This is a genomic window from Streptomyces malaysiensis subsp. samsunensis (genome assembly GCF_024519315.1).
Taxonomy (GTDB): domain Bacteria; phylum Actinomycetota; class Actinomycetes; order Streptomycetales; family Streptomycetaceae; genus Streptomyces; species Streptomyces malaysiensis.
In genome coordinates this window covers 1-56,318 of record NZ_JANIIC010000066.1, presented here as the reverse complement: position 1 = coordinate 56,318, position 56,318 = coordinate 1, and the positions used below count along the sequence as shown (strand labels likewise).

The following is a 56,318-nucleotide window of genomic DNA, read 5'->3' as shown; positions in this document are numbered from 1 at the left end:
AATGGGTACGCTGGTGGGCATGACGCCCCGCATCGACCCGCTGTCCCTCGAGGTCGTCGAGCTCATCGGCACCATCGTGGCCCGCTACCACGAGGAGTACGAGGAGGCGGCGGCCCAGCACTCCCTGACCGGGGCGCAGGCCCGGGTGCTGAGCCTGCTGGCCGGCGGGCCGACGCCGATGCGCCGGCTCGCACAGCAGCTGAAGTGCGAACCGTCGAACGTCACCGGGATCGTGGACCGCCTGGAGTCCCGCGGGCTGGCCGAGCGCCGCCTGGACCCGGCCGACCGCCGGGTCAAGCTGGCCGCGGCCACCGAGGCGGGCCGGGCCACCTCCGAACGGCTCCGGGGCTCGCTCGACTTCGCGCGCGAACCGCTGGCGGAGCTCTCGGACGAGGAGCGCACGATCCTGCGCGATCTGCTCAAACGGATGCTCGGCATCGCGCCGTAAGGGCACCGGACACCACCGGCCCGTGACGCTCCGGTGCGCCCGGCCGGGCGCACCGGAAGACACGGCTAGGTGCACCACCACAGGAAGCGGGTGCAGGTCTCCGAGGGCGTCGGGGTCGGCGTCGGCACGACGGTCGCCGGGGCGGTGGGCCTCGGATTCGACGGGGTGGGCCGATGGGTCGCACCGGGGCCGCCCGGGGCCGAGGAGGAGTCGTCGGACGGATCGGAGGACGAGCCCCCGTCCGGATCGGGCGAGGTGTCGCCGTCCCCGTCCTTGGACTTCCCGCCGTCCTTGCCGTTGTCCTTGTCCTTGCCCTTGGAGGACTCACCGTCCCCGCCGTCCCCCGCCGAGGGGACCGCGCTGGGGTCGTCCGGGTCCCGGGTGACCGGCTCGTCGGAATCCGTCACCCCGCCGCTGCGGTCGGCCACCGGCTCCTGCCGACTGGGCGCCGGGGAGGACTCCCGCCAGTGCCCCTCGGTGGCCAGCTCGGCCACGAACACCGCGGCCAGCACCGGGCCGAGCACCGCCGCCATGATCGCCACTCGGCGCCCCCGGCCCCGGCGGGCCCTACGGGCGCGGTGGCCGAAGATGCCACGGGACTTGGGCTTACGGCGCGAGGCACGGGTGCCACCGGAGCCGCCAGAGCCACCGGAATCGCCAGTGCCACCGGAACCACCGGCGGCATGGGACGCCTGCGCCGCACGCCGGTCGGCCCGCCCTTCGGCACGCGCACCCGCACGCCGGTCGGCCCGGCGCTCCGCACGTCGCTCCGCCCGCGGCGCGGGCACATCGCCCCCGCCGCCCACCTCCCCCGCGTCCGCCGCCGCGGAGGGCAGCCCGAGTTCCTCGGCGGGTCTTCCGCACCCAGGGCAGGAGACGGCTCCGTTGAGATGGCGGCGGCAGGGAGAGCAGTAATCCATTTCGCCGGGCAGGTTATGTGACCAGCAGGTAGGTCAGCAGGACGCGGGGTGAGGATCCTGTGCAAAGAATCGTACGAAAGCCCTTGTCAGGCCCGTGTCCCCGGGACAGCCGGGCTCCGTCCGGCCCCGCTCAGCCGGCGAAGGCGGGCTGTGCGAGACCCTGCCCGGCACCCTCGATGACCAGCAGCGACCCGGCTAGTGGCGGTGCGGAGGCGCCGAGCCCGACCCGTGCCGAGGTCAGATACAGATCGGTGAGGTCCGCACCGCCGAAGGCACACGCGGTCGGGCGCGGGAACGGAAGCTCCACCACCCGATCGAGTGTCCCGTCGGGGGCGTAGCGACGGATCGCGGCGCCGTCCCACAGGGCGACCCACACCGCGCCGTCGGCGTCCACACACAGCCCGTCCGGGAAGCCCGCGCCCTCTTCGACCTCGGCGAACGGCCTGCGGCCCGAAACCGCCGGGCCATCGGCACCGGCCGCCGCCCCCATATCGGGGTCCACATCGAAGACGTCGATACGGCGGGTGGGGGTGTCGATGTAGTACATGAGACGGCCGTCCGGGCTCCAGCCGATGCCGTTGCTGACCGTCACCTCCGGCAGGAACTCCGTAGGGGAGCCGTCGGAACCGACCCGGGAGAGCGTGCCGCCGCCGGCCGCCTCGTCGTAGCGCATGGTGCCCGCCCAGAGCGAGCCGTCGGGCGCCACCGCGGCGTCATTGCCACGGCGGCCGGGGACCGGCTCGCGCAGCAGCCAGTCGAAGCCGCCGTCGGCGCCGTAGACCCCGATGCCGTCGCGGAGGTTGACCACCAGCCCGCCGCCCGCGCGGGGCTTGGCCGCGCCGACGTGCTGCTCGGTGGCCAAGGTGGTGCGGCGGCCGGTGGCGGGGTCGTAGCCGTGGACGCGGGAGGAGAGGATGTCCACCCAGATCAGCCGCCCGGCGGCGGCGTCCCAGGTGGGTCCCTCACCGAGCGCGGCGCTCGCGCGCACCGCTATCTCGAGCGACGGCCGTGTGCTCATATGTCCCGCCTCCGATGTCCCAACCGCACCGACAGTTCTCCCGCGCCCTTGGCCGCGAGACCCTCCAACTCGGTCTGGCGCTCCTCGCTCCAGCGGATCGTCGGCACCGAGATCGACAGCGCCGCGACCACCCTTCCCGTGGAGTCCCGTACGGGGGCCGCCACGCAGTTCACATCCGGGTTGGACTCCCGCTGCTCGACCGCGACACCGCGCTCGCGCACGGCGTCGAGGTGGCGGCGCAGTTCACCGGCGGAGGTGATGCTGTTGTCCGTCATCGCGACCAGCGGCTGATCGCCGGACAGCCGCGCGTCCAGGGCGTCCTCCGGGAGGGAGGCGAGCAGCATCTTGCCGACCGAGGTGCAGTGGGCGGGCAGTCTGCGGCCCGCGGCGGAGACCATGCGGACGGCGTGGGTGGAGTCGACCTTGGCGATATAGATGACGTCCATGCCCTCGAGGATCGCGACATGCACGGTCTCGTCGCAGGTCTCCGCGACGCTCCGGGCCACCTGCTGGCCCTCGGCGGCCAGGTCGAGCTGCTCGGCGTAGCGGCTGCCCAGCTGGTACGGCCGCACCCCGAGCCGGTAGCGGCCGGGCTGGTCGGGCACCTGGACCAGATAGGAGCGGGCGGCCAGAGTGGTGACCAGCTCGTGGACCGTCGTACGGGGCAGTCCGAGTCGACGGGTGATCTCGGGTGCGGAGAGTGTGCCGTCTCCGTCCAGGAAGAGCTCGAGTATGTCCAGAGCCCGAGTCACCGCGGGCACCAGGCGTCCCATAGTGCTCGCCCTCCCCTTCTGGTTCAGATGGCAAGCGTTCGAGATTCCGGCTGATGGCCGGTATCGCGAACACAGATTATGCGGAGGGGACTTCCCCCGGCAATGGTCCGGCAAAGGCACGCTGTGCCGAGCACGCGCCGCCGGTACGTCATGGGACCCGGGACGGGGACGACGCGCCCGTGCGCCACGATAGGAGCCATGGATTCCGCGCCCGGTTCGTTCCCTCAGGCCGACTCGTTCCCCGCCCCCTTCCCCTTCGTCCTCGTGCTGCTGCGCCGGATGGCCGACCACCAGCCGGGGCTGGTCGAGGACGCACTGCGCGAGCTGGGCTTCGGACGTGCGGTGATGCGCGAGGCCAACCGCCGCTGGCAGGCCATGCAGCGCTCGCCCCGGCGGCGCTCGGCCCTCGCCCGCTACCGCGCCGTGCTGGGTCCGCCCGAGTCCACCGCCACCCGCCGGATCGGCGATCTGACCTGCGAGGCGCTGAGCTGGTCCGTACCGCTGTGGCCGGATCTGCGGTTCGAGGTGCTCACCGCGCCGAACGGGGCGGTGTGGAACGAGTGGCTGGTACGCGCTCCCGGCGCGCCCGGACCGCGGCTGCGCACGGCCGACGACCTCGTGCCCTGGTCCTGCACGGTGGACGAGGTGGCCCGCGCCTTCGCGCCTGCGCGACCCATGGAGGGCTCGGCGCCCACCCGCTGGCGGCTCGCCTTCGACGCACCGGAGGCGGAGAACGGTGAACTCCGCCACTATGTGGCGGAGTTCACCTGGGGACTGCTACAGCGCATGGAGAACGTCAGGCCAGCTTCGCCGACAGGGTGATCTCCGTACCGGCGAGCGCCTGGCTCACCGGGCAGTTCTTCTTGGCGTCCTCGGCCGCCGCGGCGAACGCGGCCTCGTCCAGACCCTCCACCGTGCCCTCGACGGTGAGGTGGATACCGGTGATCCCGGTGCCGGGCTGGAAGGTGACATCGGCCTGGGTGGTCAGCTGGGTCGGCGGGTTGCCCGCCTGGGTGAGGCCGTGCGAGAGCGCCATCGAGAAGCAGCTGGAGTGGGCCGCCGCGATCAGCTCCTCCGGGCTGGTCTTGCCGTTCGCCTGCTCGGCGCGGGACGGCCAGGAGACCGCCTGCTCACCGATGCCGGAGGAGTCGAAGGTGACGGTCCCCTTGCCCTCGGCCAGATTGCCCTGCCAGACGGTGTGCGCGGTACGCGTCGTAGCCATGCTCGCTGTTCCCTGCTTCCTGTCGGTGACGTCCGTCTGTCGGTGATGACACGCCGGACGTGAGATACGGGTCGGAGACGATCACCCGGCAGGGGTGCCACCGCCGTCGGTCGCCCCCTGCCCGGAGATCGATTCCGAGCCTACGTTCCAGGCGACCATGGCCGGGCGACCATGCTCAGTTCCGAGTCGGCTCACGGTCGCGGTGTCCAGCCGGAAGAGCGCCCCGGCGGACGGGGGCAGGCCCAGCCGCCGGGCGGTGAGCACCCGCAGTACATGGGCGTGCGCCACCAGCACCACATCGGCGCCGTCCGCCGCCGCCAGCTCGGGGGCGATCCGGGCGAGCACCCGGTCCACCCGGGCGCCGATCCCCTCGGGCGACTCCCCGGGGTGGTCGGGGCCGCCCGGCGGGACGCCGTCGGTCCACAGGTCCCAGTCGGGGCGGGTGCGGTGGACCTCGTCGGTGGTGATGCCCTCGTAGCCGCCGTAGTCCCATTCGCGCAGATCGGGCTCGACCGTGAAGTCCTCGAGCCCGGCGAGCCGTGCGGTCCGCACGGCTCGCTCCATGGGGCTGACCAGGATCAGCCCGATCTTCCGGACGGCGAGCCGCTGACGCAGGGAGCGCGCCTGCTCCTCACCGCGCGGCGTCAGGGGCACGTCGGTCCAGCTGGTGTGCTGGTGCGACCGGCTCCACTCGGTTTCGCCGTGCCGGACCAGCAGCAGGTCAGCCACGGTCGCCGGATGCCTTCTCCTCGCCCGCGACCGCCTGCTCCTTCTCCTCGTCGATGGCCCGCTTCTCGTTCGCCGCGGCGGCGACGGAGGCGCGCACCGCGTCCATGTCGAGGTCGCGGGCCTGGCCGATGACATCCTCCAGGGCCTGCTCGGGGAGGGCGCCGGGCTGGGCGAAGACCGCGATGTTGTCCCGCACGATCATCAGCGTGGGGATGGACTGGATGTCGAAGGCGGCGGCCAGTTCGGGCTGGGCCTCGGTGTCGACCTTGGCGAACAGCAGGTCCTGGTGGCGCTCGGCGGCCTTCTCATAGACGGGTGCGAACATCCGGCACGGCCCGCACCAGGAGGCCCAGAAGTCAATCAGTACGAATTCGCTCCCGGACACGATCTCGTCGAAGTTGTCCTTGGTGAGCTGAACGGTGCTAGTGCTCATGCCTGCGTTACCCGCTTCCCTACGTCGGCAGATGCCACATCGACGGTAACCCCGCCACCGTCCGCCGTTATTCCGGGCCGGTGACGGGGGCGCGGCCGCCGGGAGGGCTAAGCGCTTAGCTGGAAGTGCCCCGACCTGCCGTCGATCGTCTGCGGCGCCGTCGTGGCTGGTCGCGCAGTTCCCCGCGCCCCTTCGGGGCGCCACCGAACCGCAGCCGACTTCCGCCGATCCGCTTAGGCAGTGCGGAAGCGTATGCCCAGGTCGGCGGGGGTGAAGCGGTGCACGTCCGAGGTGGACAGGCCATGGTCGGTGCCCCGGAAGGCCCAGAAGCCGCCCGTCCTGCCCCGGCCGTAGCCGGGCGCGGCGGCGATCACGTCGTCGTGTCCGTCCCCGTCGACGTCGAGCAGCGGCGGCTGCGGGGCGAAGGCATCGGAGCCGTACGGAGTGTGCCGACCGGGCACACCCGGCGTGTCCAGGTCCAGCGCCTGCGCCCCGCCGTCCCCCTCGCGCGCGCCCGCGGCCGGGTCGTACTCGCCGCCGCGCCCGTGCCGTGAGCCGGGCAGCAGGGTGAGCCGCCCGTTGCCGTCGTTCTTCTCCGGGGTGGCCACCACCAGGTCGGGGCGGCCGTCGCCGGTGATGTCGCCGACGGACGGCGAGCCGCCGAAGCCGTCGCCGCGCCGCGCGTCGCCGGACAGGCCCGGACCGGACTGATCGATCGTGAGGTCCGAACGCCCCCGGCCCAGCCCGGACCTGGCGCCGTGGACGACAGTCAGCCGCCCGGAGCCGCGGTGCCGGCCGGGGCCGAGGGTCCCCTGGCCGGGCGCGAGCAGATCGTCGATCCCGTCGTGGTCGGCGTCACCGGCCGCGGGCTCGCGCGGACCGCCCTCCGTGCCGAGGGCGTGGGCCAGGCGCGCCTCGGGCCGCTGGTCCCGCACCAGGCCCTCGGGCCCGCCGCGGTAGTGGGCGACGGGGGTGTCGAGGGGGGCGGTGTCGTCGGGCTCCGGCTGGTCCGGGCGATCCGGCCGATCTGGCTGATCCGGCTGATCCAGTTGTCCGACGTCGTAGCGGTAGGTCAGCACCACATCGGTGCGGTGGTCGCCGTCGAAGTCCCCTGCGGTGGCGCTGGCGGGCGCGGTGCGGCGGGGCCGGTCGGTGGGGAGCGGGGCGGTACGGGCGGGGCGGGCCCCGGTGCCGAACGGCCCGTACAGCACCCGTACCGCGCCCCGGCCGTCGGCCGTCGAGGCCAGCAGGTCGGCCGCGCCGTCCCCGTCGAAGTCCCCGGCGGCCAGCGCCAGAAGTCCGGCGGTGCCACCCCCGAGCGGGCGCGGCGCGGCCAGCCCCCGGGGGCCGCCGCGCAGCACGACGGTCTGCCCCACCCGCTCGGCCCCCGGCGAACTCCCGTGCCGGAACCGCGCCACCACCAGATCGGCGAATCCGTCCCCGTCGAGGTCGGTCCGCAGCAGGGGTCCCACATAGTCGTCCTCGGCGCCGTCGACCACCAGGTGGTGGCGCGGGTCGAGGCCGTGGGCCGAGCCGTAGACCACCGCGAGGCGGGCGGGCAGCGGTCCCCGGGAGGCGCTGGTGGGGCGGATGGCGGTGGCGAAGTCGTCGTAGCCGTCGCCGTTGAAGTCCCCCAGCGGCGCACCGGCCGCTCCCTTCGTGGCCCCCTCCACGGGCCCCCGACCCCCGTGGCCGCCCTCACTGCACCCGGCGAGCAGCAGCACGGACACGGCCACGGCGGCGACGGGAACGGACGGACGCACGGCGGCACCTCGCGGGGCGGATCGAGCGGACACGGGCGACGGACACCGGTGACATGGATACGGGCAGGGACGCGGACGGGGATATGGGTACGGACGCGGACGAAGGCTTCACCGCTCAAGGACTCCAGGGAGCACTCCCGGGTTGCCTCGCGGGCGCCCCGCGGAATGCACGCGACACCGGGGCGCCAAAATTGCGATCATGTCGCGAAACCTCCCCTGAGGGAAGAAAGGGCGATACGCGATGCCGGCCATACCCGCCGATCCGACGGTGCTGCACCCGATGCCCGAGCAGCCGCGGGTGGTGCTGCTGAAGCCGCTGATCACCTCGCCGCTGATCGAGGTCGGGGAGTTCTCGTACTACGACGACCCGGATGACCCCACCGCCTTCGAGACCCGCAATGTGCTGTACCACTACGGGCCCGAGCGGCTGGTCATCGGGAAGTTCTGCGCGCTGGGCGAAGGGGTGCGGTTCATCATGAACGGCGCCAACCACCGCATGGACGGCCCCTCCACCTTCCCCTTCCCCATCATGGGCGGGTCATGGGCCGACCACTTCGACCTGATCACCGGTCTGCCGGGGCGGGGCGACACCGTGGTGGGCCACGATGTCTGGTTCGGCTACCGGGCGACGGTGATGCCCGGCGTCCGCATCGGCCATGGGGCGGTCATCGCCTCCGGTTCCGTGGTGGTGGACGACGTTCCCGACTACGGCATCGTCGGCGGCAACCCGGCCAGGCTCATCCGCCGCCGCTACGACGACGCGGACATCGCCCGGCTGCTGGCCCTGGCCTGGTGGGACTGGCCGATCGAGCACCTCACGGCCCATGTCCGCACGGTGATGTCCGCAAGCGTGGACGAGTTGGAGGCGGCGGCCCCCCGGTAAGCCCTGGCGCGGGGCCGAAGAGAGCCGAAAAGGGCCGGAAGAGGGGCATCCGTAGAACGACCCGCCCCTCCCCTCTCAGCTCTCCAGACTCATGTACAGGCGGGTGCCCCGGGGCTGGTAGCCGACGCGTTCGTAGACACGGCGGGAGCCCTCGCCCGAGTACTCCAGCCACACCGACCGGGCCCCTCGGGCGAACATCGTCTCCGTCAGCCCGGCGGTGACCGCGGCGGCGATGCCCCGGCCGCGGAAGGCGGGCCGGGTGCCCACGCCCGCCAGTTCCGCGGTGCCCACGGCGGGCGCCGAGCAGGTGGCCCCTCCGGCGCAGCCCCCGTCGGGTGCCCGGACGAACCGGACCGCGCCCCCGTGCTCCTGGACGCGGCGCAGCCGGGCCGCCCCCTCCGGGGAGGCGGCGAACTCGCCCGCGAACGCCTCGGACAGCGTGGCGTCGATCGCCAGGTAGTCCTCGTCCGTGGACGGAACCGCCACCGGAAGGGCAGCCGTGCCCTGGGGAATCGCGAGCCTTTCCGGGGTGCACACCAGATACGCGTGCACCGCCTCCACGGTGAACCCCGCCGCGCACAGCGCGGGCTCCACGGCGGGTGCGGCGTCCGGCGCGAACTCCAGCCGCGGCTTGAGATCGCGCACCCGGAACGCCTCGATCAGCTCGATGACGTCCCGGGCGGTGGGGCGGACGCCGGGGAGAGGGGTCGCGTAGTTGATGTACGGGCTGGTGGTGCCGGGGTCGAACCCCGCCACAAAGCCCCCGGTCTCGACGAGCACGGGGCGGCGGCGGAGGTTGGCGACGGCAAAGCTCTGGACGTCAGTGCCCATGGTGATATGAACCTCACGGGAAAACGCGGCGGAAGGCGCCGCGGGAAGCGGAAACGGTGCGCGAACGCGTGGGGCCGCCGTGAGGAGACGCGGTGTGGCACCGATCGCTCAGTGCCGACGGCGGCCGCTGGGGGACGCCGAGTCCATGGGCTTCAGTCCTTATGGCAGGTCGGAGGAGTCGCCGTGCGGAACATATCGCACGGCGTGGCCGAGTGACAGTTCGTTTTGGCGGAGTGCGCGGGAAGCCGACGCCGTCTCAGTTGCCGGTGTCCCAGTGACATGTCGTCGCCCCACTCGCAACCTCGGCCCCCGCCGCACGTCTGACGACATGAACGCCCTTCCATCCCAGCGAACGGAGCATCATGCGCATGACGCACCCCAGGACCGCCACCGCGCGCCTACGCACCCGCCGTACGGCGACCGCGCTGGCCGCCGCGGCCACGATCGCCGGAGTCCTCGCGCCCGCCGCCGGGGCCGTGTCCTCGCCCGACGCCGCACCGAAGGCCGGTTCCCCGGCCGAAGTGAAGGTGGCGGTCCACGCGATGGCGTCGACGGCCCAGGACGAGCGGCGCGTCCGCGCCCACTGGACCCCGGAGCGCATCGCGGCCCTGAACACCCCGCTCTCCGACAACCCGCCCCACGACGCGGCCGACGGAGCCCGGTGGAAGGGCGGCGGCGCCGTCACCACCACGGTGGGGCGGCTCTTCTTCACCGACCACGGCGAGGACGCGAGCTGCACGGCGACGCTCGTGAGGAGCGCGAACCACGGCACGGTCGCCACGGCCGCCCACTGCCTCAACAACACCGACCTGCTGGGCGAGAACAACCAGTGGCAGAGCAACGCCATGTTCGTCCCCGGCTACCGCGAAGGCGAGGCCCCCTTGGGCGCGTTCGTGGTCCGCTGGGGCGTCCTCAACTCCATCTGGCTGGAAAACAACCAGACCGACCCGGTCACCTACGACAGCCACGATCAGGCGTTCGCCGTACTCGGCCGGAACGAGCGCGGGCAGACCGCCGAGGAAGCCGCGGGCACGGCGCAGGACATCGCGTTCGATGTGCCCGGCGACCGTACGGCCTTCGAGTTCGGCTACCCCCGTGCCGCGTCGGACCCCGCCCGCGAGGGGCTGCCGGAGTACACCGGCAGGGCGATGGCGTACTGCCAGGGAACGCCCCGGGAGTACCCGGGCACCCCGGACTTCCCGGAGCCCGAAGGCATCTGGGGCGCGCCGTGCGTCATGGGCGGCGGCGCGAGCGGCGGCCCGCGCTTCAGCGGCTTCTCGGCCACCACGGGACACGGCGCCCTGGTCGGCGTCAACACGCAGTCCGGCCGTATGGACGCCACCGGCGCGGGCTGCGACGACGAGGGGGACCCGGCGTGCGTACGTCATCTGGTGGGACCGCGGTTCACCACCGCGCTCACCGAGCCGCTCCACGAGAAGGCACAGCGCTTGCGCTGAAGGGCGTATGAGGCGGCCCTGGGCGGCTTTCCTCCGCCCAGAGGATTGACGCGGACACACCACGACTCTACCGTCACGACAGGTCTCGTCGTTCATAACGAAACACACTCTTCACCTACATGAACGCCGAGGTCATCCCACCCCCCACGGGAAGGCACTCCCATGCGCATCCGAACGCTGCTCACCGCGCTGGCGACCGTGACCACCGTCATCGGTGGCCTGGCTCTCGCGGTCCCCGCCGGCGCCTCCCCCACGGCCACCTTCGCCGACCCGTCGAAGGCGCCGGGCGGCAACTTCGACCTGTCGGTGTGGCAGCTCCAGGAGCCGGTCGGCTCCCCCGGCAAGCCGACGACCATCCCCTCGTCCCGGCTCCAGGGGGCGAGCGGATTCCAGGACGACTACTTCTACACCGACAAGCGCGACGGGGCGATGACGTTCTGGGCGCCGGAGAAGGGCGTCACCACCCCGAACTCCAATTACGCCCGCTCCGAACTGCGCGAGATGAACCGCAACGGCAGCGCCGCTGACTGGTCGCTGAGCGGCTCGCACAAGTTGCAGGCGACGCTGCGTGTGGTGTCGGTGACGAAGAACGTCTGCGTCGGGCAGATCCACCTCGGCTCGGGCGGGTCCTCCACCAAGCCGCTGGTGGAGCTGTACTACCGCGCCAATGGCGACATCGTCCTCGGCACGGAGAACTCGCCCGACGGCGGTCAGACGCTGCACGACGTGGGCCATGTGTCGATCGGCAAGACGTGGAACTACACGATCGGCGTCTCCGGCGGGAACACCATCGACCTGACGGTCAACGGCAGCACGACGCACTACAACATCCCGTCGTCCTTCTTCCAGTACAAGCAGTACTTCAAGGCGGGCTCGTACAACCAGTCGTCCTCCGAGAGCACCACGAACGGAGCGCGGGTCGGCTTCTACGGGCTGACCGTCTCCCACGGCTGAGCGACCCCACGGACCGACAGCCGTAAAGGCCCGGCGCCCACGGCGCCGGGCCTTCGCGCCGTCAGCCTGCCGGGAACCGGGCCACCCAGCGCCGCTGCCAAGGGGTTTCGACGGCCCGGGGGTGATGGTGTGCACGCGTCCAGGCGACGGCGTCCGCGGGGGACACACCCGCGAGGACGGCCAGGCAGGCGATGACCGTTCCGGTGCGGCCGACACCGCCCCCACAGGCGACTTCGACGGACGTACCCGCCCGCGCCCGTTCATGCAGCGCGCGGATCCGCCGCACGGCCAGGTCGCGGTCGCGGGGCAGCAGGAAATCGGGCCACTCGATCCACGCGCGCTCCCACTCCAGCTCCCCGTCGTGCCGGTCGCGCAGCCGGGCGGACCCCAGATAGAGGCCGAAGCCGGGCAGGGGCCCGTCCGGTCGTGGGCGGCGCAGACCGCGGCCACGGACCCAGGAGCCGTCCGGAAGCCGGAGCGCGCCCGGCAGTGGTGCTTCGTCGCTCATCGACGGACTATACGTCGCACCACGGACGCTCGTCCGTCGAAGTTGACGTCGGCGCCGGGGAAAGCAACGTGCTAGCTAGGACGTGTGGCCGCCGAAGACCGCGGCCACTTCGGGGATGCGGTCGATGTAGCCTTCGAGCAGCTTGCGGCCGACCGTCACCGAGTCGACCAGGGGATGGAGGGAGAACGCCTTCGCGGCATCGGCGCGGGAACCGGTGGTGGCCGCGCCGATGGTGAGCGGGTGGACGCCATTGGCGTCCACGGTGACCGGCACCTGGCTGGAGATCGGCCTGTGCCTGGTGCTGTTCATCGCCGGCATCGGACAGATCCCGGCGGAGCTGTACGAGGCGGCGAAGCTGGACGGGGCGGGCGCGGTACGGGAGTTCTTCGCCGTCACCCTGCCCGGACTGCGCGGGCAGATCACCATCGCGCTCACCCTCACCGTGATCGCCGCCCTGCGCACCTTCGACCTGGTGTACGTCGCCACCCACGGCGGTCCGGGCAACGCCACCAGCCTGCCCGCCTACGAGGTCTACAACCGGGCCTTCGGCACCGGCCAGGTCGGCTCGGCCTGTGCCATCGCCGTCGTCCTGACCGCGGTGATCCTCCTTCTCACCTTCCTGATCACCAAGGTCCAGCCACGGGAGGACGAGAAGTGATCTCCAGCCGCGAACGCGTGCTCAACTACGCCATCCTCACGATCTTCGCCGCGCTGGCCCTGCTGCCGCTGATCGGCGTGGTGGCGTCCGCACTGACCCCCGCCGCGGAGTCCGGGCCCTCCTTCACCTGGCCTCGCCATCCGGACCTCGGCAACTTCGGCACCGCCTGGCGCCAGGGCCACTTCGCCACCTATCTGACCTCCAGCCTGCTGGTGGCGGTGTCGGTGGTGGTCCTGACGGCCGTCCTGGCGATCCTGGCGGGCTTCTCCTTCGCACACTTCGACTACCCCGGCCGATCACTCCTCTTCTACGTCACCCTCATCGGGCTCATGGTGCCGCCCGAAGCCTTCGTCATCCCGCTCTACTTCAATCTGCGCGACACCGGACTCACCGACTCCTACTGGTCGCTGATCCTCCCGCAGACCGCCCAGTCCCTCGCCTTCAGCGTCTTCTGGATGCGCAACTTCTTCCGCTCGGTGCCGGTGAGCGTCATCGAGGCGGCGCGTCTGGACGGGGCGTCCGACTGGCGGCTGCTGTGGCGGATCCTGGTGCCCACCAGCCGTCCCGCGCTGCTGACGATGGCGATGCTGGTGTTCATGTGGACCTGGAACGAGTTCCTGCTCCCGCTGGTCATGATCACCGACGAGAGCAAGCGCACCGCGCCGCTCGGCCTGGCCTTCTTCCAGAGCGAGCACACCACCCAGTACTCCGTGCTGGCTGCCGCGTCCATCATCGTCGCCCTGCCCGTCGTCGCCTCGTACGTCTTCCTGCAACGGCACTTCATCTCCGGCATGCTCTCCGGCGCGGTGAAGGGCTGAACGAGCGGGCCCCGACCGCCGGGTCGGCCGGCTACGACCGTGACGGCTTCCGGTCCGGATGCAGCTCGATGGTGAGCGCGGCGGCGATGAAGATGGAGGAGTAGGTGCCGACCGCCAGGCCGATGAGCAGGGCGAGGGCGAAGTCGGCGAGGGTGTCGTCGGCGATCACGGCGAGGGCGGTGAGGATGAGTGCCGCGCCCATACCGGTGTTGACGGTCCGTGGCAGGGTTTGCAGGATCGCCTTGTTCGTCAACCGGCCGAGCGGCGTTCCGCGGTCGCGGTCGAGCAGTTCGCGGACCCGGTCGAAGAGGACGACGGAGTCGTTGACCGAGTAGCCGATGACGGTCAGCAGGGCGGCCAGGAAGACCCCGTCGATGGGTTTGCCGAGCCAGGCGAAGACGCCGATGAGGATCACCACATCGTGGGCGAGCGCGGCGACGGCCGAGGTCCCGAAGATCCAGCGGAAGCGGACCGCGAGATACAGCAGTTGGGCGCCCAGGGCGAGGGAGAGGGCGATGAGGGCGTTGCGGCGCAGCTCATCGCCCATGCTGGGGCCGATCAGCTCATCGCGGACCTTCTTCGTCCCACCGCCGAGGCCGCTGATGGTCTCGGTGACGGTGGCCTCTTCGGTATTGGTCAGCTTCTCGGCGCGCACCGTGAGCCCGGTGTCGCCGGAGGACTGTACGACCGCGCGGGGGAACCCGGCGTCGGTGAGGGCGGTGCGGGCCCGGTCGGGGTCGACGGGGCTGCTGGTGGCGTACTCGATCAGTCGGCCGCCGGTGAACTCGATGCCGAAGTTCAGGCCGCGTACGACTATGCCCGACGCGGCCAGGACGAGGAGGGCGGCGGAGGCGGCCAGCCAGCGGCGCGGACGGCGCAGCGGGACCGGGTCGCGGCGCAGCAGCCGGTCGCGCACCCATCCGATGCTCGCGATCCCGGTCATACGAGGCCGGCGGAAGACCGCGGGGCGGCCGACCGCGAACTCGGCGAGCACCCGGCTGATCACCAGGGCGCTGATCATCGAGGCGAGGACGCCGATGCCCAGGGTGATGCCGAAGCCGCGTACCGGACCGGAGGCGAAGGCGAACAGCAGGCCCGCGGCGATCAGCGTCGTGATGTTGGAGTCGGCGATCGCGCTGAGGGCACCGCGGAACCCGGCCTTCAGTGCCGAGCGGGGGCTGGGGCGGCTGCGGGCCGCGTACTCCTCCCGGGCCCGTTCGAAGACCAGGACGTTGGCGTCCACGGCCATGCCGATCGACAGGACGAACCCGGCGAGGCCCGGCAGGGTCAACGTGGCGCCGAGCGCGGCCAGGGCGGCGTAGGAGATGAGGCCGTAGCAGGCCAGGGCCACGGTCGCGAGCAGGCCGAGGAACCGGTAGACGGCGATGATGAACAGCGCGGTCAGCGCGGTGCCGACCACGGCGGCCCAGGCCGCGGCCTCGATGGCCGCATCGCCGAGCGTGGCGCCGATGGTGCGCTGTTCGACGGTCTCGACCGGTACGGGCAGGGCGCCACCGGAGATCAGCAGAGCCAGTTCGCGGGCTTCGCTGTCGTCGAAGGAGCCGGTGATCTGGGTGGTACCGCCCGGGATACCGGCCCCGCACCCCACGGAGGGGTCGACCTGCGGCGCGGAGATGATCTTGTTGTCGAGGACGATGGCGACCCGGCGCTGTGGATCACCGGCCGGATGACAGGCGGCGTCCGCGGTGACCTTCCGCCATCGGTCATGGCCGGTCTTGGTGAAGTCGACGGTGACATGCCATCCGGCACCGCCCTGCTGGTCGAAGCCGGCGTCGGCGCCCTTGACGTGTTGTCCGGTCAGATCGGCGGCCCCCAGTCGCAGGGGCTGTCCGGACTCGTCCGACAGAACGCGCTCCTTGGCCGGATCGGCCGGCGGGGCGGCGGCGCGGTCGGACTTCCCGGCCGGGCCGAGGACCGGGTGGACGGTGAGCTGCGCGGTGCGGCCCAGCACATCGGCGGCCTTCTTCGGATCGTGCACGCCGGGCAGCTCGACCAGGATGCGGTGGTCGCCGGAGCGGACGATGGTCGGTTCGGCGACGCCGAGCGCGTCGATACGGCCGCGCAGCACCTCCACGGTGCGGTCGGTGGCCGCGCTGTCGGCCTTGGTGGTGGGGGTGGAGCGGGTCTCCAGCATGATCTGGGTGCCGCCGCGCAGATCGAGGCCGAGGCGGACCGGCGTGGTGAGGGCGATGGCCAGCGATCCGGCGATCACGACGAGGGTGAGCAGCACCCGCAGGCGCAGCGACTTGTTCCGTTTGTTCCGGCTGTTCCGGCTGTTCCGGCGTTTCAACACGAGCCTCCGGCAGGCATGCCGCGGCGGCGGCGCACGCGGCCGCGGCGGAAGAAGGGTGATGGGTTGCGTCAGGTGCCGGGGGACGCCGGAGGTGCCCGGCCGCGCTGCTGGGCCCATCGGCCGGAAGGGACGGGTGCGCATGCGCAAGGCCCTGCTGTGCGGGTGCCGGCAGCCGGGCCGGTATCCGTACCGCGAGGGTGGGTGGCGTGGTGATCCGGCAGGGAGGGGCGCTCGCCGAGGTGGTCGTGCCGGGCCCTGGCCCAGGCCGCGCGGGCGGCGGCCCACGCGTCGTCCGCGTGGGGAGCGGTGTCCGGGCGCTCGGCGCTCGTGGCCGCCGGGGCGGGGTGGGGCGCCGGAGCGGAGGCGGCGCGCGCGGTGTCGGCGGGAACCAACGCCAGCAGAACGGCGAGGAGCACGACGAGCGTGCCCGCGAGCCGGTGGCCGGCGGGCGGGATGGTGCGGGGTGCCGGGCGCATCCACCGTCCCTTTCCTGCTGGGTGCTCGACTTCCTGCTGAGTGCTCGACGCGGGGTGCCGGTCCGGAGCCCCGGCCGGGGAGTAGGCGATCGGAGCCCCGGACGCTCATGGGGGGTCAGGGTTCGATGAGACCGGCGCGGATGGCGTAGCGGGCCAGCTCCAGCCGGTCGTGCAGACCGAGTTTGTGCAGGATGTTGGAGCGGTGCCGGTGCACGGTCTTGACGCTGATGAACAGCATCTCGGCGATCTCCTTGGAGGAGTGCCCCTCGGCGACGAGTTTGACGACCTCCTCCTCGCGGGGGGTGAGGAGCTGGTCGGAGTCCTCCTCGCCGTGCCGGACGCGGTCCAGATAGGTGCGGATGAGGGCGGTGACCGCGCCGGGGTAGAGGAACGGCTCGTTGCGCATCGCGGCCCGGCAGGCGGCGACCAGATCGCGGTCGGCGACCGACTTCAGCACATAGCCGCAGGCCCCGGCCTTGAGCGCCTGGAACAGATACTGCTCGTTGTCGTGCATCGTCAGCATCAGGATGCGCAGGGCCGGCTTGAGCGCCGCCAGTTCGCGGGTGGCCTGGAGCCCGGTCAGCCGCGGCATGGCGATGTCGAGCACGGCCAGGTCGATCTCCTGGTTCCGGGCCGCCTCGATGGCCTCGGCGCCGTCCCCGGCCTCGGCGACGACCTCCAGGTCGGGTTCCCGGTCGAGGATCAGGCGCACACCGCGGCGTACCAGAGCGTGGTCGTCGGCGAGCAGGATACGGATCGGCGTGGCGGTCCCGGGAGACGGTGCCGGGGCCGCGGTGGGCTCGGTCGGGGTCGGATCGTGCATGGTCAGGGCTGCTTCCTGGGGACGGGTGTGATGAGGCGGATCCGGGTGCCGGTGCCGGGTGTCGAGGTGATGTCCAGGGTGGCCCCGGCGAGCAGGGCCCGTTCGCGCATACCGCGGATCCCGGCGCCTTCGCAGGCGGCCTCGATACCGCGGCCGTCGTCGGTCATCTCCAGCACCACCGCCTCGCCGGAGCGGTGCAGGCTCACCTCGACCCGGTGCGCGTCCGCATGGCGGGCCACATTGGTCAGGCTCTCCTGGGCCACCCGGTACAGGACGAGCTCGCTCTCCGGGTCGAGGGCGGGCAGATCGGCGTCGAGGCGGCGTACGACACGCAGCCCGGTGTGGGTGGCGAAGTCCTGGGTGAGCGAGGTCAGCGCGCTGACCAGGCCCAGGTCGTCCAGGACGCCGGGGCGCAGACGGCGCACCAGGCGGCGGACCTCGTCCAGGCTCTCCCGGGTGATCTCCTGGGCCTGCTGGAGGTCCTCGCGCAGCGGCTCGGGGGCGTCGTCCGCGGCGCGCTTGAGCACCAGCAGGATCGCGGTCATGCTCTGCCCGACCTCGTCGTGCAGTTCCTGGGCGATACGGCGGCGTTCCGCCTCCTGGGCCAGCAGCACCCGGGCGCTGGCCGTGGCGCGTTCATGCTCCAGCCGGTCGAGCATGGCGTTGAAGGCGCGGATCAGCTCGGACACCTCGCTGCCGGCGCCGGCGCCGGGCACGGGCAGCCGCTGGCCGGGGCGCAGCAGGTCCACGGTGGTCATCAGCCTGGTCAGCCGCTCCAGCGGGGCCAGGCCCCAGCGCAGCAGGGTGCCGTTGGCGATCAGCATGACGGCGAGACCGCCGACCAGGATGATCGCCTCGGTCAGCAGCACCGGCACCGAGACGGTCACCGGCGCCCACAGCAGCAGCGCCGTGGCGGTGCCCAGCACCACGGCGTTCAGCCCGAAGATCCGCCAGAACAGCGACACCGGGAAAACTCCTCCTTCTGCGTACCGACTGTGATCAGTTCTACTGTCGGTCATCGCATCCGGGCGGAGCTGCGGCAACTGGTCACGACAGATTCCGGCCCAGCCTGCCTCCCCTTACCGCGCGCGGTCGATGGGGTCCGGCCCCCATATCCGAGGTGGCCGGGTACCCATCCGCCGTTCCCCGTCGGCGCCGTGTGGTCACCACTGCCCAGGGCAAATGGGGTCTGCGCCCGATGGGCTTCCGGCGCCGGGTCGAGCAGAGTCGTAGGTGACCGAGCCGCCCGGTTCGGCCGATTCGTGGTCGGGGAGACCGCGGCCGGCGGAACCGGGCGGCCACTGCTGCGCCCGGTGCGCTTTGATGCCCCGCCGGGCGCGCTGAGAGAAAGGACCTCATCGTGTCGCTCGACACCGCCGAGACCGGTCCCCGCCCCGGGCGGCTGACCGCCCACGAGGCCCGCCAGCGCCTCGAGCACGCCCGCAACAGCCGCCTGGCCCAGCTGCAAGCCCTCAAGGAAACCGGCCAGAGCACGGACGACCATCTGGTGTCCGCGCAGACGGAGGCGATCCAGCGGGTCCTCACCGAGATCGACGAGGCGTTCGCCCGCGTCGACGACGGCTCCTACGGCACCTGCCAGGGCTGCTCCAAGCCCGTCCCCGCCGAACGCCTGGAGATCCTCCCCTACACCCGGCACTGCGTGGCCTGCCAGCGCCGCGCCGCCGCCTGACCAGCGCCCCGTCCCACCCGTCTTCGTCTCCGCCCTGCTCAAAGGGGTGAAGTGGTGAACCACCAGACCATGGGCGACCGTGCCGCGCACCTGTCGCCCGAGGATCTCGCCGCACTGCGGGAGAACCTCCATGAACAGCGCCTGTTCCGCCAGGAACAGCTGCGGCGGATCGCCTCGGCGCCCCGCGCCGAGGACCTGCTCCGGCGCCGCTCCGCGGCCCAGGCCGAAGTGCACATCAAACTCGCCGCCTCCGCGCGTATGGTCCTCGCCGATGTGGAGGCGGCGCTGCAACGCATCGCCGAAGGCAGCTACGGCGCCTGCCATCTGTGCCGGCGCCCCGTCGAACGGGAACGCCTGATGATCGTTCCGCAGGCCCGCTACTGCGGACGGTGCCAGCAGGTGCGGGAGGCCGGGCGATGACCGTCATCCGGCGCCTCCGGGCCGGCTCCCGCATCAGGCACCGGCACCGGCCCTGGCCGTTGTGCCGGCACTGCTGCGGCCTCGCCCTCGACATGGGCAGCGCCCGCACCCGCGCCTGGATCGCCGGCCGCGGAACGATCATCGACGTACCCACCATCACCTTCCCCGGCGCCGGGGCGGTCCACCCGATCCAGCGCGGTGCCATCGTGGACGTACCGGGGACGGCCCGGATGCTCGACCGGCTGCTCAGCCGTCGGCTGCCCCGCCTCACCCGGCCGCTGGTGGTGGTCACCGCGCCGGTGCTGGACGGCCCCGCCTACCGGGAACGTGCCCGCACCGCCGTGGAGGTCCTGCGCCCGCGCGCGGTCCTGACCGTGCCCACCGCGCGGGCCATCGCCCTGGCCGCCAACGCCGACCTCTCGCTGCCGCTGCTGGTGGTGGACATAGGCGCCCACCTCACCGAAGTGGTGCTCCTCGTCGACGGCATCGTCTTCGACGCCCGCCGTACCGCCCTGGGCACCACCGATCTCGCCGACGCCGGTGCCACGGCGGAGATCAGCGAGGCCATCACCGGCATGATCACCTCGATGCTGCGGCAGGACCGTACGTCTCTCACCGCCGATGCCCTGAGCCGGGGAGCCCTTCTGGCCGGCGGCGGCGCCCTGCGCCCCGACCTCACCCGCAGGCTCATCGGCGGACTGCACGCGCCGCTGCGGGCGGTCCCGGCACCCCATACCGCCGCGGTCCGTGGCGCCGCCAAGATCCTGCAAGCCGCGCACGCCCATCCCTCGGCGGGCGGCACGTCCCCGCCCGGACCCGGGCCGCTCTCCCGCTGAGCCCGGTCCCCCTCGGCTTTTCCCTCCCCGCACCGGCCGCGCGCCGGTCGCGGTCGCACGCCCACTTCTGCCCAGCTTCTGTCCAGCTTCCGTCCAGGAAAGGAGACCCACAGTGTCCGGCGTGATACCTCATGCGCAGCCGCCCCCCGACCCCCGACACGACAAGCCCGTCCATCCCCTGTCGCTGTGGCGCTGGCGGCACAATCCGCTGTACCGGTACACCGACCGTCTCCAGGGCTGGATCGCCCTGGCGCTGCTGCTGCTCGTGCCGGTCCTGGGACTCGGTGCCATGTTCGTCGCCGGTGGCGCCGCCCAGCACCACTACCGCGCGGCCGCCGAGCACCGGAAGGAGACCCTGCACCGCACCACCGCCGTCCTCACCCATGACGCCCCGGGTCACCCGGAGCCCGGATCGGCGGAGGCGAGAGAGACCCGCTACCCGGCCACGGTCCGCTTCACCGATCCGGACGGGCGGACCCGCACCGCCAAGACCGACGTCCTGCCCGGCCTGGCCGCGGGGAGCTCCGTCCACGTCTGGGTCGACAAGGACGGGGCGATCGCCGAACCGCCCATGCCCGATGCGCAGATCCGCAGCCGCACCATGGGCTGGGCGCTCATCGCCTTCGTGACCGTCACCCTCGCCGGTGCCGCCGTCTACCGCTGCACCACCGTGGTCCTGCGCCGGCGCAATCTCGCCGAGTGGGACACCGAGTGGGCCGAGACCGCACCACGCTGGACCACCTCCCCCTGAGCCCCGGCTCCGCACTCGGGACAGCGGCCGGCCGCGACCCCGGCGCATATCGCGCTCCCACCGGGTTACCCAGGGGGGACGAGCCGGGCATGAGAAGCGCGCATGCGCTCGGCCCGGCTCTCCACCAGCGAGAAGGGACCACGGCGATGACGGCTCCCCGCGATGTGCCCGCACCTGAGCAGGGGCTCGTTCTCACCCACTTTCTGACCGTGCGCGACGTCGCGAGATCGAGGCGCTTCTACGCGGACGTCCTCGGCGGCGAGGTCGTACTGGAGGAGAATCCGGCCATCGTGAAGGTGGCCAACAGCTGGATCATCATGAACCCCGGAGGCGGCCCCACCCCGGACAAGCCCGGCATAACCCTCGTACCACCGGACGACGGTGACACCGTGTCCAGTTTTCTGAACGTCCGTGTCGCCGACATCGGCGCCTTCTACGCCGCCGCCGTGGCCAAAGGAGCGGAGTTCCTCACCGTGTCGCCGACATCGGCGCCTTCTACGCCGCCGCCGTGGCCAAAGGAGCGGAGTTCCTCACCGAGCCCATCGACCGCAAGGCCGAGCTGCGCTGCTATCTGCGTGACCCCGACGGCTACCTCATCGAGGTCGGGCAGGCCACCGGTCTGCTCCGGGGGGTGTTCGCCGACCGTTAGCCGGCCGGGGCCGCCGCGTCGCTCGCGGGCCGGGCCCGCCGCGTTCGTTAGCGTCGCCCCGTGCTGCATACGAGATTCACCGAAATGTTCGGTATCACCTACCCGGTGATGTCGGCCCCCATGGGCCTGCACAGCGGCGGAACGCTCGCCGCCGCCGTATCCGCCGCCGGTGGGCTCGGCTCCTTCGCGGGGACGCACCCCTGGAAGGGGCCCGACTGGATCCATGCCGAGATCGCGACCATCCGCGCCACGACGGACCGCCCGTTCGGAGTCGGCTTCATCACGCCGTTCCTCCCCTTCACCGAACCGCATTTCGACGCCGCGCTGGAGGAGCGGCCGGAGATCATCGCGCTGTCGTTCGCCGACCCCCGGCCGTGGCTCGCCCGCGCCAAGGACGCGGGGACCCGGGTGCTGTGCCAGGTCCAGAACTACGAGGACGCGGAGGTGGCCGTCGCCGCGGGCGCCGATGTGCTCGTGGCACAGGGCAACGAGGCCGGTGGCCACACCGGGACGATGGGACTGCTGCCGTTCCTGGCCGGAATCGTGCGGCGTCACCCCGATGTCCCGGTGCTGGCCGCGGGGGGCATCGGCGACGGCCGGACGCTCGCGGCGGTCCTCACCGCCGGTGCGGACGGCGCCTGGCTGGGCACGGCATTCCTCGCCACCCCCGAGGCGGTCGAGGTGCACGACGCCCATAAGCGGCTGATCGTCGAGAGCGACGGCGGCGACACCGTATGGACGCGGACCTACAACATCGTGTCGGGGCTGCCCTGGCCGGAAACCCTCGGCGAACGCGTCCGCCGCAATCGGTTCACCGACGAGTGGTCGGAGCGTGAGTCAACACTCCAGAACCGCAGAGCGGAATTCGCACCCCCGGAAGACGTCCACCCCGTCGAGGCCCCGCCCGACCCCGACACGAGCGAGATCATCTACGGTCAGTCGGCATGCTTCGTCGACGCCGTCCGCCCCGCCGCGGACGTGGTCCGGACGATCAGCGAAGAGGCCGAGGCGATCCTGGACTCACGGCCTCGATCGCTACGCACAGCAGTCAGGTGACCCCTGAGCCGTTGGAGCCGCCTGCGCCCTGCCGGGTCCCTGGATCTTCGTCCGAACGAATGAACGGAAGCCATCGCCGAGGAGCGCTGCCGGTCCGCATCCGCGGGCAGCCTCCTCGAACGTCACCTCCAATGGCGTATCCCCACGTGCTGCGCACACCATGGTCCGGTAGGGCCACAACAGTGGGTGCAGGCATTTCTTCGCTCTGCCCCGCATTCACCATTTCCGCTGGAAGCATTCATGACTCACGGCAGGTGAATCACTTCAGGTAGGTGAATCATGGGCACCCGAATAGGAAAGACCAACACATTCGCCGCGCTCGTCGCGGCACTGGTGACTGTCCTGGTGATCTCCCTCGGCGCGAGTTCCGGAGCATGGGGCGAGAGTCGCGGGCATGGCACCGCGACGAAGCAATCGCCGTCGCCTTACCCGAAAGTGAAACCGCCCCCCGGCTTTCAGTCCAAGTACGCGAACGTGAACGGCTTCCGCATGCACTACCTGCGGGGCGGCACAGGTTCACCGGTCGTGCTGATCCACGGGTTTCCTCAGTCGTGGGCCGAGTGGCGGGACCAGATGGGACCGCTCTCCAAGAACCACACCGTGATCGCCGTCGACCTCCGCGGCGCCGGCAACTCCGAAGTCACCAAGAGCGGTTATCAGAAGGCGCAGATGGCCAGGGACGTACATGAACTGCTGAAGCGGCTGAAGCTGAACGACGGCGTTCAGGTCGTCGGGCACGACGTCGGCCTGTGGGTCAGCTACGCCTACGCGGCCCAGTGGCCGTCCGAGGTGCGCCGCATGGCCGTGATGGAAGCTCCCATCCCGGACGACAGCCTGTACCGCTTCCCGGCTCTGGAGGCCAACCCGAAGACCCCGTCGATGTGGCACTTCGGCCTGTTCCAGTTGCCTCTCGCCGAGCAACTCATCTCTGGTCACGAGCGCGTCTTCGTCCATGGCTTCATCGGGGAGCTTCTGGTCAATAAGTCCGCGTTCACGCCGGCTGACTACGACTTCTACGCCCACTACCTGAAGCAGCCGGGCCGCACGCTGGCCTGGATGCGCATGTACCGCCAGCTCCGCGAAGACGTCCAGCAGAACAAGAAGTTCCTGGCCGAAGGCAAACTGAGGATGCCCATCCTGGCGATCGGCGGCCAGGCGTCATTCGGTGGCAAAATCGCCGACCAATGGCGTGACTACGCCATGAACGTCCACGGCCGGGTCGTGAAGGGTTCGGGTCACTGGGTGACCGAGGAGAAGCCGCGGGAAGTGACGGCCATGCTCCAGTCCTTCCTCCGGAAGTAGGTTCCACCATACGCGCGCCCCCGAGAGGGTCCGGCGGAGCGACATCGCCGTCCGCCGGACCTCGAAGGGGCGCCGGAAAGCGGCTGAAGGCTCCCCTGTCCCCTGAACCAGCCTCGTGGCCCCTGTATGGTCCCTGGATCTTGGTCTGAACGGATGAACGGGAGCCCCCGCATCGGCGCGGCGACTCCCGTTTCTGCATCTGCGCAGGTCAGAATGGGTCTGCCCGCGTAGTGCCCTGGTGGGGCGGGTGGGACTCGAACCCACGGCCGACGGATTATGAGTCCGCTGCTCTAACCGGCTGAGCTACCGCCCCGTAACGGCGCGTCGTGCACATCCGCGCGCGCCGTCTGCCGCAGCATAGCTGCTCATACGATCTGCTGCTTCGGAGGGCCGATGCTGGGAGCCCCCCTGGCTTCGATCATGACGTAGATCACGCGCGGAGGGGCCCGGAAAATGAAAAAGGACCCCTCAAGGGGTCCTCCTCCCAGCTCCCCCGACTGGACTCGAACCAGTAACCCTCCGGTTAACAGCCGAATGCTCTGCCAATTGAGCTACAGGGGACCGAGCTCCCCCGACTGGACTCGAACCAGTAACCTGCCGGTTAACAGCCGGCTGCTCTGCCAATTGAGCTACAGGGGATTGCTCCGTGTGCCGCGACCGTGGCCCCGCCCGGGGGTTCCCGGACGGCGTGCGCTCGCTGCGACACATACATTAGCGCAAGCAGGGGGGTGCTCCGCCAATCGGTATCGCCGCGTCCGCCCCCGCGCGATCCCCGGCCGATCCAGGGATGATCTTCTACGTGATCGAGGGTGATCTGCGGCACGGGCGGGTAGGCGTGCGGCACGACCCCGGGGTCCAGTTGTGAAGGACAGCGAGAAGGGCAGGTCGATGCGCTACCGGCTGACGTTCATCACCGGGATGGCTGTGGGTTACGTACTGGGCACGCGAGCCGGCCGCGAGCGGTACGAGCAGTTGCGCGCGTGCGCGCAGAAGCTCGCGCAGAACCCGGCCGTCCGCAATACCGCCGAGTCGGCCGTGCAGGGAGGCCGGCAGGCCGCCGTGAAGGCGCTGGACAAGGTCCGGCCGCTGCGCGAGAAGATCGGGCAGCGCGACGCCCGCGCCGTACGAGAGGACGACTGGGGCACCAGCAACACCTAGCCGCGGCGGTGGCATGATCTGATCCATGGGGATAGTCGCCGGGTTGGACAGTTCGTCCGAGAGCACACGAATCGTCGTCTGTGACACCGATACAGGTGCCGTGATCAAACAGGGGTACGCCCCGCACCCGGTCGGCGGCAGCGGCAATGTGGATCCACAGACGTGGCTGATGTCCCTCGGCGAGGCCGCCGAGGGCGGGCTGCTCGAAGGGGTCCAGGCCATCGGCGTCTCGGCGCAGCAGCACGGGCTGCTGGCGCTGGACGCGGGCGGGGTGCTGGTGCGCCCCGCCTCGATGGGCAATGACAAGCGCGCACAGTCCGCGGCCGCCGACCTCACCGAGGCGCTCGGCGGCCGCACCGCGTGGGCCCAGGCGGTCGGCGCCGTGCCGACCGCCTCGCAGCCGGTGGCCAAACTGCGCTGGCTGGCGCGGAACGAGCCGGAGTCGGCGCACCGCGTGGCCGAGCTGATGCAGCCGCACGACTGGCTGGTGTGGCAGCTCCTGGGACGGCCGATGCGGCGTACGACCGACCGCGGCACGGCCTCCAGCAGCGGCTACTGGTCGGCGGCGAGCGGATCCTGGCGCCCCGACCTGGTGCAGCTGGCCCTCGGTCACCAGGTGCGGCTGCCCGAGGTGATCGGCCCGGCCGACGCCGCCGGGCACACCCCCGAGGGGCTGCTGATCTCCGCCGGTACGGGCGAGACCATGGCCGCCGCCTTCGGGCTCGGGGTCGGGATCGGCGACGCGGTGATCTCGCTGGGCGCCTCCGGCTCGGTCTTCTCCGTCCACCACGAGGCGCTGGCCGATCCGACCGGCACGATCCTGTCGTACGCCGACGCCACCGGAATGCATCTGCCGGTGGTGCATACGCTCAACGCGGTACGGACGCTGCGCGGTACGGCGGAGTTGCTCAGCACGGATCTTGAGGGGCTGTCCGCGCTCGCGATGAAGTCCACCCCGGGGTCGTACGGGCTGGTGTTCCTGCCCTATCTGGAGGGCGAGCGGACCCCGCATCTGCCGCATACGGCGGGCACGCTGACCGGGCTGCGCCGCGAGTCGATGAAGCCCGAACATCTGGCGCGGGCCGCGTTCGAGGGGATGCTGTGCGGGCTCGCGGACGCGCTGGACGTGCTGCGCGGGCGCGGTGTCCAGGTGCGGCGCGTCTTCCTGCTCGGGCCCGCGGCCGATCTCCAGGCCGTCCGCGCGATCGCGCCCGCGCTGCTGGGGGCGCGGATCGTGGTGCCCCAGCCCGCCGACTACGCCGCGCTGGGCGCGGCCCGCCAGGCCGCGTGGGCGCTGGGCGTCTCGCACGGCACCCAGTCGCCGCACGAGCCGCCGCGCTGGCCGGCCGCGGCGAGCCAGGTCTTCGAACCAGGCGAGGACCTGCCGGTGGGGCAGTCGGTGCGGCAGCAGTACGTGGCGGTGCGGGAGCAGACCCACCCCGGGGCCTTCGAGCCCGGCGTCTTCGAGCCGGGGCCCCAGGAGGCCATGGGGCATGAGGCGGTAGGAGGGTATGGGGCCGTGTGAGGGCCCGCGGACGGGAGGCCCTGCCCGCGCGCGGGGCTTCGCCGCTAGGGCCTGTCTGGGGTTGTGATCTGGGTCAGGGAGCGGGGCGTGGTGCGTGCGATCGCAAGGCGCCGGAAGGCCCTCGTAGCGGAGCTACTAGGGCCTTCCGGCAACGCGGCGAGCGTGCGTGCCACGCCCCGCGAGCCCAGATCACAACCCCAGACAGGCCCTCTAGTCCAGATAGCCGCGGAGCTGATCGGCGAAGGCGTGGTCGCGGAGCTTGTTGAGCGTCTTCGACTCGATCTGGCGGATCCGCTCCCGCGTCACCCCGAAGATCCGGCCGATCTCCTCCAGGGTGCGGGGGCGGCCGTCGGCCAGTCCGTAGCGCAGCTGCACCACCTTGCGTTCGCGTTCGCCGAGCGTCGACAGCACGGCCTCCAGATGCTCGCGGAGCAGCAGGAAGGCCGCGGACTCCACGGGTGAGGCCGCGTCGCCGTCCTCGATGAGGTCGCCGAGTGCGACATCGTCCTCCTCGCCCACCGGCGCGTGGAGCGACACCGGCTCCTGGGCCAGCCGCAGCACCTCGCTCACCCGCTCCGGGAGGAGGTCGAGATGGGCGGCGACCTCTTCGGGGGTGGGTTCGTAGCCGCGCTCCTGGAGCATCCGGCGCTGGACCCGGACCACCCGGTTGATCAGCTCGACGACATGCACCGGGACCCGGATCGTCCGGGCCTGGTCGGCCAGGGCGCGGGACATGGCCTGGCGGATCCACCAGGTGGCGTACGTCGAGAACTTGTACCCGCGGGCGTAGTCGAACTTCTCGACCGCGCGGATCAGGCCGAGGTTGCCCTCCTGGACCAGGTCGAGCATGGTCAGGCCGCGGCCGACATAGCGCTTGGCGACGGAGACGACGAGGCGGAGGTTGGCCTCGATCAGCCGGCGCTTGGCCATCCGGCCCAGGACCACCAACCGGTCCAGGTCCAGGGCGAGTTGAGTGTCCAGGTCGGGGGCGTTGCCGAGCTTTTCCTCGGCGAAGAGACCCGCCTCGACCCGGCGGGCCAGCTCGACCTCCTCGACCGCGGAGAGCAGCGGGATCCGCCCGATCTCGCGGAGGTACTGGCGGAAGAGGTCGGCGGAGGGGCCGCTGGAGTCGGCGCGGGCGGGCGGCCCGACCGGTTCGACGGGCTCTTCGGCTTCCACGGCCTCCAAGGGCTCGGTGGGCCCGGCGGGCTCCTCGGGTTCCGCTTCGGGGGCGCCGTCGGCGGCGGGGCCGGAGACCGTGTCGGGGGCGAGGTCGGCCAGGGGGTCCGGTGCGGCGTCCTGGCCGGTATCCGGTACGCCTTCCGGGGCGAGCTCCGTCGAGTCCTCGGGCACGGCCGGCGCTACCGCTGTGGCGTGGGGCGGGTGGGGCGACCGGGGGTGCGGCGAAGGTGCCGCGTCGGTGAGGGTCTGGGTCTGCACGGGGGCGACCTCCAGGGTGATCGCTGCTGAGGGGGCAGAACGATCGGGCACGGCACGGCGGCCGCGCCGCCGTCCGTCCCGTACGTCTTGAGCGACTCTGCGGGGGATTCCGGCCCTACCCGGCCAACACCGCCGCGCTCCGAGGACTCAGGCACCGCAACCAGTGTGGAGTACGACGCAGGCCCGCCACGAGGGGCGTGCGGGCACTTTTTGCTCAGCGGGCCGTGACCGTACGACTACCCGGCGGCTACAGCGACCCCTCCGGTCCGCCCGCCGACCCACGAACGGGCTGGCCGGAACCCATCCACCGGCCCCGTGCCGCGCTCACCGGTCCGGTGCGGCCCCGGACTCCCTGAGCGCCCGCTTTCCCTACAGCGCCGCCGCGCCCCGGTCCCGGAGCGACTGGCCGTACTGCTGGAGCACCCACAGCTCGTTCTGCACGGCGGCGAGGTGGGCGGGGTCGGCGTGCTGCCCCAGGCGCTGGAGGGCGCCCCGCACCTCGGTCACGCGGTGGTTCACCGCGGCCAGCCGTACGGCCACCAACTGCACGCCCGCGTAGATCTCGTCCGGGTCGCGGCGGGTGTGCGGCGGCTCGACGGCGAGCTCGGTGACCATGGCCCGGACCGTGTCGTCGGGCGCCGCCTCCCGGACCCGGGCGAGATAGTCGGCGTCCGCCGCGGCCGCGCCGCCCGCGTCCTCGATGGCGCGGCGCACCGCCGCGTACGGCGGGGCGGTGAACTCGTCGATGCCGTAGGCGTCGAAGGCCGGGGAGACCAGCTGGGGGTGTTGCAGCGCCAGCTTGAGCAGCTCGCGCTCGACGCGGTGGGCGGGGCTGCGCAGGTTCAGCGCCGGGCCTCGCGGGACCGGCGGCGCACCGGCCGCGCCAGGTCCTCCGGGCCCACCGGGACCAGCCGGACCGCCGGGGCCGCCGCCGCGCTGGTCACCGCGGCCGCCGAACCGGGATCCCCCCGGGCCGCCGCCCCTCTGATCGCCGCGGCCACTGTGCTCCGGGCCGCCGTTCTGCCTGCTGCGGGCCAGCCCGCGCACCCGGCGGATGATCGACTGCTCCTCGGCCTGGGTGGCGATGCCGACCATCCCGATCAGCCGGATCGCATAGCGGTCCCGCAGCCCGGGGTTCTTGATCGCCGCGACGACCGGCACCGCCTCGTCGACCGCGGCGATCCGCCCCTCCTCGGTGTCCAGGTTGTAGCGGGAGACGATCGACTTCAGCGCGAAGGCGAACAGCGGGGTGCGGCTTTCGACCAGGTCCGCCACGGCCTCGTCACCGCGGGCCAGGCGGAGCTCGCACGGGTCCATCCCGTCGGGGGTGATCGCGATGGAGGTCTCGGCGGCGAACCGCTGGTCGTCCTCGAATGCGCGCAGCGCGGCCTTCTGCCCGGCCGCGTCGCCGTCGAAGGTGAACACGACCTCCGCCCCGGAGTTGTCCATCAGCAGCCGTCGGAGGATCTTGATGTGGTCGCCGCCGAAGGAGGTGCCGCAGGTGGCGATGGCGGTGGTGACGCCCGCGAGATGGCAGGCCATGACGTCCGTATAGCCCTCGACCACCACCGCCCGGCTGCTCTTGGCGATGTCCTTCTTGGCGAGGTCGATGCCGTAGAGGACCTGGGACTTCCGGTAGAGCGGGGTCTCGGGGGTGTTGAGGTACTTCGGGCCGTTGTCGTCGTCGCGCAGCTTGCGGGCGCCGAAGCCGACGACCTCACCGGAGATGTCCCGGATCGGCCACATCAGCCGGCCCCGGAAGCGGTCGATGGGGCCGCGGCGGCCCTCCTGGACGAGCCCGGAGAGGATCAGCTCCTTGTCGGTGAAGCCACGGCCGCGCAGATAGCGGACGAGGTGGTCCCAGCCGGCCGGGCTGTAGCCGACGCCGAAGTGCTGCGCCGCGGCCTGGTCGAAGCCGCGCTGGGCCAGGAAGGTGCGGCCGATCTCCGCCTCGGGGCCGTCCAGCTGCTCGATGTAGAACTGCGCGGCCGCCTTGTGGGCCTCGACCAGCCGGGTGCGCTCGCCCTGCTGGCGGCCGGGGGTATAGCCACCCTCCTCATAGCGCAGGGTGATCCCGGCCTGGGAGGCCAGCCGCTCGATGGTCTCGGCGAAGGAGAGGTGGTCGATCTTCATGATGAAGTCGACCGTGTCGCCGCCCTCCTGGCAGCCGAAGCAGTAGTAGAGCCCCTTGCTGGGGCTGACCTGGAAGGACGGGCTCTTCTCGTCATGGAAGGGGCATAGGCCCTTGAGATTGCCACCCCCCGCGTTACGCAGCTGGAGGTATTCGGATACGACGGCGTCGATCGGGACCGCTGCCCGCACCGCCTTCACGTCGTCATCGTTGATCCTGCCTGCCACGCCCGAATTCTACGGCCGGGGTCCGACATGGCCATCCGCCGCCTGCCGGACCCCGGCGAATGCGCGCCAGGCACCTACGTGAGCAGCGAGTTCAGCGGGACGGACGGGTCGGCCAGGGCCGCCGGGTCTAGCTGGTGGCCGCCGCGGATGAGCCGTTGGATCGATTCGGTGACGTCCCAGACGTTGACGTTCATGCCCGCGAGCAGCCGGCCGTCGTTCAGCCAGAAGGCGATGAACTGCCGCTTGCCGACGTCGCCGCGCACCAGCACCTGGTCGTACGAGCCGGGCGGGGCGTAGCCGGAGTACTCCAGGCCGACGTCGTACTGGTCGGAGAAGAAGTACGGCACCCGGTCGTACGCGACGTCCTGGCCGAGCATGGCGCGGGCCGCCGCCGGGCCGCCGTTGAGGGCGTTGGCCCAGTGCTCGACGCGCAGCCGGGCGCTCGGCGGGAGGGCGGCCCGTACGGGGGTGCCCTCGAGGAACGCGAGCGGGGCGGAGGCCGCGTCGCCCGCCGCGAAGATGTCCGGGTCGCTGGTGCGCAGCGAGGCGTCGACCGCGATACCGCCGCCCGCCGCGCGGTCCACCACCTCCAGACCCGCGGCCTCGGCGAGGGCGGTGCGCGGGGCGGCGCCGATGGCGGCCAGCACGCTGTGGGCGGGGTGCTCCTCGCCGTCGTCGGTGAGGGCGGCCAGCACCATGCCGTCCTGGCCGGTGATCTCGGTGAGGCGGGCGCCGAAGTGGAAGCGGACGCCGTGCTCACCGTGGAGGTCGGCGAAGAGGGCGCCCAGCTCGGGGCCGAGGACGGGGTGGAGCGGGGTGGGCTCGGGCTCGACGATGGTCACCTCGGCGCCGTAGCCGCGGGCGGCGGCCGCGACCTCCAGGCCGATCCAGCCCGCGCCCGCGATGACCAGCTGGCCGTTGTCCCGGCCGAGGGCGGTGAGGACACCCTTCAGCCGCTCGGCGTGGGCGAGCCGGCGCAGATGGTGGACCCCGGCCAGATCGGTGCCGGGGATGTCGAGGCGGCGCGGCTCGGCACCGGTGGCCAGCAGCAGCCGGTCGTAGTGGACCCGGGTGCCGTCGCCCAGGGTGACGGCCTTGGCTGCGCGGTCCAGGTGGACGGCGGGCAGGCCGAGGTGGAGCTCGATATCGGACTGGGCGTACCAGGCGGGCTCGTGGACGAAGACGCTGTCGCGCTCCTGGCTGCCGGTGAGGAAGCCCTTGGACAGCGGGGGCCGTTCATAGGGGTGGTCGCGCTCGTCACAGATGAGGATCACCCGCCCGGTGAATCCCTCCGCTCGAAGGGTTTCCGCGGCTTTCGCCCCGGCCAGGCCCCCTCCGACAATGACGAATGTCTGGTGTGCGTCGACCACTTGTGTCCTCCTCGCTGCCGAGCGGTGCCGAGCAGTTCCGCTATCAGTGCCTTACCCCGGTCACGTCAGGTCGTGCCGTCACCGCCCCGGAAGCTGTGCGGAAACGCTGTGCCGGACGGTGCTGGACCGTATACCGAATACCGAAAGCCGTACCGAACGCTGTGTCAAAGGGGAGCCTCCCGCACCGGGCGTGCGTCGGGAAGGGCCGGTAGGCCGTATGTGTGCACGGAAACGGCGTCCGGCGGGCGGTGCTTCAGGCGGTGAGCCGTGCGTGCAGCCCCCGGGCCGAGGTGTCGGTCAGGGAGGCGATCTGGTCGACGATCGACCGCAGCCGGCCGCGGTCGTCCCCGGCCGCGTCGAAGAGGCCCCGGAACTGGGGGTCCAGGCCGTCGGGGGCGCGGGCGATCAGGGCGGCGCCCAGCTCGGCGATGACCACGCGCTGATCGGCCCGGACCAGCTCCTGGTCGGCGCGCTGGATGACGTACCGGTCGGCGACCGCCTTGAGGACCGCGCACTCCAGGTGGATGGCGCGCGGCACGACCAGCTCGGCGTGGTAGCGGGTGAAGCGGCCGGTGCCGTACGCCGCGCGGGTGGCGCCCTCGGCGGCCAGGCAGAAGCGGCCGATGAGCTGGCTGGTGGCGTCCTTGAGACGGGCCTGGGCGACGGACGAGCCGTCATAGCCGTGCGGCCACCACTCCTGGCCCAGCAGCCGGTCCAGCGCCTCGGCCAGCTCCCCTGGCTCGGCCCCGGGGGCGTAGCGGTCCGCGACGACGGCGAAGACCTCGCGGCGCTCGGGCCCGGAGAGCAGGCTCGCGGGGTCCAGATGGCCCGCGTGCAGCCCGTCCTCGACATCGTGGACGGAGTAGGCGACATCGTCGGACCAGTCCATGACCTGGGCCTCGAAGGTCGTACGGCCCTCGGGGGCGCCCTGCCGGTACCACTCGAAGATCGGGATGTCGTCCTCGTAGACCCCGAACTTCGGGGAGCCGGGGCTGTGCGGATGGCCGCCGCGCGGCCAGGGGTACTTGGTGGCGGCGTCCAGCGCGGCGCGCGTGAGGTTGAGGCCGACGCTCACCGGCTCGCCGGTCTTCCGGTCGGGCACGAACCGCTTCGGTTCGAGCCGGGCCAGCAGCCGCAGCGACTGCGCGTTTCCCTCGAAGCCGCCGCAGCGCTCGGCGATCTCGTTGAGCACCCGCTCGCCATTGTGCCCGAACGGCGGATGGCCGAGGTCATGGGCGAGGCAGGCCATCTCCACCAGATCCGGGTCGCAGCCAAGCGCGGCCCCCAGCTCACGGCCCACCTGGGCGCACTCCAGGGAGTGGGTCAGCCGGGTGCGGGGCGTGCCGTCGAAGGCCGGGGCGCGCCCGGCCGGTCCGGGGTCGGCGGCCGGTGCGGCGGGCACCACCTGGGTCTTCCCGGCCAGTCGGCGCAGCGCGGCGGAGTGCAGCACCCGCGCCCGGTCCCGCTGGAAGGCGGTCCGGCCCGGCCGCTTGTCGGGCTCGGGCGCCCAGCGCTCGAGGTCCGCCGCGGCGTAGCCGGGGACGCGGCGGGTGTCGGCCTCGGGGGCACCGGCCCAAGGGGCCGGATCGGGTTCAGGGGGCGCGCTGGGGCTCATACCCCGACGGTAGCCGCCGGGTGTGACAGGGGCGCAGAGGCGAGGGCCTGTTCATAGCGGCGGAGCACGAGCCGCGCCACCGCCGGGTGGGCGCCGAGCGGGGCGGCGGCGACACCGGGGGCGGCGTTCGCGCACTGGGTGGCGAAGCGGCCGGGCGCGGTGAAGTAGGAGGCCACCGCGATCCGGTCACGGCCGAGCGCGGCCAGCGCCCGTACGGCCTCGGGCACGGTGGGGCCGGAGCCGGAGGCGTAGCCGGGCAGCACGGGCACACCGCCGAGCCGGGCGCCGAGCAGGGCGGCGGTCCGGGCCGTGTCGAGGGCCGCGTCCGGGTCGCGGGAGCCCGCGGCGGCCAGGACGACGCCGGCCCGGTGCGGGGCCGACGTCTGTCGTCCCGCCTCCATCGGCCAGGCGTACGCGGCCTCGGCCAACCGGGCGTCCAGCGCCTCGGCGAGCAGCGGGTCGGGGCCGAGCGGAGCGGCGATCCGGGCGGTGAGGTGGGGCGCGGCGGCGACGGCGTCCGGGATGTCCTGTTTGATGTGGTAGCCGCGGCTCAGCAGCAGCGGGACGAGCACGACCTCGCCGCGCAGCGCGGCCAGCGTGTCGCTCAGCAGCGGCTGGTTGAGCTCGATATGGCCGAGGCGTACGGGCAGTCCGGGGCGGAGCGCGCGGACGCGGTCCAGGAGGGCGGTCACGGTGCGCAGCGCCTCGGGGTCCCGGCTGCCATGGGCGACGGCGACGAGCGTCGGCGGACGGTCGCGGCGACCCCGGCGGACGCCGTGGGCGCCCAGCCGGTCGAGCTGGGTGGTGAGCTGTGTGGTGAACCGGGTCATGAGCCGCTGGGCACTGTCGAAGTCCGCCGTACCGTCGACCGCCTTACCGTCCAAGCCTGCCGTGCCGTCGAAGCCCGCCTTACCGTCCAAGCCTGCCGTGCCGTCGCAGGCCGCCCCACTGTCGGGGCGAACGGGACCGGAGAGACCAAGGGGACCAGGGTCAAGCGTCATGGCCAGAGCCTGGCAGCGGCAGATTGCACCGCCGTTGCGCCGCCGTGACAGGTGGTTGCGCCGATTTCACCGGCCGCCGGGCCCCGCGCTGAGGTCCGCGCCCCGCAGGTGTAACCCGAGGTGACGCGCGCTGTAACACGGCCGTAGCACGCTCCTGGGCATGGCGTACGTCCCCGGGGAGCACTCCCCCGCCTCCGACCCCGTCGACACGCACTGCCCTTACTGTTCGCTCCAGTGCGGTATGGCGCTGCGCCCGGTGGCGCCGGACGGCGGGCCGGTCGGTGTCGAGGTCGTCGAGCGCACCGCGTTCCCCGTCAACCGTGGCGCGCTGTGCGGTAAGGGCCGCACCGCGCCCGCCGTGCTCTCCTCCCGGGTGCGTCTGACCGAGCCGCTGGTCCGCCGCCCTGACTCCGGTCGGCTCGAACCGGCCACCTGGGAGGAGGCCCTCGACCGGATCGCCGAGGGCCTGGCGGCCACCGGCCGGGCGTACGGCCGCGACGCGGTGGGGGTCTTCGGCGGCGGCGGGCTGACCAACGAGAAGGCGTACGCGCTGGGGAAGTTCGCCCGGGTGGTGCTCGGCACCTCGCAGATCGACTACAACGGCCGGTTCTGCATGTCCTCGGCCGCCGCCGCCCATCAGCGGGCCTTCGGTCTTGACCGAGGGCTGCCGTTCCCGCTGGCGGACGTGGCCCGCACCGGATGCGTCGTCCTCGTCGGCTCGAACCTGGCCGAGACCATGCCGCCCGCGCTGCGCCATCTGACCGAGCTGAAGGAGGCGGGCGGCCGGCTGATCGTGGTCGATCCCCGGCGGACCCGTACGGCGGAGCAGGCGGATCTGCACCTGGCGCCGCGCCCCGGCACCGATCTCGCGCTCGCGCTGGGGCTGCTGCACCTGGTGGTCGCGGAGGGCCGGGTGGACGAGGAGTTCGTCGAACGGCGCACCAGCGGCTGGCCCGAGGCACGGGCCGCCGCGATGGCCCACTGGCCGGAGCTGGTGGAGCGGATCACGGGCGTGCCGGTTCCTGAGCTCCGTAAGGCCGTCACGATGTTCTGCGGCGCCGAGAACTCCATGGTGCTGACGGCCCGGGGCCCCGAACAGCAGTCCAAGGGCACCGACACCGTCGGCGCGTGGATCAACCTGTGCCTGGCCACCGGCCGCGCGGGCCGCCCGCTGTCCGGCTACGGCTGCCTGACCGGCCAGGGCAACGGCCAAGGCGGCCGCGAACACGGCCAGAAGGCCGATCAGCTGCCCGGCTACCGCAAGCTGGACGACCCGGCCGCACGCGCCCATGTGGCGGCCGTATGGGGCGTCGAGCCGGACGCCCTCCCCGGGCCGGGGCGCAGCGCGTACGAGCTCCTGGACGCGCTCGGACGGGACGTCCGGGCGCTGCTGCTGATGGGCTCCAACCCGCTGGTCTCTGCCCCGCGCGCCGCCCATGTGGAGTCCCGGCTGCGGTCGCTGGACTTCCTGGCCGTCGCCGATGTCGTGCTCTCGGAGACCGCCGCGCTCGCCGATGTGGTCCTGCCGGTGGCCCAGTGGGCCGAGGAGACCGGGACCATGACCAACCTGGAGGGCCGGGTCGTCCTCCGCCGCGCGGCCCTCACCCCGCCGCCGGGCGTCCGGACGGATCTCCAGGTGCTGGGCGGGCTCGCGGCCCGGCTCGGCTGGGAGAAGGGGTTCCCGGCCGACGCGGAGGAGGTCTTCGAGGAGCTGCGGCGGGCGTCGGCCGGGGGCCCGGCGGACTACTCGGGCATCACATACCGGAGGATCGCGGAGGAGGACGGGGTGTTCTGGCCCTGTCCGGAGCGGACGGAGCGGACGGAGGGGGCGATGGGGGCGGAGGGGACGGAGGCGGACGGCTCCGAGGGCGCGGGGAGAGCCGACTCCGTGGACGCGGAGTCGGCCGACCCCGACGGCGCGGAGCGGGCCGAGGGCGCGGAGCGGGCCCACCCCGACGGCGCGAAGGGGACCGGCTCCGGGAGTGCCGGGCGGGCCGGTGGTCCGCACCCCGGTACGCCACGGCTCTTCCTCGACCGCTTCGCCACGGACGACGGGCGGGCCCGCTTCGCCCCGGTCGGCCACCGCCCGGCGGCCGAGGAGCCGGACGCCGAGTACCCGGTGCTGCTGACGACGGGCCGGGTGCTGGCCCAGTACCAGTCCGGCGCCCAGACCCGGCGCGTCGCCGAGCTCAACGAGGCCGCGCCCGGCCCCTACGTCCAGCTCCATCCGCGGCTCGCGGAGCGGCTGGGGGCGGACGAGGGGGCACCGATCGCGGTGGTCTCCCGGCGCGGCCGCGCCGTGGCCCCGGCGCGCATCAGCCGGGACATCCGGCCGGACACGGTGTTCATGCCGTTCCACTGGGCGGGGCCGGGGCGGGCCAACACGGTGACGAACCCGGCGCTGGACCCGGTCTCGCGAATGCCGGAGTTCAAGGTGTGCGCGGTACGGCTGGAGCTGTCCGAGGGCTGATCGCGCACCGGAACCCCGCACACTGGGGGACTCAGCGGGCCCAGCCCTCGACCTCCTTCAGGTACGCCGCCCGCGTCTCCTCGTCCAGGAAGGCGGCCTGGAAGGAGTTGCGGGCCAGGGTGCGCAGAGTGGCCTCGTCGAGGCCGAGCGCGTCCCGTACGGCGGTGTAGTTGTCGCCCACGTAGCCGCCGAAGTAGGCGGGGTCGTCGGAGTTGACGGTCACCAGCAGACCGGCGTCCAGCATCGCGGGCAGCGGATGGTCCTGAAGGCGGTCCACGACGCGCAGCCGGACGTTCGACAGGGGGCAGACGGTCAGCGGGGTCCGGTCCGCGACCAGCCGGGCCACCAGCGCCTCGTCCTCCAGGCACCGCACCCCGTGGTCGACGCGGTCCACGCCGAGGACGTCCAGCGCCTCCCACACATACGCGGGCGGCCCCTCCTCCCCCGCGTGCGCGACGCACTTCAGCCCCGCCTCCCGCGCCAGCGCGTACACCTCGCGGAACTTCGACGGCGGATGCCCGACCTCCGCCGAGTCCAGCCCGACGGCGGCGATCCGGTCCAGGTGGGGGCGGGCCGCCTCGAAGGTCGCCAGGGCCGACTCGGCGCTCTCGTCGCGCAGAAAGCACATGATCAGGCGCGTGGTGATGCCGTACGTCCGCGGCGCCGCGTCCAGCGCGCGGCCGATCCCACGGATCACCGTGTCGATCTCCACACCGCGCGCGGTGTGCGCCTGCGGATCGAAGAAGATCTCCGCATGGCGCACCCCCTGCGCACGGGCGCGGGCGAGATACGCGTCGGTGAGGTCGGCGAAGTCGTCCTCGGTGCGCAGCACGGTCATCAGCGCGTAGTAGAGATTCAGGAAGTCCTGAAGGTCCCCGAAGGAGTACGCGGCCCGCAGCTCCTCCCGCGTGGCGAACGGCAGATCGACCCCGTTGCGCCCCGCCAGCGCGAAGGCCAGATCGGGCTCCAGGGTGCCCTCGATATGGAGATGGAGCTCTGCGGTGGGAATCGGGGGCATGACGGGGATCACCTGCTGGTTTTCTGCGGTGCGGGATGGCTGGTCAAGGCTATGCGGGAGCGGATGCCTCACCCTTGTGGGGGTACTGCGAACGAAAGACGGATACCGCCGGAAGGCCGTCGCTACGGTGAGCGAAACAGTACGCTCCGTAGCAGATGGAGGACGCGGTGACCGCGATATTGGAGCGGCCAATGACCACAGAGACACCGGACGCCGAGGAGCCCCGAAAGGGGTTCGAGGAACTGCTCCGGACCACGGAGGAACTGGATACGCCGGACGGCTATAAGGCCGAGCTCATCAGGGGGAAGATCGTCGTGTCGCCGTGGTCGAGGCTGCCGTACCTGTGGCCCATGCGGGAACTTCGGCTGCGGCTGGAGCCCCATGCGCCCAAGCGGCACATCGCTGAGACCTCACCGTTTCTCTTCACTTTCCCCTCCGCTGAGCGGGCATTCGGTCCGGATCTGTTCATCGCGGATGGCGAGGCTTTCCGGGGTGTTGAGGGACGACATGCCGATAGCGAGGCGCTGTCCCTCGTCGCCGAGTTCACGTCCATCTCCACCCGAGACGTCGACTGGCAGGAGAAGCTCGAGGTCTACGGGCGCCATGTGCCGGTCTACCTCGTGGTCGACATGCAGGCCGAGGAGATCACGGCCTTCTGGGATCCGTCGGACCGCGGATACCACGCACGGATGACCGTCCCGTTCGGTAAGCCGCTGCCCATCCCCGCGCCGTTCGACTTCGAACTCGACACGAACATCTTCTTGGAGACCGAGGAGCCCGAAAAGGAGGAAGCTACCGAGTAGCCCGCAGGCAACCGCCACCCCTTCCCTGGCGTCACACAGCGCGACCGGATTCGGTGAGAGATGGACAGGGGGAGCGCATGCCGGGGTGGTTGCGGGCGCGGTTGCCCAGGACGCGGCTGGGGTGGCGGCGGCTGGTGCGGGTGAGCGTCCTGGTGTGCGTAGTGGCCCTGCTCCCCGCGACCTGGCTGCGGCTGAGCACGGACGACCGGATCCGTACGGTCGCCGATGTGCCCTCGGCCCCGGTGGGGGTGGTCTTCGGGGCGGGGTTGTGGAACGGGGAGCCGTCGCCGTATCTGGCGCACCGGCTGGACGCCGCCGTACGGCTCTATAAGGGCGGCAGGGTCCATGCGCTGCTGGTCACAGGGGACAACAGCCGCCATGACTACGACGAACCGGATGCCATGCGCGCGTACCTCGTCAAGCGCGGGGTCCCGGACCGGCGGATCGTGAGCGACTTCGCGGGGTTCGACACCTGGGACTCGTGCAGCCGGGCCCGGCGGATCTTCGGGGTGCACAAGGCGGTGCTGGTGAGCCAGGGGTTCCATGTCCGCCGGGCGCTGGCGCTGTGCGGGGCGGCGGGCATCGACGCGTACGGGGTCGCGGTCGACGAGCCGCACGAAGTGACCTGGTACTTCGGCGGCACGCGGGAGGTCGTGGCGGCGGGCAAGGCGGCCCTGGACGCGGCGTTCGAGCCTGATCCGCACTTCCTGGGGCCGCGGGAGCGGGGGATCGAGGAGGCGCTGGCGGAGCGCGGCTCCGGCTCCCGCTGAGTCGGCGTCCCGGGCATCGGCCCCTGGGCTCGGCCTGCCCCGGCCGTCTCCCCGGCTCTCAGCCGATCGTCGTCTCCGACACCACCCACGCCAGGTAGTCCTCGCCGCCGTTCACGATCGGCGTAGCGATGATCTCGGGCGTCTCGTAGTCGTGCGCCTCGCGGATATGGGCCTCCAGTTCGTCGTAGCGCGCGGTGGTCGTCTTGAACAGCACCTGCCACTCGGCCGCCGTCTCGACCGTCCCCTCCCACCGGTATACGGAGGTCACGGGCTGGCTGATCTGCGCACAGGCCGCCAGCCGGGCCTCGATCGCCCCGCGGGCCAGCGCCTCGGCCTTCTCCGGGGTGTCGGTGGTGGTCAGTACGGTCAGATAGTCGGCCACTGCTGCTGGACCTCTCTCCACGGCGATGCCACGGCGCGATGCCACGGCGCGGCTGCGAACTGGCGCTCACCACGCTAGCCGGTAAGGATTGAGGGAACCCGCCGACGATCAGACCGGACCGATCGAGGGACACTCATGGATGACCTCACCACGCTCGCGCGCCACCATCTGGACCAGGCGAAGTCCGATCCGCACGGGCGCAGCGCACATCTGTTCCTGCATGACGGTCCGCTGCGGCAGAGCGTGATCGCCATGGTCTCCGGCTGCGAGCTCGATGAGCACAACGCCCCTCCAGCGGCCAGTCTCCAGGTGCTGCACGGGCATGTGCGGCTGACCGGCGGCGGTGACCGGATGGATCTCATCGCGGGCCAGGTGCAGGGGATCCCGCACGAACGGCACGGGTTGCGGGCGCTGGAGGACTCGGTGGTGCTGCTGACCGCCGTGACCGCCACACATGGCTGTCCCACGCCCTATGAGGAGGCGGCGGCCACCGCCTGACGGCGGGCCCGGCCGCCTAATCGCCGCTGCCACCACCACCGCCACCACCGCCGCAGGAGTGGTGGCCGCCGCCGTGGTCGCCGCCATGCCCACCGCCGTGGTCGCCGCCATGGCTTCCGCCATGATGGCCGCCATGGTCGTCGCCCCATGCGTGCGCCTCGTAGAAGGACTCGTGGTCGGGGTAGACCGGGTCATAGGCGAGAAGGACATTCCGGTCCCAGTAGGCCGGGTCGCCGGTCGGGATGGGTATCGCCGCGCTGACGGCCTTGCGCCGCGCCGGTTCCGGGACGACGAGGGGGCCGTAGAAGACGTACGCGGGGAGCGCCCCCTCCCGTACGGCCACTTCCACGCGGCGCCTGCCGGTGCGGGTGGGGCGGCCCCGGAGACGGGTGAGCAGACCGCGGGCGGCGAGCCGGTGCCGGATCTCCTCCAGCCCGGGTCCGCGCAGCAGCGCGGTGACCACCTGGTCCACCGGTTTCCAACGGGGGCACAGCTCGATGAGCGCGCGCTCCACCGGGTGCTCGGCGGTCTCACCCGCCGTGGTCCGTATCCGGGACCGGCGGAGGGTGATCGCGTCGCGCTCCTGGAGCGCTATCAGGACGGTCTGGATCACCCACCGCCGCCCGCCCACCAGATAGGCGATGTCATAGAGGTCCAGCGCCTGTGGCTCCGCCGAGGCGGGGCGTCTGGATATGGCCCACATCGGAATGCCCCCGTCCATCCATGTCCATCCACGTCCATCCGAGCTGCTCAATTACCGTCAGTTTTGTCCTTCTGAGCGGTAATGAACCCAGATCAATGCCGTTTCAGAGCAGGATTTGAGCTTTCCGGCCCGTTGGCGACGGCCTGCGAGCAACTGGCCGACGAGCTACGGGTCGTGCGGCCCGTCGTACGCCCACCAGCGCGGAAGGGCCCGGCGCGCCATGCGCGCCGGGCCTTGGAGCGGCCGACCCCCCACTTGGCCGGCCGATCGGTCAGGAGCGGGTCGAGCGGATCGCCTCGACCGCCGCGGTCTTCGCGACATCGGACGGCTTGGCGGCCCGGTGCCCGTCCTTGGGCAGGACGATCACGCAGGTCTTACCCGGCTTACCCGGCTTGCCGGGCTTGGTGGGCACGGGCTTCCCCGGCTTGCCCGGCTTGCTGGGCTTGCCCGGCTTCGTGGGGAAGGCGGGGATGGAGTCCGTCTTCCCGGTGCCACGCTTGATCACCACGACCTTGCAGGTCTTACCGGGATCGGTCGGGAAGGCGGGGATGACGATGCAGGTGTCGTCGTGCCCGTGGGTGCGGTCCTTCGACACCGCGGTGGCCTTGCCCGCCTCGGCCAGCTTGACCGACTTGGCCCGCTCAGCCGGCGTGGTCGGCGTGGTCGGCGTGGCGCTGTCGTCGTCGGCCCGGATCACACAGAGGGCCGGGCCGTGGGACGTCTTCCCCTTGGCGGCGGAGCCCGAGTCCGAGGAGGACTGGGAGGCCGAGGCGGGGGCCGCGGCCCCCAGTGCCAGGGCGCCGGCCGCCAGGGCGAGTACGACACCGCGCCGCTTCGCGGCCGAGGCACGGGGCAGGGTACGGGACATGGGCACAGCTCTCCTTCGTTCGGGGAGTGGAACTGGCTGCCGAAGGACCCTTGATCCGTCGGCGCACCCACCGTCGCGTACCGATGCTGAGCCCACGCTGAACCACCTGAGGCCCCGCTGAACCCGGTGCCGGATTCAGCGGAGCCTCAGCTTTCGCATGCCATTCTGACAGCGTGCGCATATTGGTGGTGGAAGACGACGCCCGGCTCCGCGAGTTGCTCACCGAGGGTCTGGAGCAGGAGGGTTTCACCATCGAGACGGCGGCGGACGGGCCGAGCGGCCTGGCGCTCGCCCGGTCCGGCGAATACGCGGCGATCGTGCTGGATGTGATGCTCCCCGGCTGCTCCGGCTATCAGGTGTGCTCGCGGCTGCGCGAGGAGCGCGACTGGACGCCGATCCTGATGCTCACCGCCAAGGACGGCGAGTACGACGAGGCCGATGGGCTCGATGTGGGCGCGGACGACTATCTGACCAAGCCGTTCTCCTTCGTCGTCCTGATCGCACGGGTGCGGGCCCTGATGCGGCGCAGCGGACTGGACCGGCCCGAGGTGCTGGAAATGGGCGATCTGCGGCTGGAGCCCGCGGCGTTGGCCTGTGCGCGGGGCACGGAGGAGGTCACGCTCACGGCCAAGGAGTTCGCCGTGCTGGAGTACCTCGCGCGGCGCGCCGGGCAGGTGGTCTCCAAGTCCGAGATCGTGCAGAGCGTCTGGGACACCGCGTACGACGGCGGGGCCAACCTGGTCGAGGTCTACATCCGGAGCCTGCGCCGGAAGATCGATGTGCCGTACGGACGGAAGTCGATCCGCACGATACGGGGCGCGGGCTATCTGCTGGCCCGCGACGGAGGGTGAGACGGTGGGGCAGCACATGGCACCCGAGGACGAGCCGGCGGACGCGGCGCCGCGCCGCCCACGTCGTCCGACGTCCGGGCTGAGCGTGCGGGCCAAGGCCGTGCTGGCGGCCGCGGGGACGGTGGCCTTCGCGATCGCGCTGTGCATGCTGGCCCTGGTGCTGGCCCTTCAGCACAACCTCCGCGCCAGCGCCGACCTGGACGCCCAGAAGGCCGCCGTCGCCATCAAGGGCCAGCTGGGGCGTACCCAGACGATGCCGAAGCGGGCGTTCATCGTCGCCCCGGGCGAGGTGACGATCAAGGACGCCTCCGGCCGGACGGTCACCCCCGTGGCCCCGACGGACCCCTCCGCGGCAAAGCCGACCTGGCATTCGACGCCTCCGGCCGAGCTCGCCGAGCCCCCCGGGGCCGGGCAGCCGTACAGCGTGAAGGTGAGCCCCTCCACCACCTCCCTCGACAGCGCCACCGGGCTGCTGCTGCGCCAGGCCGCCCCCGCGGCGGCCGGTCTTGTGCTGTTCGTGGCGGGTCTCACCTGGCTGCTCGTGGGACGCGCGCTGCGGCCGGTGGCCGCGATGCGGCAGGAGTTCACCGAGATCACCGAGCGCGCTCTGCACCGCCGGGTACCGGTGCCCCCGGCGCGGGACGAGATCCACCGGCTGGCCCGGACCATGAACGCCACGCTGGACCGGCTGCACCGGGCCATGACCCGGCAGCGTCAGTTCGTGGCCGACGCCTCGCATGAACTGCGCAGCCCCATCGCGGCCGTGCGCGCCCAGCTCGAACTGGTTCTGGCCCGTCCGTCGCGCACCGACTGGCCGACCGCCGTGCACAAGGCGCTGCGGGACACCGACCGGCTCCAGGCCGTCGCCTCCGATCTGCTGTTGCTCGCACGGCTCGACGCCCAGGAGGCGCCGCCCACCGCGGCGGTGGATCTCGGCGCGCTGGCGGCCGAGGAGGTACGCCGCCATCCGGGCGCGCTCACGATGGACGGGGACCAGGAGGGGGTGGCCGTCGTGACCGGCAGCCGGGTGCAGCTGTCCCGGCTGCTGACCAACCTCGCCGACAACGCCCGCCGGCACACCCGTACCACGGTCTCGGTCGGCGTGGCGGTCGAAGGCGGCACGGTCGAACTGGCCGTGGACGACGACGGCCCGGGTATACCCGAGGCCGACCGCGAACGCGTCTTCGAACGGTTCACCCGGCTGGATGATGCCAGGGCCCGCCACGACGGCGGCACCGGTCTCGGCCTCGCCATCGCCAATGACATCGCTCACGCCCACGGCGGCACCCTTACGGCGCTCACCAGCCCGCGGGGCGGCGCTCGCCTGCTGTTGCGCCTGCCACGGGCGGGGTAGCCGAACCCCGACCCCGGTGCGGACGCGGCTTGCCAGTCATGAGAGTTTGGCAACTACCGGACCAGACTGATCAGTTGGTCAGTAGTATCTGCCCTTTCTTGGCCGTGTCCCAGATGGAGGTGTCAAAGGTGCTGTCGGGGACCGGGGCCGTCATCCTGGCCGCGTCCGCGGTGCTGGTACTGGTGTTCGCCCTGTTCCTCACCTGGGTGGTCAGACTGCGCCGCGCGCTCCAGGACGCGCGTAGGGCGAACGAGCGAGAACGAGCCGTTTCCGCACGGGAACGAGCCAATGCCGCACAAGAGCGGACGCTGGCGGCCGAGCGCGGCGAAGAGGTCAAGCGGCTGGCCGCCGTACGGTCCGAGCTGGACGAGGCGGCGCGCCGGGAGCGGATCCTGCGCGACTCCGTCCAGGCGTCGTTCGAGTCCGTGGCCCGCAATATGCACGCCATGTCGATGGTCCAGCAGCAGGTCCTCGACGGCCTCGAGCAGCATGTCGAGGACGCGCGGCTGATGGGCGAGGTGATGAAGGCGGACCACGCCGCCGCCCAGATGACCCGTAAGGCACAGACGCTGCTGGTGATGTGCGGGATCTGGCCCGCGCGGCGGGAGACCCGGCCGGTGTCGCTCTTCGACTGTGTGCGGGGCGCGCAGTCGCGCATCGTGGAGTTCGGCCGGGTGGACGTCCACGGCGGGCAGAACCTCTACGCGGTCGCCCCCGCCGTGGAGGGCCTGATGCACGCGGTGGCCGAACTCCTGGAGAACGCCACGGTGTTCTCCCCCTCCCGCACCCAGGTCGCGGTCGCCGTCCGCGAGGTCGCGGCGGGCGCGGTAATCGAGATCGACGACGCGGGGCTCGGGATGCCGCCGGACGTGCTGGAGAAGGCCGTGGGCCAGCTGCGGGACGGTCTCGACCTGGCCCAGCTGGGCGCGGTGCCACGGCTGGGACTCGCCTGTGTGGGGCGCTGGTCGCGCGAGCTGGGCTTCGGCGTGGAGCTGTCCACGGCGTCGGCGTACGGCGGTACGCGGGTGGTGGTCTTCGTACCGCACCGGCTGCTGACCGAGCCGGCGGGCGCCGTCAGGGCGGCGGACCACAAGCCGGTGGTCGTGGAGCCCGTGGTCGTCGGCAAGGTGAACCAGGACGCGGGCGGCGCCGGTCTCGGCCCGGCCGCCTCGGGCCCCGCCGGGGGCGGCCCGCTGAACGGTGTGTCCGTGCCCGACGCGCCCGGCGTCCCCGCGCCGCTGGGCGATGGACTGCCCCGGCGCCGCAACCGCCGCCGTCCGGCCACCGGCACCGCCCCGGCCGACACGGCCACCGCTTCCGGCGCCGCGCCCATCCCGCCGGCCGTGGCCCCCTGGACACCCGAGGCCGCCCGCGCCTCCATCACCAGCGTCGTCTCCGGAACCCGCCGCGGACGGGCGGAGGCGGAGGAGGCGGAGACGCGGGCCGTACCGCTCGGGGATGAACCGAGTCCGGACCGAGAAGACCGAGAAGGAGGCTGGTAGTGGCCGGAACCATATCCAGGCTGCCCGATGTTGGGTGGATGCTGCGTCCGCTGACCGGGATTCCCGGGGTGCGGCATGCCGTCGTCGTCTCGGAGGACGGCCTGCGCATGGGCCATGACTCCGCAGAGGGGCTGACCGGCGAGGTGTCCCGGATCGGCGTGGACGAGGCGGAGTCGCTGGCCGCCGCGTGTGCCGCGCTGACGGTGACCAGCCAGTCCACCGTGTCGCTGCTGTTCGGCGACGACGCGGGGGTGCGACAGCTGATGATCGAGTCCGACAGCGGGTTCGTACTGCTCACCTCGGCCGGTCAGGGCGCCTCGCTGGGGGTGGCCACCGATACGGACGCGGATGTCGGTCTGGTGGCCCAGCAGATGCAGTTACTGGTCGCGAAGATCGGTGCCCATCTGAGCAGCCGGCCACGGGAGGGCCACCCGACGTCATGAGCTTTCCCGGCGAGGAACGCACCACGGCCGCGGTACGCCCTTACGTGATCACACGGGGGCGGGCCGGTTCCTCACGGAAAGCCCTGCCGCTGGAAACGCTCGTCATGGCGTCCGGAAACGCGCTGCCTCCACATCTTCAGCCCGAGTACCGGCGGATCGCCGACTTCTGCCAGGGGCTGCTGTCGGTGGCGGAGGTCGCCGCCCATCTCGGTCAGGCCCCGCCAGTGGTGCAGGTGCTGCTCGCGGATCTCATCGACTGGGGGCACATCGTGGCGCGTCCGCCGATCCGGGTGGTCAAGCGAAAACGTGCCGATTTGGACTTGCTGAGGAAGGTGCTCGATGGGCTTGAGAGCAAGCTCTGAGGTCTCGATGGCCGGTACGGACGGCACAACGACGAACATGGATCACACGGCCCGGCCGGGCCACCCTGACCGCACGACCCGCATGGACCACACCAACGAGACAGGCAAGACGGACGAGACGGGCGATACGGACGACATGGATGACATGGACGACACACCCGTCATGTACGTGCAGTCCAGCGTGGCCGGGGCGGCCAAGATCCTCGTGGTCGGCCCGATGGGCGTCGGCAAGACCACGCTGATCGGCACGGTGTCGGAGATCAAGCCGCTCTCCACCGAGGCGACGATGAGCCAGGCCGGGGCCCGGCTCGACACCAAGGTGCGGCCGTCGAAGACCACGACCACCGTCGCGCTGGACTTCGGGCGGATCACCCTGGGCGGCGAGCTGGTGCTGTACCTCTTCGGCACCCCCGGCCAGCAGCGGTTCCTGCCCGCCTGGAAGGACCTGGCGCGCGGTGCGCTGGGCGCGCTCGCGCTGGTCGACACCCGCGATCTGGAGGCGTCCTTCGACGCGATCGGACATCTGGAGGACCTGGATGTGCCGTTCTCCGTGGCGGTCAACGCCTTCCCGGACAGCAAACCGCACAGCGAGGACGATCTGCGCTCCGCGCTCGATCTGCTCCCGCACACCCCGCTGGTCATCTGTGACGCCCGTGAGCACCAGTCCTCGGTCAAGGCGCTGATCTCGCTGGTCTCACATCTGATCGAAACGCTCACGGAGGCGTCGTGACCGCCCGGGCCGCCTCGCGGGTGCCGCTGTACGGGACCGCGCTCGACGGTCCGCTGAACGAGCTCTACGAGCGGATGCGGCGCGACCACGGTCCGGTGGTCCCGGTGGAGATCGCGCCCCGGGTCGAGGCATGGCTGGTCATCGGCCACCGGGAACTGCTCCATCTCACCCGCGACGAACAGTACTTCTCCCATGACCCGCGCCGCTGGTCCCCGCTGCGCCAGGGCCGGGTGGCGGCCGATTCACCGCTGATGCCGCTGGTGGGCTGGCGCCCGGCGCTGCTGTTCGCCGACGGTGCGGCGCACCGCCGGATGCGCTCGGCGGTGGCCGACGCGCTGGCGCGGGTGGACGGCCATGAGCTGATCCGTACGGTGCGGGCCACCGCGGAGCGGCTGGTCGCCGGGTTCGCCGACCGGCACGCGGCGGACCTCGTGGAGAGCTACGCGCGTATCCTGCCGCTCCAGGTCGTCACCGAACTGCTGGGGCTGGACGAGGAGAACGGGGCCGAGCTGGTCGAGACGCTCACCACGATCGTCGCCCCGACCGTGGCCGCCACCGGCGCCAACAAGCGGATGGGCCAGATCCTGCTGGAGCTGATCGCCACGAAGAAGCGGCGGCCGGGCGCGGATCTGACGTCCTGGCTGCTGGAGCACCCCGCCGGGCTCAGCGACGAGGAGGTGCTGCACAACCTCGTGGTGATCATCGTCGCGGGAAACAACACCACCGTGAACTGGATCGCCTCCACCCTCCAGATCCTGCTCACCGACCCCGCGTTCCGCTCCTCGCTGTCCCGTGGCCACCTCACCGTGGACGACGCCCTGGACCTGGTGCTGTGGCGGCAGCCGCCCACCCAGAACTTCCCCGGCCGCTACGCCACCCGCGATCTGCGCTTCGGCGGCCAGGACATCCGCGCCGGGGACATGCTCATCCTCGGCCTCGCGGGCGCCAGCGCCGACCCGGAGGTGCTGCCCGAGGACGGGCGTCCGGTCGTCGGCAACCGCTCCTACCTCGCCTTCGGCGCGGGCCCGCACAGCTGCCCGGCGCGCGACCCGGCCCGGCTGATCACGCGCACCGCCGTGGACACCCTGCGCCACCGGCTGCCCGATATGGAGATCGCGGTGCCGGAGGAACTGCTTCCGTGGATCGCCTCGCCCTGGTCCAAGGGCCTGGCCAAGCTGCCCGTGCGGTTCTCCGCGCCGCAGCTCGCCGCTGATGCCTCGGTTTCGGCTCCGGCTGCGGCTTCGGCTCCGGCCCCGGCCTCGGCTCCGGCTCCCGGCTCACCGGCCGCGCCCTCCGACTGACCGGCCCGCCCTCCGACTGACCGGCCCGCCCTCCGACCGAACGGCCCGCCCTCCGACCGAACGGCCCGCCCCCGACTCCCCCGCAGGAGACCGCAGATGACCGAAGGCCGCTGCCCCGTGTCGCACGCCGAATCCGCCGCACCGCACCGTCTGGACGCCTCCGGGGCGCGCCAGCACGCGGTCAACGAAGAGCTGCGCGCCCGCGGAGCCGCGGTCCCGGTCCTGCTGCCCGGTGACGTACCGGCGTACGCCATCACCCGGCACGAGGAGCTGAAGGACTTCGTCACCCACCCCGACGTGGCCAAGAACGCCTGCCACTTCGCCGCCTTGCAGAACGACGAGCTCCCGCCCGGCTGGCCGATGCGGACGTTCGCCACCGTCCGGGGCATGATCACCGCGGATGGCGAGGACCACAAGCGGCTGCGGTCCCTGGTGACCCGGGCGTTCACCCCGCGCCGGGTGGAGGCGCTGCGCCCGGTGGTCCACGAGCTCACCGCCACCCTGCTGGACCGGCTGGCCGGGGCCGCCGCCGCGGATCCGGACGGGGTGGCCGACCTGCGCCGCCACTTCGCGCTGCCGCTGCCGATGAGCGTGATCTGCCGGCTCCTGGGCGTCGACGACGTGCACCAGGACCGGCTGCACGAGCTGTCCAACGAGATCGTCTCCACCCGGACCGCCCCGGAGCGGGTCCCGGCCGCCAACCGCGAGATGGTGGCGGTCCTCGGCCAGGTGGCCGCCGCCCGGCTCAAGGACCCCGGGGACGACCTCACCAGCGCGCTGATCGCGGCACGGGACGTCCGCGACGGGGCGGAGACCGGCGACCGGCTCAGCGAGGAGGAGCTGATCGGCACCCTGATGCTGACGATCATCGCCGGGCACGAGACCACCCTCAATCTGATCACCAACGCGGTACGGGCCCTGTGCAACCACCGCGACCAGCTCGAGCTGATCCGCTCCGGCACCGCGACCTGGGGGGACGCGGTCGAGGAGACGCTGCGGTACGACGGCCCGGTGAGCTACTTCCCGTTCCGCTACCCCACGAAGGACCTGCCGGTCGGGGACGCGGTCATCCCCAAGGGCACGCCCGTGCTCGTCTCGTACACCGCCGCCGGGCGCGACGAGCGGGCCTACGGCCCGGACGCCGACCGCTTCGACATCACCCGGAGCGCCCGCCATCTGTCCTTCGGCCACGGCGCCCACTTCTGCCTGGGCGCCCCGCTGGCCCGGATGGAGGCCGTGATCGCCCTCGAAGCCCTCTTCACCCGCTTCCCCGGCCTCGACCTCGCGGTCCCGGACGAGGAACTGGTCCCGCACCCCAGCTTCGTCGGCAACAGCCCGCAACGGCTCCCCATCCGGCTGGGGTCCCGCCCCGGGGTGGCTCACAGCGGCTGAGGGGATGCGCTGAGGGCAGCGTTGCCTCCGGGAAACGGAGGTGATGCGGTCGGGTAACAGGCGCCCCGCACGCTTCCTGGCATGGAGTCGTACAGGGAGCCGATGAGCCCGCACCGCCGCCGGGTGGTGATCGTCGGCGGCGGACTGGCAGGCACACGGCTGGCACAGCAACTGGCTGGGCGGGTGGTGGGGCCGGGGTCGGGTCCGGGCGCTGGGTCGGGCGCGGGCGCTGGGTCGGGTTCGGGCCCCGGGTCGGACTTGAGCGCTGGTCCGGGGGCGGGCGCTGGTCCCGGCTCGGGCCCCGGGTCGGACTTGAGCGCTGGTCCGGGACCAGGCGCCAGGTCGGACTCTGGCGGCGGGCCGGGCCCAGGCACGGGCTCGGACTCGGGCGCAGGTCCCGGCTCGGGCGCCGGGTCAGACTTGGGCGCCGGGTCGGATTCTGGTTCGGGCACGGGCTCGCTCGCCGTCGAGGTCACGATCATCGGCGAGGAGCAGCACCCCGCGTACAACCGGGTGCTCCTCGCCGAGGTCCTCGCCGGGCGATACGCCCCCGAGGTCATCGCCCTCCCCGCCCCCGCCGCCGGGGTACGGCGGCTCGGCGGGGTGCGGGTGGTCCGCGTCGACCGCCCCACGGCGGAGGTGCTGTGCGACGACGGCCGCCGCGTACCGTACGACGCGCTGGTGCTGGCCACCGGCTCCAACCCGGTGCTGCCGCCGCTGCGCGGCCTGTTCGAACCGGACGGCCACGACCTGCCGGACGGCGTCCACGCCTTCCGCACCATGGACGACTGCCTGGCCCTCGGCGCGGCCGTACGCCCCGGCGCCCGTGCCGTCGTCATCGGCGGCGGCCTCCTCGGCGTCTCCGCCGCCCGCGCACTGGCCCAGCGCGGCGGCCAGGTGGTCCTGGCGCACCAGGGCGAACACCTGATGGAACGCCAGCTGGACCCGGACGCCTCACGGCTGCTGCGACGGCATATGGCGGCGCTGGGCGTGGAAACCCACACCGAGTGCCGGGTCCGCGGCCTACGCACCCACTCCGCGGACGCCGGGGACGCCGGGGACGGCGGAGATGGCGGAGATGGCGGAGACGGCCGGGACGGCAGGGGCAGCGGCGGCAGCCGTGACGGCGGGGACGGCGGGGGGCGTGCGGCGCGGGCGGTGAGCGCCGTCGAGCTGGCCGACGGCTACGCCCTGGAGGCGGACCTGGTCGTGTTGGCGTGCGGGGTCCGGCCACGGGTGGGGCTGGCGCGGGCGGCCGGGCTTGAGGTGGCGCGCGGGATCGTCATCGACGACGAGCTGCGGACGAGTGACCCGCGGGTGTTCGCGATTGGCGACTGCGCGGAGCACGCGGGGGTCGTGTACGGCTTGGCGGGGGCGGCGCAAGAGCAGGCGGACGTGCTGGCGCGGGTCCTCTCCCCCACCCCGCCCCTCCCCGAAACCGGGTGGCTCCGCCCCCCGGCCCCCCACCGGGGCTCCGCCCCTGGGTCCCAGGGCGGCTGGGGTGCCGAACCCCGCCAGGGCTCCGTCCCGGGGGCCGCTGACGCAGACCGGTTTGTGGGCAATCGTTCCGCGGAGGGGGCACCTCCCAGCGGTAGCTGGGGGAGGAACGGGTGGGCACAAACCGGCCACCGGGCCGCACCCGGGGACGAAAACTCAGCCCGACACAGGGACCTCGCACCCACCGACCACGCCACGCGCAACACGTGCGCACAAACCGGCCGCCGGGCCGCACCCGGGGACGAAAGCTCAACCCGGAACAGGGACCTCGCACCCGGGGACGAAAACTCAGCCCGGCATACAGGCCCCGCACCCGGCGACGAAAACTCAGCCCGTTACACCGGCACCCGCGCCCTCACCCGTCTCACGCTCACCGCAGTGCCCAGCAGCCCAACCCTCGCCGTCACCACCGCGGCCGCGGAAGCGCATTCCGCCCCCGGCCCCCTCGATCTCGCCGCCTTCGGCAATCCCATCCCCGCCCCCGGCGACGACGTCATTCACCTCACGGACGCCACGCGCAACACGTACCGCAAAGTCGTGGTCCGCGGAGACCGCCTTCTCGGCGGCATTCTTCTCGGCGATCTCGGCACCGTCGGCGCGCTCGCCCGGACCTGGGAGGGCGATGAGCCGCTCCCCGCCACCCCCTTGCTCCACCTGCTGACCAACGATGGAGGCTCCTGACGATGAGCGCACCGAGCACCCCAAGTGCACCGAGCGCACCAAAGGACGAAACCGCCCCCGAAATCGCCGCCGAGGCCGTCGCCACGACCGCCGCCGTCCCCACCATCGTGCTGGTCGGCCACGGCATGGTCGGCCAGCGGTTCCTCGAAGCGCTGGCCGAGCGGAGGGTCACCGAGACCGCCCGCGTCGTCGTGCTCTGCGAGGAGCCCCGCCCCGCCTACGACCGAGTCCAGCTGACCTCGTACTTCTCCGGCCGCACCCCGGATGAACTCTCCCTCGTCGAGGACGGCTTCATGGCCCGGAACGGCATCGAGCTGCACCTGGGCGACCCGGCCGAGTCCATCGACCGCGCCGCCCGCACCGTGACCGCCCGCTCCGGGCTGACCGTCGCCTACGACACGCTCGTGCTGGCCACCGGCTCGTACCCGTTCGTCCCGCCCGTCCCCGGCCGCGACAGCGACGGCTGCTTCGTCTACCGCACCATCGAGGATCTGCTCACGATCGAGGAGTACGCCAAGAACTGCGCGTCCGGCGTCGTCGTCGGCGGCGGACTGCTCGGCCTGGAGGCCGCCGGAGCGCTCAAGGGGCTCGGGCTGACCACCCACATCGTGGAGTTCAACCCACGGCTCATGGCCATCCAGGTGGACGAGGGCGGCGGCACGGCCCTGCGCCGCACGGTCGAGGACATGGGCCTGATCGTGCACACCGGCGTGGGCGGTAAGGAGATCACCGCGGACGGCGACGGCGCGGTCACCGCCATGACGCTGTCCGACGGCTCGTCCATCGACACCGACCTCGTCATCTTCTCGGCGGGCGTGCGCCCTCGCGATCAGCTGGCCCGCGACTGCGGTCTGGAGGTCGGCGAGCGCGGCGGGATCGCGGTGGACGAGCGCTGTCGCACCAGCGATCCGGCGGTGTACGCGATCGGCGAATGCGCGCTGGCCGCCGATGGCCGGGTGTACGGGCTGGTCGCACCCGGCTATGAGATGGCCGAGGTCGCGGCCGGCACAATCGCCCCCCAGGCCACCGAAACCACGGAAACGCCCGGACACTTCACCGGCGCCGACACCTCCACCAAGCTCAAACTCCTCGGCGTGGACGTGGCCAGCTTCGGCGATGCCCACGGCACCGCCGACGGCTGCCTCGACGTCGTCTACTCCGACTCCCGCGCGGGCGTCTACAAGAAACTGGTGGTCGGCGCCGACGGCGCCCTCCTCGGCGGGGTGCTGGTCGGCGACGCCGAGTCGTACGGCATGCTGCGGCCGCTCACCGGCTCGGTGCCGCCCGTCGCCCCCGAACAGCTGGTGCTGCCGGCGGGGCTGGGCGCGCCCGCCGCCCTCGGCCCGTCGGCGCTTCCGGACGAGGCGATCATCTGCAACTGCCACAACGTCACCAAGGGCGCGATCCGTTCGGCCGTCACCGACCACCACTGCGCCACCGTCCCCGAGGTGAAGAAGTGCACCAAGGCGGGCACGGGCTGCGGCAGTTGCGTCAAGGCGCTCACCTCGCTGGTCAACGACGAGCTGGAGGCGAGCGGCGTCAGCGTCGACAAGGGGCTGTGCGGCTGCTTCGGGTACACCCGCGCCGAGCTGTACGAGATCGTCCGCACCCTGCGCATCACCACCTACGCACGGCTGCTGGACAGCCACGGCCGGGCGGAGGCCCGCCAGGGCGAGGGCTGTGAGGTGTGCAAACCCGCCGTGGCCTCGATCATCGCCTCGCTGGCCCCGACGCTGGGCGCGAGCGGCTATGTCCTGGACGGCGAGCAGGCCGCGCTCCAGGACACCAACGATCACTTCCTGGCGAACCTCCAGCGCAACGGGTCGTATTCGATCGTGCCCCGGATCCCCGGCGGGGAGATCACCCCGGAGAAGCTGATCGTGATCGGCGAGGTGGCCCGGGACTTCGGGCTCTATACGAAGATCACCGGCGGTCAGCGGATCGACCTCTTCGGCGCCCGGGTGGACCAGCTCCCGCTGATCTGGGCGCGGCTGGTGGACGCCGGATTCGAGTCGGGCCACGCCTACGGCAAGGCGCTGCGCACCGTGAAGTCGTGCGTGGGGCAGACCTGGTGCCGCTACGGGGTGCAGGACTCGGTCCGGATGGCCATCGACCTGGAGCTGCGCTACCGGGGGCTGCGCTCACCGCACAAGCTGAAGTCGGCCGTCTCGGGATGCGCCCGCGAATGCGCGGAGGCACGCGGCAAGGACTTCGGCGTGATCGCCACGTCCAACGGCTGGAATCTGTACGTGGGCGGCAACGGCGGGGCGGACCCGCGCCACGCCGATCCGCTCGCCCAGGACCTGGACGACAAGGAGCTGATCCGGCTCATCGACCGGTTCCTGATGTTCTACATCCGCACCGCGGACCGCCTGGAGCGCACCTCGGCCTGGCTGGAGCGGATCGAGGGCGGTCTTGACCACGTACGCGATGTGGTGGTCGAGGACTCGCTGGGGCTGTGCGCCGAGTTGGAGGCGCTGATGGCCGACCATGTGGCCGGCTACCGCGACGAGTGGGCCGAGACCCTGGGCGATCCGGAGCGGCTGCGGCGCTTCGTCTCCTTCGTCAACGCGCCGGAGGCACCGGACCCGACGGTGCGGTTCGTGCCCGAGCGCGACCAGGTCAAGCCGGATCTGACGGTCCTGTCCGGCCCCACCATCCCCGTCCGTACTCTCGAAGGGACTGCCAGCCGATGACCTTGGCACCCGGAGCCGAGCGGACCGCGGTCCGCGTGGAACTCCTCGTCGACCAGCGGTGGTTCGCCATCTGTGAGCTGACCGACCTCACCCCCGGGCGCGGGGTGGCCGCCCTGCTGCCGGACGGCGCCCAGGTGGCGGTCTTCCTGGACCGTTCGGGACGTGCGTACGCGATCGGCAACCGCGACCCGTTCAGCGGGGCGTATGTCCTCTCGCGGGGGCTGCTGGGCTCGGCGGACGGGCGGCCGTTCGTCGCCTCACCGCTGCTGAAGCAGCGCTTCGACCTGGAGACGGGGCGGTGTCTGGACGACGAGATGGTCGGCGTCCAGGCGTATGCCACGCGTACGCGCGCGGCGGTGTCGGTACCAACGCCCATCGTCTGAGCCCCCGCTTCCGCCTCACGCTTAAGCCCCGCTCCTCGATCGCCGCCCCTCCCCCAGCCCCGGCCGAGGCTTCGGCGCCGCGCGGCGCTGCGTAAGCTCAGGACCTTCATGGGGACGTCCCTCTCTCGTCTCTTCACGTCTGATCCGGTTTTCCGGAAGACTTCTGCAAGGTTCCGAGGGTGCGCCCCCGGAAAGTCAGAGGCGGGGATGGTTCCCGTCAATGGAGGAGGCGGAAATGGCTACGGAGAGCAGGGGCACCGAGGGCGGCGCCCGGCCCAAGGTGACGATCACGGCCATCGCCCAGGAGGCCGGGGTGTCGGTGCCCACGGTCTCCCGGGTGGTCAACGGCCGTTCGGATGTCTCGCCCGAGACCCGGGCCCGGGTCGAGGACCTGCTGCGGATCCACGGCTACCGCCGCCGCCAGAGCGCGCCCGGCGACCGCGCCGCCCTGGTGGACCTGGTCTTCAACGATCTGGACAGCCCCTGGGCGGTGGAGATCATCCGGGGCGTCGAGGACATCGCGCACCGGGACGGGGTGGGCACGGTGGTCTCGGCGATCCACGGCCGTGCGGGCTCGGCCCGGCAGTGGCTGAAGAATCTGCGGGCCCGCGCCTCGGACGGGGTGATCCTGGTGACGTCCGTACTGGAGCCGGTGGTCCACGAGGAGCTGCGGCGGCTGAACGTGCCGATCGTGGTCGTCGACCCGGCCGGCTCCCCCGCGCTGGAGGCGCCCACCATCGGGGCCACCAACTGGGCGGGCGGCATGGCCGCCACCGAACATCTGCTGAGCCTCGGCCACCGGCGGATCGGCCTGATCGCCGGTCCGCCCCGGCTGCTGTGCAGCCGGGCCCGGCTGGACGGCCATCGCGCGGCGCTCGAGGCGGCGGGCGTACCGTTCGATCCTTCGCTGGTGGCGCAGGGCGACTTCTACCACGAGTCCGGTTTCCACGGCTGCGACCAGCTGATGGACACCGACTCCCCGCCCACCGCGGTCTTCGCCTCCAGCGATCAGATGGCCCTGGGGGCGATCGAGGCGCTGCGCCGCCGGGGGCTGCGGGTTCCGGAGGATGTGAGCATCGTCGGCTTCGACGATCTGCCCGAGGTCCGCTGGTCGGCGCCGCCGCTGACGACGGTTCGCCAGCCGTTGGCGGATATGGGGAAGTTGGCTGCTCGTACGGTGTTGCGGCAGGCGCGGGGGGAGGAGATCGAGTCCCCGAGGGTCGAATTGGCCACGCAGCTGGTCGTCCGCGCCAGCACGGCCCCGCCCACCGAGGGCTGATCCCCCCCACTTCGCCCGCCGAGGGCTGATCCCCCACCCCGCCCCTTCCCGAACCGGGGCTCCGCCCCAGGCCCCGCCCGGGGCCCCGCCCCCCCCCCCGCCCCCCCCCCCCCCGCGGGCTGGGTTTTTCCGCCCC

53 protein-coding genes, 3 tRNA genes and 2 pseudogenes are annotated in these 56,318 nt (G+C 72.1%); 32 read left to right on the top strand and 26 right to left on the bottom strand.

The window, feature by feature from the left end; all coding sequences use genetic code 11:
• Positions 1–19: 19 nt before the first annotated feature.
• The gene (locus tag NQU54_RS39470) at positions 20–448 is read left to right on the top strand and encodes a MarR family winged helix-turn-helix transcriptional regulator (protein WP_257635196.1); all 429 of its coding nucleotides are present in this window, start codon (positions 20–22) and stop codon (positions 446–448) included.
• A 65-nt stretch (positions 449–513) separates the two neighbouring features.
• On the opposite strand, the gene NQU54_RS39465 is transcribed toward NQU54_RS39470, so the two are convergent.
• From NQU54_RS39465 to NQU54_RS39455, 3 genes are all read right to left on the bottom strand, one after another.
• Positions 514–1,368, bottom strand: a complete 855-nt coding sequence (locus tag NQU54_RS39465) for an SCO2400 family protein (RefSeq protein WP_257635195.1) — start codon at positions 1,366–1,368, stop codon at positions 514–516.
• 130 nt (positions 1,369–1,498) lie between these two features.
• Entirely contained in the window at positions 1,499–2,386 is an 888-nt protein-coding gene (locus tag NQU54_RS39460) for an SMP-30/gluconolactonase/LRE family protein (RefSeq protein ID WP_257635194.1), read from the bottom strand.
• Positions 2,383–3,159: an IclR family transcriptional regulator gene (locus tag NQU54_RS39455; RefSeq protein WP_093705285.1), complete on the bottom strand. Its 777-nt coding sequence runs from the start codon at positions 3,157–3,159 to the stop codon at positions 2,383–2,385. Before NQU54_RS39455 ends, NQU54_RS39460 begins: the two co-directional genes overlap by 4 nt.
• Before the next feature lie 198 nt (positions 3,160–3,357).
• Between NQU54_RS39455 and NQU54_RS39450 the strand changes: the two genes are divergently transcribed.
• Positions 3,358–3,981, top strand: a complete 624-nt coding sequence (locus NQU54_RS39450; RefSeq protein WP_257635193.1) for a hypothetical protein — start codon at positions 3,358–3,360, stop codon at positions 3,979–3,981.
• Here the strand turns inward: NQU54_RS39450 and NQU54_RS39445 are convergent.
• The 4 genes from NQU54_RS39445 to NQU54_RS39430 all read right to left on the bottom strand — a co-directional run bounded on the left by NQU54_RS39445 (position 3,956) and on the right by NQU54_RS39430 (position 7,306).
• On the bottom strand, positions 3,956–4,381 hold the full coding sequence (locus tag NQU54_RS39445) for an OsmC family peroxiredoxin (RefSeq protein ID WP_102934505.1): 426 nt from the start codon (positions 4,379–4,381) through the stop codon (positions 3,956–3,958). The genes NQU54_RS39450 and NQU54_RS39445 overlap by 26 nt on opposite strands.
• 81 nt (positions 4,382–4,462) lie before the next feature.
• Positions 4,463–5,110 carry a histidine phosphatase family protein gene (locus tag NQU54_RS39440; RefSeq protein WP_257635192.1) on the bottom strand — a complete coding sequence of 216 codons (648 nt, stop codon included), beginning with the start codon at positions 5,108–5,110 and terminating at the stop codon, positions 4,463–4,465.
• Positions 5,103–5,543, bottom strand: a complete 441-nt coding sequence (gene trxA / locus NQU54_RS39435; protein WP_069866158.1) for a thioredoxin — start codon at positions 5,541–5,543, stop codon at positions 5,103–5,105. The genes NQU54_RS39440 and trxA overlap by 8 nt, the downstream gene beginning before the upstream one ends.
• 233 nt (positions 5,544–5,776) lie before the next feature.
• Entirely contained in the window at positions 5,777–7,306 is a 1,530-nt protein-coding gene (locus NQU54_RS39430; protein WP_257635191.1) for an FG-GAP and VCBS repeat-containing protein, read from the bottom strand.
• A gap of 241 nt (positions 7,307–7,547) precedes the next feature.
• Here NQU54_RS39430 and NQU54_RS39425 point away from each other — a divergent pair, with 241 nt between their 5' ends.
• Entirely contained in the window at positions 7,548–8,189 is a 642-nt protein-coding gene (locus NQU54_RS39425; RefSeq protein WP_257635190.1) for a CatB-related O-acetyltransferase, read from the top strand.
• Positions 8,190–8,264: 75 nt separating this feature from the next.
• On the opposite strand, the gene NQU54_RS39420 is transcribed toward NQU54_RS39425, so the two are convergent.
• A complete protein-coding gene (locus NQU54_RS39420) occupies positions 8,265–9,020 on the bottom strand; it encodes a GNAT family N-acetyltransferase (protein ID WP_257635189.1) in 756 nt (251 codons plus the stop codon).
• A 368-nt stretch (positions 9,021–9,388) separates the two neighbouring features.
• On the opposite strand from NQU54_RS39420, the gene NQU54_RS39415 reads away from it, so the two are divergent.
• On the top strand, positions 9,389–10,477 hold the full coding sequence (locus tag NQU54_RS39415) for a trypsin-like serine peptidase (RefSeq protein WP_257635188.1): 1,089 nt from the start codon (positions 9,389–9,391) through the stop codon (positions 10,475–10,477).
• Positions 10,478–10,639: 162 nt separating this feature from the next.
• On the top strand, positions 10,640–11,431 hold the full coding sequence (locus tag NQU54_RS39410) for a polysaccharide lyase family 7 protein (protein WP_069866148.1): 792 nt from the start codon (positions 10,640–10,642) through the stop codon (positions 11,429–11,431).
• A gap of 61 nt (positions 11,432–11,492) precedes the next feature.
• Here NQU54_RS39410 and NQU54_RS39405 read toward each other — a convergent pair whose 3' ends face one another.
• Positions 11,493–11,939 carry a protein-tyrosine phosphatase family protein gene (locus tag NQU54_RS39405; protein ID WP_069866146.1) on the bottom strand — a complete coding sequence of 149 codons (447 nt, stop codon included), beginning with the start codon at positions 11,937–11,939 and terminating at the stop codon, positions 11,493–11,495.
• Between the two features lie 75 nt (positions 11,940–12,014).
• On the bottom strand, positions 12,015–12,200 hold the full coding sequence (locus NQU54_RS39400; protein WP_372506263.1) for a hypothetical protein: 186 nt from the start codon (positions 12,198–12,200) through the stop codon (positions 12,015–12,017).
• A gap of 1 nt (position 12,201) precedes the next feature.
• Between NQU54_RS39400 and NQU54_RS39395 the strand changes: the two are divergent.
• Positions 12,202–12,597, top strand: a pseudogene (locus NQU54_RS39395) (carbohydrate ABC transporter permease); the annotation flags it as partial.
• On the top strand, positions 12,594–13,415 hold the full coding sequence (locus NQU54_RS39390; protein ID WP_257635187.1) for a carbohydrate ABC transporter permease: 822 nt from the start codon (positions 12,594–12,596) through the stop codon (positions 13,413–13,415). The pseudogene NQU54_RS39395 and the gene NQU54_RS39390, both read left to right, overlap by 4 nt.
• Positions 13,416–13,446: 31 nt before the next feature.
• Here NQU54_RS39390 and secD read toward each other — a convergent pair whose 3' ends face one another.
• From secD to NQU54_RS39370, 4 genes are all read right to left on the bottom strand, one after another.
• Complete coding sequence (secD, locus tag NQU54_RS39385; protein WP_257635186.1) at positions 13,447–15,726, bottom strand: protein translocase subunit SecD; 2,280 nt, start codon at positions 15,724–15,726, stop codon at positions 13,447–13,449.
• A 71-nt stretch (positions 15,727–15,797) separates the two neighbouring features.
• Positions 15,798–16,205 (bottom strand): hypothetical protein, encoded by a 408-nt coding sequence (locus NQU54_RS39380; RefSeq protein WP_257635185.1) that lies wholly within the window; start codon positions 16,203–16,205, stop codon positions 15,798–15,800.
• Positions 16,206–16,320: 115 nt separating this feature from the next.
• The gene (locus tag NQU54_RS39375) at positions 16,321–17,028 is read right to left on the bottom strand and encodes a response regulator (RefSeq protein ID WP_257635184.1); all 708 of its coding nucleotides are present in this window, start codon (positions 17,026–17,028) and stop codon (positions 16,321–16,323) included.
• A 2-nt stretch (positions 17,029–17,030) separates the two neighbouring features.
• Positions 17,031–17,993, bottom strand: a complete 963-nt coding sequence (locus NQU54_RS39370; RefSeq protein ID WP_257635183.1) for a HAMP domain-containing sensor histidine kinase — start codon at positions 17,991–17,993, stop codon at positions 17,031–17,033.
• A gap of 395 nt (positions 17,994–18,388) precedes the next feature.
• Here NQU54_RS39370 and NQU54_RS39365 point away from each other — a divergent pair, with 395 nt between their 5' ends.
• The 7 genes and pseudogenes from NQU54_RS39365 to NQU54_RS39335 all read left to right on the top strand — a co-directional run bounded on the left by NQU54_RS39365 (position 18,389) and on the right by NQU54_RS39335 (position 23,732).
• A complete protein-coding gene (locus NQU54_RS39365; protein ID WP_069866326.1) occupies positions 18,389–18,718 on the top strand; it encodes a TraR/DksA family transcriptional regulator in 330 nt (109 codons plus the stop codon).
• A gap of 51 nt (positions 18,719–18,769) precedes the next feature.
• Entirely contained in the window at positions 18,770–19,138 is a 369-nt protein-coding gene (locus NQU54_RS39360; protein ID WP_257635182.1) for a TraR/DksA family transcriptional regulator, read from the top strand.
• On the top strand, positions 19,135–19,974 hold the full coding sequence (locus NQU54_RS39355) for a rod shape-determining protein (RefSeq protein ID WP_102934517.1): 840 nt from the start codon (positions 19,135–19,137) through the stop codon (positions 19,972–19,974). The genes NQU54_RS39360 and NQU54_RS39355 overlap by 4 nt, the downstream gene beginning before the upstream one ends.
• 112 nt (positions 19,975–20,086) lie before the next feature.
• Positions 20,087–20,725: an Rv1733c family protein gene (locus NQU54_RS39350; RefSeq protein WP_257635180.1), complete on the top strand. Its 639-nt coding sequence runs from the start codon at positions 20,087–20,089 to the stop codon at positions 20,723–20,725.
• A gap of 146 nt (positions 20,726–20,871) precedes the next feature.
• Positions 20,872–21,374, top strand: a pseudogene (locus tag NQU54_RS39345) (VOC family protein).
• A gap of 60 nt (positions 21,375–21,434) precedes the next feature.
• Complete coding sequence (locus NQU54_RS39340; RefSeq protein ID WP_257635179.1) at positions 21,435–22,430, top strand: NAD(P)H-dependent flavin oxidoreductase; 996 nt, start codon at positions 21,435–21,437, stop codon at positions 22,428–22,430.
• A 279-nt stretch (positions 22,431–22,709) separates the two neighbouring features.
• Entirely contained in the window at positions 22,710–23,732 is a 1,023-nt protein-coding gene (locus NQU54_RS39335) for an alpha/beta fold hydrolase (RefSeq protein WP_257635178.1), read from the top strand.
• Positions 23,733–23,968: 236 nt separating this feature from the next.
• On the opposite strand, the gene NQU54_RS39330 is transcribed toward NQU54_RS39335, so the two are convergent.
• The 3 genes from NQU54_RS39330 to NQU54_RS39320 all read right to left on the bottom strand — a co-directional run bounded on the left by NQU54_RS39330 (position 23,969) and on the right by NQU54_RS39320 (position 24,371).
• Positions 23,969–24,045, bottom strand: a tRNA-Ile gene (locus tag NQU54_RS39330).
• Between the two features lie 175 nt (positions 24,046–24,220).
• A tRNA-Asn gene (locus NQU54_RS39325) sits at positions 24,221–24,293 on the bottom strand.
• 5 nt (positions 24,294–24,298) lie between these two features.
• Positions 24,299–24,371 (bottom strand) — tRNA-Asn (locus tag NQU54_RS39320).
• Between the two features lie 249 nt (positions 24,372–24,620).
• Between NQU54_RS39320 and NQU54_RS39315 the strand changes: the two genes are divergently transcribed.
• Together NQU54_RS39315 and NQU54_RS39310 are read left to right on the top strand one after the other, a co-directional pair.
• On the top strand, positions 24,621–24,890 hold the full coding sequence (locus NQU54_RS39315) for a YtxH domain-containing protein (protein WP_257635202.1): 270 nt from the start codon (positions 24,621–24,623) through the stop codon (positions 24,888–24,890).
• Between the two features lie 25 nt (positions 24,891–24,915).
• Positions 24,916–26,415 (top strand): FGGY family carbohydrate kinase, encoded by a 1,500-nt coding sequence (locus NQU54_RS39310; RefSeq protein WP_257635177.1) that lies wholly within the window; start codon positions 24,916–24,918, stop codon positions 26,413–26,415.
• Positions 26,416–26,625: 210 nt separating this feature from the next.
• On the opposite strand, the gene NQU54_RS39305 is transcribed toward NQU54_RS39310, so the two are convergent.
• From NQU54_RS39305 to NQU54_RS39285, 5 genes are all read right to left on the bottom strand, one after another.
• Complete coding sequence (locus NQU54_RS39305) at positions 26,626–27,855, bottom strand: RNA polymerase sigma factor (protein WP_257635176.1); 1,230 nt, start codon at positions 27,853–27,855, stop codon at positions 26,626–26,628.
• A 369-nt stretch (positions 27,856–28,224) separates the two neighbouring features.
• Positions 28,225–30,213, bottom strand: coding sequence for a DNA primase (gene dnaG, locus NQU54_RS39300; RefSeq protein ID WP_257635175.1), 1,989 nt, complete (start codon positions 30,211–30,213; stop codon positions 28,225–28,227).
• Positions 30,214–30,287: 74 nt separating this feature from the next.
• Complete coding sequence (locus NQU54_RS39295) at positions 30,288–31,583, bottom strand: NAD(P)/FAD-dependent oxidoreductase (RefSeq protein WP_100807322.1); 1,296 nt, start codon at positions 31,581–31,583, stop codon at positions 30,288–30,290.
• A gap of 253 nt (positions 31,584–31,836) precedes the next feature.
• Positions 31,837–33,198 (bottom strand): deoxyguanosinetriphosphate triphosphohydrolase, encoded by a 1,362-nt coding sequence (locus NQU54_RS39290; protein WP_257635174.1) that lies wholly within the window; start codon positions 33,196–33,198, stop codon positions 31,837–31,839.
• Positions 33,195–34,028, bottom strand: a complete 834-nt coding sequence (locus NQU54_RS39285) for a sirohydrochlorin chelatase (protein WP_257635201.1) — start codon at positions 34,026–34,028, stop codon at positions 33,195–33,197. Before NQU54_RS39285 ends, NQU54_RS39290 begins: the two co-directional genes overlap by 4 nt.
• A gap of 331 nt (positions 34,029–34,359) precedes the next feature.
• Between NQU54_RS39285 and NQU54_RS39280 the strand changes: the two genes are divergently transcribed.
• The gene (locus tag NQU54_RS39280) at positions 34,360–36,669 is read left to right on the top strand and encodes a molybdopterin oxidoreductase family protein (RefSeq protein WP_257635173.1); all 2,310 of its coding nucleotides are present in this window, start codon (positions 34,360–34,362) and stop codon (positions 36,667–36,669) included.
• Between the two features lie 31 nt (positions 36,670–36,700).
• Here the strand turns inward: NQU54_RS39280 and NQU54_RS39275 are convergent, their stop codons facing one another.
• Positions 36,701–37,687, bottom strand: a complete 987-nt coding sequence (locus NQU54_RS39275; protein WP_257635172.1) for an adenosine deaminase — start codon at positions 37,685–37,687, stop codon at positions 36,701–36,703.
• 155 nt (positions 37,688–37,842) lie between these two features.
• On the opposite strand from NQU54_RS39275, the gene NQU54_RS39270 reads away from it, so the two are divergent.
• Complete coding sequence (locus NQU54_RS39270) at positions 37,843–38,490, top strand: Uma2 family endonuclease (RefSeq protein WP_257635171.1); 648 nt, start codon at positions 37,843–37,845, stop codon at positions 38,488–38,490.
• 77 nt (positions 38,491–38,567) lie between these two features.
• Positions 38,568–39,260 (top strand): SanA/YdcF family protein, encoded by a 693-nt coding sequence (locus NQU54_RS39265; RefSeq protein WP_257635170.1) that lies wholly within the window; start codon positions 38,568–38,570, stop codon positions 39,258–39,260.
• Between the two features lie 58 nt (positions 39,261–39,318).
• Here NQU54_RS39265 and cutA read toward each other — a convergent pair whose 3' ends face one another.
• Positions 39,319–39,642: a divalent-cation tolerance protein CutA gene (gene cutA / locus NQU54_RS39260; RefSeq protein WP_093704334.1), complete on the bottom strand. Its 324-nt coding sequence runs from the start codon at positions 39,640–39,642 to the stop codon at positions 39,319–39,321.
• Between the two features lie 135 nt (positions 39,643–39,777).
• On the opposite strand from cutA, the gene NQU54_RS39255 reads away from it, so the two are divergent.
• Positions 39,778–40,140, top strand: a complete 363-nt coding sequence (locus tag NQU54_RS39255) for a cupin domain-containing protein (protein ID WP_079257534.1) — start codon at positions 39,778–39,780, stop codon at positions 40,138–40,140.
• Between the two features lie 16 nt (positions 40,141–40,156).
• Here the strand turns inward: NQU54_RS39255 and NQU54_RS39250 are convergent, their stop codons facing one another.
• Entirely contained in the window at positions 40,157–40,861 is a 705-nt protein-coding gene (locus NQU54_RS39250; protein ID WP_257635169.1) for a TIGR04222 domain-containing membrane protein, read from the bottom strand.
• A 253-nt stretch (positions 40,862–41,114) separates the two neighbouring features.
• Entirely contained in the window at positions 41,115–41,711 is a 597-nt protein-coding gene (locus tag NQU54_RS39245) for a hypothetical protein (protein WP_257635168.1), read from the bottom strand.
• Positions 41,712–41,884: 173 nt separating this feature from the next.
• On the opposite strand from NQU54_RS39245, the gene NQU54_RS39240 reads away from it, so the two are divergent.
• The 12 genes from NQU54_RS39240 (at position 41,885) to NQU54_RS39185 (ending at position 56,182) form a co-directional block, all read left to right on the top strand.
• A complete protein-coding gene (locus NQU54_RS39240) occupies positions 41,885–42,562 on the top strand; it encodes a response regulator transcription factor (protein WP_069866088.1) in 678 nt (225 codons plus the stop codon).
• A gap of 16 nt (positions 42,563–42,578) precedes the next feature.
• Positions 42,579–43,916, top strand: a complete 1,338-nt coding sequence (locus tag NQU54_RS39235) for an ATP-binding protein (protein ID WP_257635167.1) — start codon at positions 42,579–42,581, stop codon at positions 43,914–43,916.
• 128 nt (positions 43,917–44,044) lie between these two features.
• Entirely contained in the window at positions 44,045–45,418 is a 1,374-nt protein-coding gene (locus NQU54_RS39230; protein ID WP_372506260.1) for an ATP-binding protein, read from the top strand.
• Complete coding sequence (locus NQU54_RS39225) at positions 45,418–45,861, top strand: roadblock/LC7 domain-containing protein (RefSeq protein ID WP_257635166.1); 444 nt, start codon at positions 45,418–45,420, stop codon at positions 45,859–45,861. The genes NQU54_RS39230 and NQU54_RS39225 overlap by 1 nt, the downstream gene beginning before the upstream one ends.
• Positions 45,858–46,223: a DUF742 domain-containing protein gene (locus tag NQU54_RS39220; RefSeq protein ID WP_257635165.1), complete on the top strand. Its 366-nt coding sequence runs from the start codon at positions 45,858–45,860 to the stop codon at positions 46,221–46,223. The genes NQU54_RS39225 and NQU54_RS39220 overlap by 4 nt, the downstream gene beginning before the upstream one ends.
• Entirely contained in the window at positions 46,207–46,953 is a 747-nt protein-coding gene (locus tag NQU54_RS39215; RefSeq protein ID WP_257635164.1) for a GTP-binding protein, read from the top strand. The genes NQU54_RS39220 and NQU54_RS39215 overlap by 17 nt, the downstream gene beginning before the upstream one ends.
• Complete coding sequence (locus NQU54_RS39210) at positions 46,950–48,254, top strand: cytochrome P450 (protein ID WP_257635163.1); 1,305 nt, start codon at positions 46,950–46,952, stop codon at positions 48,252–48,254. The genes NQU54_RS39215 and NQU54_RS39210 overlap by 4 nt, the downstream gene beginning before the upstream one ends.
• Positions 48,255–48,350: 96 nt before the next feature.
• Positions 48,351–49,646: a cytochrome P450 family protein gene (locus NQU54_RS39205; protein ID WP_257635162.1), complete on the top strand. Its 1,296-nt coding sequence runs from the start codon at positions 48,351–48,353 to the stop codon at positions 49,644–49,646.
• 420 nt (positions 49,647–50,066) lie between these two features.
• Complete coding sequence (locus NQU54_RS39200; RefSeq protein ID WP_372506258.1) at positions 50,067–51,824, top strand: NAD(P)/FAD-dependent oxidoreductase; 1,758 nt, start codon at positions 50,067–50,069, stop codon at positions 51,822–51,824.
• A gap of 125 nt (positions 51,825–51,949) precedes the next feature.
• Positions 51,950–54,520 (top strand): nitrite reductase large subunit NirB, encoded by a 2,571-nt coding sequence (gene nirB, locus NQU54_RS39195; protein WP_257635198.1) that lies wholly within the window; start codon positions 51,950–51,952, stop codon positions 54,518–54,520.
• Complete coding sequence (nirD, locus tag NQU54_RS39190) at positions 54,517–54,903, top strand: nitrite reductase small subunit NirD (RefSeq protein ID WP_257635161.1); 387 nt, start codon at positions 54,517–54,519, stop codon at positions 54,901–54,903. The genes nirB and nirD overlap by 4 nt, the downstream gene beginning before the upstream one ends.
• A gap of 235 nt (positions 54,904–55,138) precedes the next feature.
• Positions 55,139–56,182 carry a LacI family DNA-binding transcriptional regulator gene (locus NQU54_RS39185; protein ID WP_257635160.1) on the top strand — a complete coding sequence of 348 codons (1,044 nt, stop codon included), beginning with the start codon at positions 55,139–55,141 and terminating at the stop codon, positions 56,180–56,182.
• The last annotated feature ends 136 nt before the right edge of the window (positions 56,183–56,318 follow it).

Excerpts from the sequence above, each read along its gene's own strand:
- NQU54_RS39470 (WP_257635196.1), top strand. The coding sequence starts at position 20 with ATGACGCCCCGCATCGACCCGCTGTCCCTCGAGGTCGTCGAGCTCATC.
- NQU54_RS39465 (WP_257635195.1), bottom strand. The coding sequence starts at position 1,368 with ATGGATTACTGCTCTCCCTGCCGCCGCCATCTCAACGGAGCCGTCTCC.
- NQU54_RS39460 (WP_257635194.1), bottom strand. The coding sequence starts at position 2,386 with ATGAGCACACGGCCGTCGCTCGAGATAGCGGTGCGCGCGAGCGCCGCG.
- NQU54_RS39455 (WP_093705285.1), bottom strand. The coding sequence starts at position 3,159 with ATGGGACGCCTGGTGCCCGCGGTGACTCGGGCTCTGGACATACTCGAG.
- NQU54_RS39450 (WP_257635193.1), top strand. The coding sequence starts at position 3,358 with ATGGATTCCGCGCCCGGTTCGTTCCCTCAGGCCGACTCGTTCCCCGCC.
- NQU54_RS39445 (WP_102934505.1), bottom strand. The coding sequence starts at position 4,381 with ATGGCTACGACGCGTACCGCGCACACCGTCTGGCAGGGCAATCTGGCC.
- trxA (WP_069866158.1), bottom strand. The coding sequence starts at position 5,543 with ATGAGCACTAGCACCGTTCAGCTCACCAAGGACAACTTCGACGAGATC.
- NQU54_RS39425 (WP_257635190.1), top strand. The coding sequence starts at position 7,548 with ATGCCGGCCATACCCGCCGATCCGACGGTGCTGCACCCGATGCCCGAG.
- NQU54_RS39420 (WP_257635189.1), bottom strand. The coding sequence starts at position 9,020 with ATGGGCACTGACGTCCAGAGCTTTGCCGTCGCCAACCTCCGCCGCCGC.
- NQU54_RS39415 (WP_257635188.1), top strand. The coding sequence starts at position 9,389 with ATGACGCACCCCAGGACCGCCACCGCGCGCCTACGCACCCGCCGTACG.
- NQU54_RS39410 (WP_069866148.1), top strand. The coding sequence starts at position 10,640 with ATGCGCATCCGAACGCTGCTCACCGCGCTGGCGACCGTGACCACCGTC.
- NQU54_RS39405 (WP_069866146.1), bottom strand. The coding sequence starts at position 11,939 with ATGAGCGACGAAGCACCACTGCCGGGCGCGCTCCGGCTTCCGGACGGC.
- NQU54_RS39380 (WP_257635185.1), bottom strand. The coding sequence starts at position 16,205 with ATGCGCCCGGCACCCCGCACCATCCCGCCCGCCGGCCACCGGCTCGCG.
- NQU54_RS39375 (WP_257635184.1), bottom strand. The coding sequence starts at position 17,028 with ATGCACGATCCGACCCCGACCGAGCCCACCGCGGCCCCGGCACCGTCT.
- NQU54_RS39355 (WP_102934517.1), top strand. The coding sequence starts at position 19,135 with ATGACCGTCATCCGGCGCCTCCGGGCCGGCTCCCGCATCAGGCACCGG.
- NQU54_RS39335 (WP_257635178.1), top strand. The coding sequence starts at position 22,710 with ATGGGCACCCGAATAGGAAAGACCAACACATTCGCCGCGCTCGTCGCG.
- NQU54_RS39315 (WP_257635202.1), top strand. The coding sequence starts at position 24,621 with ATGCGCTACCGGCTGACGTTCATCACCGGGATGGCTGTGGGTTACGTA.
- NQU54_RS39310 (WP_257635177.1), top strand. The coding sequence starts at position 24,916 with ATGGGGATAGTCGCCGGGTTGGACAGTTCGTCCGAGAGCACACGAATC.
- NQU54_RS39290 (WP_257635174.1), bottom strand. The coding sequence starts at position 33,198 with ATGAGCCCCAGCGCGCCCCCTGAACCCGATCCGGCCCCTTGGGCCGGT.
- NQU54_RS39285 (WP_257635201.1), bottom strand. The coding sequence starts at position 34,028 with ATGACCCGGTTCACCACACAGCTCACCACCCAGCTCGACCGGCTGGGC.
- NQU54_RS39280 (WP_257635173.1), top strand. The coding sequence starts at position 34,360 with ATGGCGTACGTCCCCGGGGAGCACTCCCCCGCCTCCGACCCCGTCGAC.
- NQU54_RS39275 (WP_257635172.1), bottom strand. The coding sequence starts at position 37,687 with ATGCCCCCGATTCCCACCGCAGAGCTCCATCTCCATATCGAGGGCACC.
- NQU54_RS39270 (WP_257635171.1), top strand. The coding sequence starts at position 37,843 with ATGGAGGACGCGGTGACCGCGATATTGGAGCGGCCAATGACCACAGAG.
- NQU54_RS39265 (WP_257635170.1), top strand. The coding sequence starts at position 38,568 with ATGCCGGGGTGGTTGCGGGCGCGGTTGCCCAGGACGCGGCTGGGGTGG.
- NQU54_RS39255 (WP_079257534.1), top strand. The coding sequence starts at position 39,778 with ATGGATGACCTCACCACGCTCGCGCGCCACCATCTGGACCAGGCGAAG.
- NQU54_RS39250 (WP_257635169.1), bottom strand. The coding sequence starts at position 40,861 with ATGGACGGGGGCATTCCGATGTGGGCCATATCCAGACGCCCCGCCTCG.
- NQU54_RS39245 (WP_257635168.1), bottom strand. The coding sequence starts at position 41,711 with ATGTCCCGTACCCTGCCCCGTGCCTCGGCCGCGAAGCGGCGCGGTGTC.
- NQU54_RS39235 (WP_257635167.1), top strand. The coding sequence starts at position 42,579 with ATGGCACCCGAGGACGAGCCGGCGGACGCGGCGCCGCGCCGCCCACGT.
- NQU54_RS39220 (WP_257635165.1), top strand. The coding sequence starts at position 45,858 with ATGAGCTTTCCCGGCGAGGAACGCACCACGGCCGCGGTACGCCCTTAC.
- NQU54_RS39205 (WP_257635162.1), top strand. The coding sequence starts at position 48,351 with ATGACCGAAGGCCGCTGCCCCGTGTCGCACGCCGAATCCGCCGCACCG.
- nirB (WP_257635198.1), top strand. The coding sequence starts at position 51,950 with ATGGTCGGCCAGCGGTTCCTCGAAGCGCTGGCCGAGCGGAGGGTCACC.
- nirD (WP_257635161.1), top strand. The coding sequence starts at position 54,517 with ATGACCTTGGCACCCGGAGCCGAGCGGACCGCGGTCCGCGTGGAACTC.
- NQU54_RS39185 (WP_257635160.1), top strand. The coding sequence starts at position 55,139 with ATGGCTACGGAGAGCAGGGGCACCGAGGGCGGCGCCCGGCCCAAGGTG.